The organism is Comamonas sp. JUb58 (assembly GCF_004364775.1).
Classification (GTDB): Bacteria; Pseudomonadota; Gammaproteobacteria; order Burkholderiales; family Burkholderiaceae_C; genus Comamonas.
The window spans coordinates 111,481-169,151 of record NZ_SOAL01000007.1 but is presented as its reverse complement, the minus strand read 5'-3'; the positions used below and the strand labels follow the sequence as shown (position 1 = coordinate 169,151).

50 protein-coding genes (2 of these 50 only partly in view) are annotated in these 57,671 nt (G+C 59.5%); 24 read left to right on the top strand and 26 right to left on the bottom strand.

The window, feature by feature from the left end; genetic code table 11:
• Both EDF71_RS09460 and EDF71_RS24975 read right to left on the bottom strand, forming a co-directional pair.
• Positions 1 to 2,776: the 5' portion of an indolepyruvate ferredoxin oxidoreductase family protein gene (locus EDF71_RS09460; RefSeq protein WP_133856324.1), read on the bottom strand. It extends 824 nt beyond the left edge of the window; the window shows 2,776 of its 3,600 coding nt (coding positions 1-2,776); its start codon is at positions 2,774 to 2,776; its stop codon lies beyond the left edge, outside the window.
• Positions 2,776 to 2,931 (bottom strand): hypothetical protein, encoded by a 156-nt coding sequence (locus EDF71_RS24975; protein WP_166656499.1) that lies wholly within the window; start codon positions 2,929 to 2,931, stop codon positions 2,776 to 2,778. Before EDF71_RS24975 ends, EDF71_RS09460 begins: the two co-directional genes overlap by 1 nt.
• A gap of 213 nt (positions 2,932 to 3,144) precedes the next feature.
• On the opposite strand from EDF71_RS24975, the gene EDF71_RS09455 reads away from it, so the two are divergent.
• Positions 3,145 to 3,642, top strand: coding sequence for an Lrp/AsnC family transcriptional regulator (locus EDF71_RS09455; protein WP_133856323.1), 498 nt, complete (start codon positions 3,145 to 3,147; stop codon positions 3,640 to 3,642).
• An 86-nt stretch (positions 3,643 to 3,728) separates the two neighbouring features.
• Here the strand turns inward: EDF71_RS09455 and EDF71_RS09450 are convergent, their stop codons facing one another.
• On the bottom strand, positions 3,729 to 4,943 hold the full coding sequence (locus tag EDF71_RS09450) for an MltA domain-containing protein (RefSeq protein WP_133856322.1): 1,215 nt from the start codon (positions 4,941 to 4,943) through the stop codon (positions 3,729 to 3,731).
• Positions 4,944 to 5,182: 239 nt separating this feature from the next.
• Here EDF71_RS09450 and EDF71_RS09445 point away from each other — a divergent pair, with 239 nt between their 5' ends.
• Complete coding sequence (locus EDF71_RS09445; RefSeq protein WP_133856321.1) at positions 5,183 to 5,833, top strand: OmpA family protein; 651 nt, start codon at positions 5,183 to 5,185, stop codon at positions 5,831 to 5,833.
• Positions 5,834 to 5,914: 81 nt separating this feature from the next.
• On the opposite strand, the gene EDF71_RS09440 is transcribed toward EDF71_RS09445, so the two are convergent.
• From EDF71_RS09440 to EDF71_RS09425, 4 genes are all read right to left on the bottom strand, one after another.
• Positions 5,915 to 6,544, bottom strand: coding sequence for a response regulator (locus EDF71_RS09440; RefSeq protein WP_021026475.1), 630 nt, complete (start codon positions 6,542 to 6,544; stop codon positions 5,915 to 5,917).
• Between the two features lie 10 nt (positions 6,545 to 6,554).
• Positions 6,555 to 8,591, bottom strand: a complete 2,037-nt coding sequence (locus EDF71_RS09435) for an ATP-binding protein (protein WP_243854241.1) — start codon at positions 8,589 to 8,591, stop codon at positions 6,555 to 6,557.
• On the bottom strand, positions 8,585 to 9,400 hold the full coding sequence (locus EDF71_RS09430) for a carbon-nitrogen hydrolase family protein (protein WP_133856320.1): 816 nt from the start codon (positions 9,398 to 9,400) through the stop codon (positions 8,585 to 8,587). Before EDF71_RS09430 ends, EDF71_RS09435 begins: the two co-directional genes overlap by 7 nt.
• Positions 9,401 to 9,504: 104 nt before the next feature.
• Positions 9,505 to 13,656, bottom strand: a complete 4,152-nt coding sequence (locus EDF71_RS09425) for a YhdP family protein (RefSeq protein WP_166656498.1) — start codon at positions 13,654 to 13,656, stop codon at positions 9,505 to 9,507.
• A gap of 121 nt (positions 13,657 to 13,777) precedes the next feature.
• On the opposite strand from EDF71_RS09425, the gene glnE reads away from it, so the two are divergent.
• On the top strand, positions 13,778 to 16,513 hold the full coding sequence (gene glnE / locus EDF71_RS09420; protein WP_133856318.1) for a bifunctional [glutamate--ammonia ligase]-adenylyl-L-tyrosine phosphorylase/[glutamate--ammonia-ligase] adenylyltransferase: 2,736 nt from the start codon (positions 13,778 to 13,780) through the stop codon (positions 16,511 to 16,513).
• Between the two features lie 472 nt (positions 16,514 to 16,985).
• On the opposite strand, the gene EDF71_RS09415 is transcribed toward glnE, so the two are convergent.
• Positions 16,986 to 17,609 (bottom strand): glutathione S-transferase N-terminal domain-containing protein, encoded by a 624-nt coding sequence (locus EDF71_RS09415; RefSeq protein WP_133856317.1) that lies wholly within the window; start codon positions 17,607 to 17,609, stop codon positions 16,986 to 16,988.
• A gap of 158 nt (positions 17,610 to 17,767) precedes the next feature.
• On the opposite strand from EDF71_RS09415, the gene purB reads away from it, so the two are divergent.
• Complete coding sequence (purB, locus tag EDF71_RS09410) at positions 17,768 to 19,147, top strand: adenylosuccinate lyase (protein ID WP_133856316.1); 1,380 nt, start codon at positions 17,768 to 17,770, stop codon at positions 19,145 to 19,147.
• A gap of 137 nt (positions 19,148 to 19,284) precedes the next feature.
• The gene (locus tag EDF71_RS09405) at positions 19,285 to 19,845 is read left to right on the top strand and encodes a YaeQ family protein (RefSeq protein WP_133856315.1); all 561 of its coding nucleotides are present in this window, start codon (positions 19,285 to 19,287) and stop codon (positions 19,843 to 19,845) included.
• Here EDF71_RS09405 and EDF71_RS09400 read toward each other — a convergent pair.
• On the bottom strand, positions 19,829 to 20,257 hold the full coding sequence (locus EDF71_RS09400; RefSeq protein ID WP_133856314.1) for a DUF3717 domain-containing protein: 429 nt from the start codon (positions 20,255 to 20,257) through the stop codon (positions 19,829 to 19,831). The two genes, EDF71_RS09405 and EDF71_RS09400, sit on opposite strands and share 17 nt — an antisense overlap.
• Before the next feature lie 469 nt (positions 20,258 to 20,726).
• Here EDF71_RS09400 and EDF71_RS09395 point away from each other — a divergent pair, with 469 nt between their 5' ends.
• Complete coding sequence (locus EDF71_RS09395) at positions 20,727 to 21,470, top strand: TerC family protein (protein WP_133856313.1); 744 nt, start codon at positions 20,727 to 20,729, stop codon at positions 21,468 to 21,470.
• Positions 21,471 to 21,537: 67 nt separating this feature from the next.
• The gene (locus tag EDF71_RS09390; protein ID WP_133856312.1) at positions 21,538 to 21,978 is read left to right on the top strand and encodes a hypothetical protein; all 441 of its coding nucleotides are present in this window, start codon (positions 21,538 to 21,540) and stop codon (positions 21,976 to 21,978) included.
• A gap of 50 nt (positions 21,979 to 22,028) precedes the next feature.
• On the opposite strand, the gene tfpZ is transcribed toward EDF71_RS09390, so the two are convergent.
• Positions 22,029 to 22,787, bottom strand: a complete 759-nt coding sequence (gene tfpZ / locus EDF71_RS09385; protein WP_279586283.1) for a TfpX/TfpZ family type IV pilin accessory protein — start codon at positions 22,785 to 22,787, stop codon at positions 22,029 to 22,031.
• An 80-nt stretch (positions 22,788 to 22,867) separates the two neighbouring features.
• Between tfpZ and EDF71_RS09380 the strand changes: the two genes are divergently transcribed.
• Positions 22,868 to 23,224, top strand: a complete 357-nt coding sequence (locus tag EDF71_RS09380) for a phage holin family protein (protein ID WP_133856310.1) — start codon at positions 22,868 to 22,870, stop codon at positions 23,222 to 23,224.
• Here EDF71_RS09380 and EDF71_RS09375 read toward each other — a convergent pair.
• Entirely contained in the window at positions 23,192 to 24,925 is a 1,734-nt protein-coding gene (locus EDF71_RS09375) for a M48 family metalloprotease (RefSeq protein WP_243854240.1), read from the bottom strand. The genes EDF71_RS09380 and EDF71_RS09375 overlap by 33 nt on opposite strands.
• A 164-nt stretch (positions 24,926 to 25,089) precedes the next feature.
• On the opposite strand from EDF71_RS09375, the gene moaC reads away from it, so the two are divergent.
• The 11 genes from moaC to EDF71_RS09320 all read left to right on the top strand — a co-directional run bounded on the left by moaC (position 25,090) and on the right by EDF71_RS09320 (position 37,177).
• Positions 25,090 to 25,563 (top strand): cyclic pyranopterin monophosphate synthase MoaC, encoded by a 474-nt coding sequence (gene moaC / locus EDF71_RS09370; RefSeq protein WP_133856309.1) that lies wholly within the window; start codon positions 25,090 to 25,092, stop codon positions 25,561 to 25,563.
• A gap of 99 nt (positions 25,564 to 25,662) precedes the next feature.
• Positions 25,663 to 26,973, top strand: a complete 1,311-nt coding sequence (locus EDF71_RS09365) for a glycosyltransferase family 39 protein (RefSeq protein ID WP_133856308.1) — start codon at positions 25,663 to 25,665, stop codon at positions 26,971 to 26,973.
• Between the two features lie 140 nt (positions 26,974 to 27,113).
• Positions 27,114 to 28,145, top strand: coding sequence for a UDP-glucose 4-epimerase GalE (galE, locus tag EDF71_RS09360; protein ID WP_133856307.1), 1,032 nt, complete (start codon positions 27,114 to 27,116; stop codon positions 28,143 to 28,145).
• Between the two features lie 33 nt (positions 28,146 to 28,178).
• Positions 28,179 to 29,504, top strand: a complete 1,326-nt coding sequence (locus EDF71_RS09355; RefSeq protein WP_133856306.1) for a nucleotide sugar dehydrogenase — start codon at positions 28,179 to 28,181, stop codon at positions 29,502 to 29,504.
• A gap of 14 nt (positions 29,505 to 29,518) precedes the next feature.
• Complete coding sequence (locus EDF71_RS09350; protein ID WP_208301018.1) at positions 29,519 to 31,255, top strand: ABC transporter ATP-binding protein; 1,737 nt, start codon at positions 29,519 to 29,521, stop codon at positions 31,253 to 31,255.
• 34 nt (positions 31,256 to 31,289) lie between these two features.
• The gene (locus EDF71_RS09345) at positions 31,290 to 32,027 is read left to right on the top strand and encodes an FkbM family methyltransferase (protein ID WP_133856305.1); all 738 of its coding nucleotides are present in this window, start codon (positions 31,290 to 31,292) and stop codon (positions 32,025 to 32,027) included.
• A gap of 6 nt (positions 32,028 to 32,033) precedes the next feature.
• Positions 32,034 to 33,008 carry a glycosyltransferase family 2 protein gene (locus EDF71_RS09340; protein ID WP_133856304.1) on the top strand — a complete coding sequence of 325 codons (975 nt, stop codon included), beginning with the start codon at positions 32,034 to 32,036 and terminating at the stop codon, positions 33,006 to 33,008.
• On the top strand, positions 32,945 to 33,934 hold the full coding sequence (locus tag EDF71_RS09335; protein WP_133856303.1) for a glycosyltransferase: 990 nt from the start codon (positions 32,945 to 32,947) through the stop codon (positions 33,932 to 33,934). Before EDF71_RS09340 ends, EDF71_RS09335 begins: the two co-directional genes overlap by 64 nt.
• A gap of 8 nt (positions 33,935 to 33,942) precedes the next feature.
• Complete coding sequence (locus EDF71_RS09330; protein WP_133856302.1) at positions 33,943 to 34,863, top strand: glycosyltransferase; 921 nt, start codon at positions 33,943 to 33,945, stop codon at positions 34,861 to 34,863.
• Complete coding sequence (glf, locus tag EDF71_RS09325) at positions 34,860 to 35,975, top strand: UDP-galactopyranose mutase (RefSeq protein WP_133856301.1); 1,116 nt, start codon at positions 34,860 to 34,862, stop codon at positions 35,973 to 35,975. The genes EDF71_RS09330 and glf overlap by 4 nt, the downstream gene beginning before the upstream one ends.
• 77 nt (positions 35,976 to 36,052) lie before the next feature.
• Complete coding sequence (locus tag EDF71_RS09320; RefSeq protein ID WP_208301017.1) at positions 36,053 to 37,177, top strand: glycosyltransferase family 4 protein; 1,125 nt, start codon at positions 36,053 to 36,055, stop codon at positions 37,175 to 37,177.
• Positions 37,178 to 37,186: 9 nt separating this feature from the next.
• Here EDF71_RS09320 and EDF71_RS09315 read toward each other — a convergent pair whose 3' ends face one another.
• The 8 genes from EDF71_RS09315 to sucC all read right to left on the bottom strand — a co-directional run bounded on the left by EDF71_RS09315 (position 37,187) and on the right by sucC (position 45,795).
• Complete coding sequence (locus tag EDF71_RS09315; protein WP_133856299.1) at positions 37,187 to 38,284, bottom strand: UDP-N-acetylglucosamine 2-epimerase; 1,098 nt, start codon at positions 38,282 to 38,284, stop codon at positions 37,187 to 37,189.
• A gap of 9 nt (positions 38,285 to 38,293) precedes the next feature.
• Entirely contained in the window at positions 38,294 to 39,148 is an 855-nt protein-coding gene (locus tag EDF71_RS09310) for a glycosyltransferase family 2 protein (RefSeq protein ID WP_133856298.1), read from the bottom strand.
• 35 nt (positions 39,149 to 39,183) lie between these two features.
• On the bottom strand, positions 39,184 to 41,115 hold the full coding sequence (locus EDF71_RS09305; protein ID WP_133856297.1) for a tetratricopeptide repeat protein: 1,932 nt from the start codon (positions 41,113 to 41,115) through the stop codon (positions 39,184 to 39,186).
• 111 nt (positions 41,116 to 41,226) lie between these two features.
• Positions 41,227 to 41,673 (bottom strand): pilin, encoded by a 447-nt coding sequence (locus EDF71_RS09300; protein WP_208301016.1) that lies wholly within the window; start codon positions 41,671 to 41,673, stop codon positions 41,227 to 41,229.
• Between the two features lie 304 nt (positions 41,674 to 41,977).
• Positions 41,978 to 42,658 (bottom strand): FHA domain-containing protein, encoded by a 681-nt coding sequence (locus EDF71_RS09295; protein WP_133856296.1) that lies wholly within the window; start codon positions 42,656 to 42,658, stop codon positions 41,978 to 41,980.
• A gap of 268 nt (positions 42,659 to 42,926) precedes the next feature.
• Positions 42,927 to 43,610, bottom strand: coding sequence for a TerC family protein (locus EDF71_RS09290; RefSeq protein ID WP_021026615.1), 684 nt, complete (start codon positions 43,608 to 43,610; stop codon positions 42,927 to 42,929).
• Between the two features lie 111 nt (positions 43,611 to 43,721).
• On the bottom strand, positions 43,722 to 44,618 hold the full coding sequence (gene sucD / locus EDF71_RS09285; RefSeq protein ID WP_021026616.1) for a succinate--CoA ligase subunit alpha: 897 nt from the start codon (positions 44,616 to 44,618) through the stop codon (positions 43,722 to 43,724).
• A 16-nt stretch (positions 44,619 to 44,634) separates the two neighbouring features.
• On the bottom strand, positions 44,635 to 45,795 hold the full coding sequence (gene sucC, locus EDF71_RS09280) for an ADP-forming succinate--CoA ligase subunit beta (protein WP_133856295.1): 1,161 nt from the start codon (positions 45,793 to 45,795) through the stop codon (positions 44,635 to 44,637).
• A gap of 561 nt (positions 45,796 to 46,356) precedes the next feature.
• Here sucC and argC point away from each other — a divergent pair.
• From argC to EDF71_RS09265, 3 genes are all read left to right on the top strand, one after another.
• Positions 46,357 to 47,289, top strand: coding sequence for an N-acetyl-gamma-glutamyl-phosphate reductase (gene argC, locus EDF71_RS09275; RefSeq protein ID WP_133856294.1), 933 nt, complete (start codon positions 46,357 to 46,359; stop codon positions 47,287 to 47,289).
• Between the two features lie 142 nt (positions 47,290 to 47,431).
• Positions 47,432 to 48,100, top strand: a complete 669-nt coding sequence (locus tag EDF71_RS09270) for a c-type cytochrome (RefSeq protein WP_243854239.1) — start codon at positions 47,432 to 47,434, stop codon at positions 48,098 to 48,100.
• A 12-nt stretch (positions 48,101 to 48,112) separates the two neighbouring features.
• Positions 48,113 to 49,243: a c-type cytochrome gene (locus EDF71_RS09265; protein WP_243854238.1), complete on the top strand. Its 1,131-nt coding sequence runs from the start codon at positions 48,113 to 48,115 to the stop codon at positions 49,241 to 49,243.
• 99 nt (positions 49,244 to 49,342) lie between these two features.
• Here EDF71_RS09265 and EDF71_RS09260 read toward each other — a convergent pair whose 3' ends face one another.
• The 7 genes from EDF71_RS09260 to EDF71_RS09230 are packed head-to-tail and all read right to left on the bottom strand — an operon-like array spanning position 49,343 to position 56,055.
• Positions 49,343 to 50,404 (bottom strand): ABC transporter substrate-binding protein, encoded by a 1,062-nt coding sequence (locus EDF71_RS09260; RefSeq protein ID WP_133856292.1) that lies wholly within the window; start codon positions 50,402 to 50,404, stop codon positions 49,343 to 49,345.
• 11 nt (positions 50,405 to 50,415) lie between these two features.
• Positions 50,416 to 51,540 (bottom strand): FAD-binding oxidoreductase, encoded by a 1,125-nt coding sequence (locus tag EDF71_RS09255; RefSeq protein ID WP_133856291.1) that lies wholly within the window; start codon positions 51,538 to 51,540, stop codon positions 50,416 to 50,418.
• On the bottom strand, positions 51,533 to 52,966 hold the full coding sequence (locus EDF71_RS09250) for an FAD/NAD(P)-binding oxidoreductase (RefSeq protein ID WP_133856290.1): 1,434 nt from the start codon (positions 52,964 to 52,966) through the stop codon (positions 51,533 to 51,535). Before EDF71_RS09250 ends, EDF71_RS09255 begins: the two co-directional genes overlap by 8 nt.
• Complete coding sequence (locus EDF71_RS09245) at positions 52,963 to 53,316, bottom strand: (2Fe-2S)-binding protein (RefSeq protein ID WP_133856289.1); 354 nt, start codon at positions 53,314 to 53,316, stop codon at positions 52,963 to 52,965. The genes EDF71_RS09250 and EDF71_RS09245 overlap by 4 nt, the downstream gene beginning before the upstream one ends.
• Positions 53,316 to 54,110, bottom strand: a complete 795-nt coding sequence (locus EDF71_RS09240; protein WP_021026624.1) for an ABC transporter permease — start codon at positions 54,108 to 54,110, stop codon at positions 53,316 to 53,318. Before EDF71_RS09240 ends, EDF71_RS09245 begins: the two co-directional genes overlap by 1 nt.
• A 17-nt stretch (positions 54,111 to 54,127) precedes the next feature.
• Positions 54,128 to 54,985: an ABC transporter permease gene (locus EDF71_RS09235; protein WP_133856288.1), complete on the bottom strand. Its 858-nt coding sequence runs from the start codon at positions 54,983 to 54,985 to the stop codon at positions 54,128 to 54,130.
• The gene (locus tag EDF71_RS09230; RefSeq protein WP_133856287.1) at positions 54,982 to 56,055 is read right to left on the bottom strand and encodes an ABC transporter ATP-binding protein; all 1,074 of its coding nucleotides are present in this window, start codon (positions 56,053 to 56,055) and stop codon (positions 54,982 to 54,984) included. Before EDF71_RS09230 ends, EDF71_RS09235 begins: the two co-directional genes overlap by 4 nt.
• 200 nt (positions 56,056 to 56,255) lie before the next feature.
• Here EDF71_RS09230 and EDF71_RS09225 point away from each other — a divergent pair, with 200 nt between their 5' ends.
• Both EDF71_RS09225 and EDF71_RS09220 read left to right on the top strand, forming a co-directional pair.
• Entirely contained in the window at positions 56,256 to 57,101 is an 846-nt protein-coding gene (locus EDF71_RS09225) for an IclR family transcriptional regulator (RefSeq protein ID WP_133856286.1), read from the top strand.
• 298 nt (positions 57,102 to 57,399) lie between these two features.
• Positions 57,400 to 57,671 carry the beginning of a glyoxylate/hydroxypyruvate reductase A gene (locus tag EDF71_RS09220; RefSeq protein ID WP_208301015.1) on the top strand. It continues 685 nt past the right edge of the window, so 272 of the gene's 957 nt are visible here — the first part of the coding sequence; its start codon is at positions 57,400 to 57,402; the stop codon falls past the right edge of the window.

Here is a 57,671-nt window from a genome sequence, read left to right as displayed (position 1 = left end):
TCAGCGCGGCATGGGACAGCGGCACCCGGCCCTTTTGCCAGGCATAGCCCAGGATCAGCGGGTTGGTGTAGATGCTGTCGCCCAGCGCCTGGGTGGCAATGTGCTCGGCATCGAACATGCCCACGCCCTCTTGGCCCACGGCCGCCAGGATCGCCGATTCGCAGCCCGCCTCGGGGAACTGCCAGTTCGGGTTGTGCACAAAGGCCGCCGTGGGCGCGCCATGGGTGTTGAGCGCCACAAAGGTGCGGCCCTGCTGCATGGCTGCCAAGGTGGTCTTGTTGGCCGCGACGATGGGGTCGCAGCCGATGACCAGGTCGGCCTTGGCCGTGTCCACCTTGGTGGTGTAGATGGCGTTGGGCGAGTTGGCGATCTGGATATGGCTCCAGGTCGAGCCGCCCTTTTGTGCCAGGCCAGCCGCATCCTGCGTGACCACACCCTTGCCCTCCAGGTGGGCCGCCATGCCCAGCAAGGAGCCGATGGTGATCACACCCGTGCCGCCCACACCCGCCACCACGATGCCCCAGGCCTGGGTGGCCACGGGCAGGACGGGATCGGGCAAGGCCGGCAGCTTCGCCATGTCGCCCTTTTTCTCCTTCTTGGCTTTCTTGAGCTGGCCGCCTTCAATGGTGACAAAGCTCGGGCAGAAGCCCTTGACGCAGGAGAAGTCCTTGTTGCAGGTGCTTTGGTTGATCTTGCGCTTGCGGCCAAAATCGGTCTCCACCGGCTCCACCGACAGGCAGTTGGACTGCACCGAGCAGTCGCCGCAGCCTTCGCAGACCGCCTCGTTGATGATGACGGTCTTGGCCGGCGTGGCCAGCGTGCCGCGTTTGCGGCGGCGACGCTTTTCGGTCGCGCAGGTCTGGTCATAGATGATGGCCGTTGTGCCCTTGATCTCGCGGAACTCGCGCTGGATGCGGTCGAGCTCATCGCGGTGGTGCACGGTGACACCGGCGCCCAGTTGCACGCCCTGGTATTTTTCCGGCTCATCGGTCACGATGACCAGCTTCTTGACCCCTTCGGACAGGAGACTGGTCATGATCTGCAGCACCGAGTGGCCCTCGGGGCGCTCGCCCACGCGCTGGCCACCAGTCATCGCTACCGCATCGTTGTAGAGCACCTTGTAGGTGATGTTCACACCCGAGGCAATGCTCTGGCGGATGGCCAGCAGGCCACTGTGGAAGTAGGTGCCATCGCCCAGGTTCGAGAAGATATGCTGGTCGGTGGTGAACGGCGCCTGGCCGACCCAGGTCACGCCTTCGCCGCCCATCTGCGTGAAGGTGCTGGTGTTGCGGTCCGGCATCCAGTTGACCATGTAGTGGCAGCCAATACCGGCCACGGCGCGGCTGCCTTCAGGCACGCGGGTGCTGGTGTTGTGCGGGCAACCGCTGCAGAACCAGGGCAGACGGTCCACCGACTCCTGCTTGCTGTCCTTCAAACCCTGCTCACGCGCAGCAATCACCTGCAGGCGCGCATCCATGCGGCGCACGATGTCGTCGGGCACGCCCAGCTTCTTCAGGCGTTTGGCCAGCGCCTGCGCAATCAGCGCCGGGGTCAGGTCGGCCTTGGGGCGCAGCAACCAGTGGTCGCTGGGGTTGGGCACCGACCACTCACCGCCGGAATGGTCGCCATCGGTCTCGTCGAACTTGCCCAGCACATGGGGGCGCACATCCGAGCGCCAGTTGTACAGCTCTTCCTTGAGCTGGTACTCGATCATCTGGCGCTTTTCCTCGACCACCAGAATCTCCTGCAGGCCCATGGCAAAGTCGCGGGTGATGGAGGCCTCCAGCGGCCAGACCACGTTGACCTTGTGCAGGCGGATGCCCAGCTGGCGGCAGGTGTCGTCGTCCAGGCCCAGGTCGATCAGCGCCTGGCGCGTGTCATTGAAGGCCTTGCCGCTGGCGATGATGCCAAAGCGGTCATTGGCGGTGGAGATGACGTTGTAGTTGAGCTTGTTGGCGCGGATATAGGCCAGTGCCGCATACCACTTGTAGTCCATCAGGCGCGCTTCCTGCTCCAGCGGCGCATCGGGCCAGCGGATGTGCAGGCCGCCGGGCGGCATCACAAAGTCATCGGGAGTGATGATGTTGACCCGGTCCGGGTCCACCGAGACGCTGGCCGAGGACTCCACGATCGCCTGGATCGTCTTCATGCCCGACCAGACGCCGGAGAAACGGCTCAGCGCAAAAGCATGCAGGCCCATGTCCAGGATGTCCTGCACGCTGGAGGGGAAGAACACCGGCGAACCCACGGCCTTGAAGATGTGGTCGCTCTGGTGCGCCGCCGTTGAGGACTTGCTGATGTGGTCATCGCCGGCCAGCGCGATCACGCCGCCGTGCTTGGCCGTGCCCGCCATGTTGGCATGCTTGAACACGTCCACGCTGCGGTCCACGCCCGGGCCCTTGCCGTACCAGATGCCGAAGACACCGTCGAACTTCTTGCTCTGCGGGTACAGGTCGAGTTGCTGCGTGCCCCAGACCGCCGTGGCGCCCAGCTCTTCGTTGACGCCGGGCTGGAACTCGATGTTGTTTTCCTTGAGGTGCTTCTTGGCCGCCCACAGCGCCTGGTCGTAGCCGCCCAGTGGCGAGCCGCGGTAGCCGCTGATAAAGCCTGCGGTGTTGAGGCCCTGCAAGGCATCGCGCTGGCGCTGCAGCATGGGCAGGCGAACAAGGGCTTGCACCCCGCTCATGAAGGCACGGCCATGCGCCAGTGCGTATTTGTCGTCGAGCGTGACGGTTTCCAGCGCTTTGCGAACCGACTCAGGCAGTGAAGCGTTCATCACACACCTCCTTGGCCAACATGCTCGTCGCCAAATACGCCACGTGCGGCTGCGCCGCCCGCTGCATACTTGTGTTGCAACCTGCATTGCAGGTTGTCATCCAGCGTTACCGTCTCTAGCGCTTTGCGGACGGACTCGGGGAATGAGGCATTCATCGTCTTGTCTCCTAAGGAGAGCACCCGGTGGCCGCTTGTGGCAGGTCCGGGATTGTGGGGCGTTATAAGAATCTGGAACCAAGTCCAGCAGCCACGGCAAAACACCCTGGCTTTCATCGCTGCAGTGTATGACGGGCAGCGAGAATAAAGTATTCTTTTCCTTGCCGGGGTTTACCTAGTATTTGAAAGAATCTTGCTCAATAATGGCGATAAATGAACCAAATTGACAAATTCGACTGGGCCATCCTCTACGAGCTGCAAAAAAACGCCCGTTTGACGAATGCCGAGCTGGCCCAGCGCGTGGGCCTGTCGGCCGCGCCCTGCTGGCGCCGGGTGCGTGCGCTCGAAGAGGCCGGCTACATCACCGGCTACCACGCGACCCTGGACCGCCACAAGCTCGGCCTGGGCGTGCTGGCCTTTGTGCGTGTCGATGCCGCGCAGAACACGGCCGACATCACCTTGCGCATGGAGGAATCGATCCGCTTGCTGCCCGAGGTGACCTCCTGCCACTACATCAGCGGCGCGGGCACGTTTGAGCTGCAGGTGGTGGCCAAGGACCTGGAGAGCTTCTCCAGCTTTATCCGCAATGTGCTGCTGCGCCTGCCCAATGTGAAGGATGTGCACACCACCTTCTCGCTGGGCGAGGTCAAATCCAGCAGCGCCCTGCCGCTGCCGATGACGGCCAACCCCAAGGGCACACCTTCGCGTTAAGCACCCTTAAGCGTTCAAGGCAGTTCGTAGCCACCATGCAAAAGGCCAGCCTCGCGGCTGGCCTGGCTGGAAATCATGCGCTGCAATCAGCGCTTGGCCACGCCCCGAGGCCACAGCACCCACAGCCGCAGCGGCTGCTTGACCCTGCCGGCAAAATCGCCCGCCTCATGGCCCCAACCGGCAAAGTAGTCGGCGCGCACGGCACCCAGGATGGCGCTGCCCGTGTCCTGCGCCATCACCAGGCGGTTGAGCTGCACGGTGGGGCCGGTGGACGACAGCCAGACGGGGGTGCCGTAGGGAATGCTGCCCCGGTCCACCGCAATCGAGCGGCCAGGCGTCAGCGGCACGCCCTGGGCGCCATTGGGGCCAAACTCGGCATCCAGTGGCGACAGCGGCTCTTCCTTGAAGAAGACATAGCGCGGGTTGCTCCAGAGCAGCTCGTTGACCCGGGTCGGGTTGGCAGCAATCCAGGCCTTGATGCCCGGCCAGGTGGCATCGCGCACCAGTCCCTGGTCCAGCAGCCACTTGCCAATGCTCTTGTAGGGGTGGTCATTGGTGGCGGCATAGGCCACACGGATCAGGCGCACCGAGCCATCGGCCTCCTGGATGCGCACGCGGCCCGAGCCCTGGATGTGCAGCACCATCGCATCCACCGGGTCGTTGACCCAGGCAATCACCTTGTCCTGCAGCTCGGCCTGCACCTGCGGCAGGGTCTCGATCTGCTGGCGGCTGAACCAGGGCTTGCGCGATCCCAGCGAGGCCGGCGAGCGGTACAGCGGGATCGAATAGCCATTGCCGGGCTGGCGCGTGCCATCGAGCATGGGCTCGAAATAGCTGGTCAGCATGCCATCAGGATTGCCGTCGAGCGATTCAACGCGGTAGGGCTGAAAGCGCGACACCATCCAGGCGCGCTGCTCTTCGGTCGATGCCAGGCTCATGCGCCGCACCTCGGAGCAGAACTGCGCAAAGGGCGCGGGCGGGCGGCTGCAGCTCTTGATCCAGGCGTTCCAGGCATCGGCCAGGTTGTCCTGCTCCAGCCCGGGCACCGACGACCAGTGCACCGGTATCCAGCGGCTCTTGGCCTGCTGGATCGCCGGGGGCAGCGGCTCATTGGCATCGGGTGGCAGCACCTCGATGCTGCCCGATACCGGCGGGCGGGTGGTCGGCGAAGACGGCTGGTCCAAAGGGACTTGGCTGGAGCAGGCGGCCAGAATTCCTACAATCGCAGCCATCGACAGCGTACGTAAGGAGCGGATACCGATGGGACTGATATTGCTGGAAGCGCTATTGGCGTTGGTCATACTGGTGGCGATCGTCTGGTGGACGATGTTTGCCGGTCGCAAAAAAGGGGAAATCGTAAGCAAAGATGAGCAGCCCCCTCGCGACTAGCTTGCGCAAATCGTAGGACATGGCCGCTCATTGCCGTCATTTTTACCATTTTTGAACTTTGTCTCTGGCATTTGGCAGTTCTACTGCCCACAATTTGCATCTACGGCCTGCCCCATTTCAGCGGCGGCCCTTGCATCAGAGGAGTTCAAGCATGCGTAAACAAATTCTAGTCTCTGCCGTTGCCAGTCTGGCCATCCTGAGCGGTTGCGCCAACATGTCCGACACCCAGCGCCAAACCGCCACCGGCGCAGGTGTGGGCGCACTGGGCGGTGCTGCCGTGGGCGCGATTGCCGGCGGCCATGCAGGTTCGGGCGCGGTGATCGGTGCGGGCATCGGCGCGCTGGGCACCTATATCTGGTCGCAGCACATGCAAAAGCAAAAGCAGGAGATGGAGCAGGCCACCCAGGGCACCGGTGTGGTGGTGACGCAGACGCCGGACAACCAGCTCAAGCTCGATATCCCCAGCGACATCTCGTTCCAGACCAACCGCTCGGACATCCAGGGCAACTTCGCGCCCATCCTGGACCGCTTTGCCGAAGGCCTGCGCAACAACCCCAATGCCCAGGTGCGCATCATCGGTCACACCGACAGCACCGGCAACGACGGCATCAACGATCCGCTGTCGCTGGCCCGTGCCGAAAGCGCACGCAACTACCTGACGCAACGCGGCGTGAACGGCGCGCGCATCCAGGTACAGGGCATGGGCTCGCGCCAGCCGGTTGCCAGCAATGACACGCCCGCCGGCCGCGCGCACAACCGCCGCGTCGAGATCTATGTGGGTGAAGTACAGCAAGGTCGCTAACACCTGCCTTGGCGAAATGCATAAAGGGCGCCAGTTCAAGGACTGGCGTCCTTTTTTGTGGGCCTGCGCTGGGCGGCAGCCTCAGGAAAGATCGCGCAGCAGGTTGGCCAGCTCAACGGCCGATTTGACCTGCATCTTGTCGAACACCCGGGCGCGGTGCACCTCGACCGTGCGCACGCTGATGGTCAGCTCATCGGCAATCAGCTTGTTGGGCAGGCCATCGATCACCAGGCGCATGACGGCTTGCTCGCGGTCCGTCAGTTCGGCCACGCGCTCGCGCACGCCTTGCTGCGAGCGCAGGGTTTCCAGATAGGCGCTCGATGCCTGCAGCGCATGCTCAATGCGGTCAACCAGCACATTGTCGGAAAACGGCTTTTCGCAAAAATCAAAGGCCCCGCGCTTGACCGTGGCCACGGCGGTGGGCACATCGGCATGGCCGGTCAGGAAGATCACCGGCAAGGCGGCGATCACATCCATCTCGACCAAGCGGTCAAACAACGCCAGCCCGCTCATGCCGGGCATGCGCACATCCAAGAGCGCACAGGCCGGGTCCACCTGCGGCGGGCGGCTGCGCAGCATGGCTTCAAAGGCCTCGGCCGAGGCAAAGCTCTCGCTCAGCAAGCGGCGCGAGCGCAGCATCCAGGCCAGGGCATCCCGCACCTCGGCATCATCATCGACGATATACACGGTCGCATTCACTAGCGGCTGCATCTCTGAACTTTCAATCGTTGCGCCAGGTTGGCAGGGTAAAACTGAAGATGGTTCCGCGTGGCTGGTTGGGCAGGTAGCGCAAATGGCTGCCATGCTGCTCCACCACCGTGCGGCACAGGCTCAGGCCCAGGCCCATGCCCTCATCCTTGGTGGTGAAGAACGGCTGGTACAGGCGCGCGGCCACCTCCTCGGTGATGCCCTCGCCCACATCGGCCACGACAAACTCCACCCAGGCCCGGCCATCGTCACTGGGCGCCAGCCGCACCAGCATCTGCAGCACCCGGGGGTGCGTGCCGCCATAGTCCATGGCCTGCATGCCGTTGCGGCTGAGGTTGAGCAGCACCTGCTCGACCATGGTCCGGTCACAGAAGACGGCCGGCAAGCCGGGCGCCAGCTCGGTGGCCACATCGACATAGAGTTTACGCGCCTGCAGCCGCACCAAGGGCAATACCGCGTCCATCAGCTCAGAGGCCTGCACAAACTCGCGCGACTGGTCGCGCCGGCGCACAAAGCCATGCACGCTCTTGATGACCTTGCCAGCGCGCTCGGCCTGGAAGGCCATGCGCTGCACGGCCATGCGCACATCGGGCAGGTGCTCCTGCACCTCGTCGGGCGAGGCGCCATCGGGCAGCAGGTTCATGATGCCCGTCGCATAGCTGGAGATGGCGGCCAGCGGCTGGTTGAGCTCATGGCTCAGCAGCGAGGCCATCTCGCCCACCGTTGCCAGGCGTGCGGTGGCCTGCAGCCGCTCCTGCGAGGCGCGCGAGAGCTCCTCGACCCGGCGCTGCTCGCTCATGTCGACAAAGGCACTCATCCAGCCGGTGTGCATGCCAGCGGCATTGATCAGCGGTGCCTCGAAAATCAGCACTGGAAAGCGCCGGCCTTCCTTGTGCATGAAGGTGGACTCATAGCCTTCGCGCGGCGGCGGCAGATGGCCCGACAGGCGGATCTGCTGGCGGCGCGCGTATTCGGGTGCCATCTCCGGCGGCCAGTAAGGCGTGGCCTTGCTCGGGTCCAGAATCTCTTCGGCTGAAAAGCCCACCATCTCGCAAAACGCCGGGTTCACATAGGTGACCTTGCCATGCAGGTCACGCGCGCGCAGCCCCGTCACCAGCGAGTCCTCCATCGCCTTGCGAAAGGCCAGCGCATCACCCAGATCGCGCTCGGCCTTCAGGCGGCGGCGGTTGTCGCGCACCAGCACCACCAGCACGGTGATCAGCGCGATCGACATGCCGGTGACCAGGGCCGTGAGCACATTGGGGAAGACATTGGGCGCCGCATGCCAGCTGTCCACCCGCAGCATCAGCGCCACGCCGGGCAGATCGAGCAGCTGGTTGGAGGTGAACACCCGCGTGCCGCGCCGGGGCGTGCTGACAATCGCCAGACGCGTGCCATCGGTCTCCGTGAAGGACAGCTCATGGTTGCGGCGCAGGCTCTCGCTGACCAGGTCCGACAGCACGTTCTGCAGGATGTAGGTGGCCACGGCAAAGCCGTGTAGATGGTCGCCGGTGAGCACAGGCACACACAGCTCCAGCAGCTCCAACCCCGTGCCATTGCCCTGCGACAGGAAATAGCTGCCCGCATACGAGGCCGCGCCGGTGTTGCGGGCGCGCAGGCAGGCGGTATGGCTCTCGGTGTTCATACCGGTGCGGTCGATGGCCGACCACTGCAGGTTCAGGTAGGGCGATTCTTCGCTGGCCTCGATCTGCAGTTGTGGGTTGCGCCACTCGATATGGGCCAGGTCGCGCTGGTTGCGCAAGATGGTCGCCGCCGTCGACTGCCAGGCCATGACATCGCTGTCGTAGCGCGGCATGCTGCGCAGGCGGTTGACGTTGTCGGCGAAGCGGCTGCGGATGTCGCTGACGGCATCTTGGGCCTCGCGGTCCAGGCGCTGCTGCACTTCGGAGATCTCGTAGCGCCCGGCCAGCCAGACCTGGGTGACCAGGGTGCCCGCCACCAGCAGCACCAGCGCCGACCACAGCGACCAGCGCCGCCAGCTTTGGTGCCAGCGCTGCGCCAGGGTCTGCGCCCAATGCGCCATCAGCATACGCGGTGCAGCAAGGCCGGCAGTTGCTGGCGCCAGCGCTGCATCTGCGCCCAGTCCAGATCGGCCAGCACCACGCCGGGCTCGCTGGCCTGCAGCGCCATCACCTCGCCCCAGGGGTTGATGGCCATGCTGTGGCCCCAGGTGCGGCGGCCGTTTTCATGCTGGCCGCCTTGGGCTGCGGCCAGCACATAGGCCAGGTTTTCCACGGCCCGCGCGCGCAGCAGCAGCTCCCAATGCGCCTGGCCCGTCGTGTAGGTAAAGGCGCTGGGCACCAGCATCAGATGCGCGCCGGCCTGTGCATGCAGGCGGTAGAGCTCGGGAAAGCGCAGGTCGTAGCAGATGCTCAGACCAATGCGCCAGCTCTGGCCGTCTTGGCTGGGCAGGTCAAACTGCGCTGGCGTGTTGCCGGGCGCGATGACCCGGTGCTCGTCATAGGACTCGCGCTCGTTGGCATAGCAAAACAAATGCATCTTGTCGTAGCGCAGCACGCAGTCGCCCTGCGGGTTGTAGACGCAGCTGCTGTTGTAGACATGTTCTGCATCGGGCCCCTGCAGCGGCAGGGTGCCGCCCACGATCCACAGGCCCAGGCTGCGGGCGCTGTCGGCCAGAAACTGCTGCATGGGGCCTTCGCCAAACGGCTCGGCCAGCGCCAGCTTGTCGGTATCGCGCTGGCCCATCAGGCAGAAGTACTCGGGCAGCACCGCCAGTTCCGCACCAGCGGCCGCCGCCTGCTGCAGCAGTTGCCAGGCCTGTGCGCGGTTGTGCTCCCAGTCTGTGCTGGTCACCATTTGGAGTGCGGCTACTTTCATCGATGCATCCTGCAAGAGAAACTGGCAGCTATTATCCGCAACCACTGGCGAGGAGGGACACTCGCGGATATCGAAGGTGACTCAGCGCAGCGGCACCAGGGCGCTCAATGCGGGGTGCCGACGACGCTGGGCTCGGCCTCTTGCCGGCGGTTGAGGCGCTTGACCTCGGGCTCGGACCAGGAGCCGCTGACCTCGAACTCCTGGGTCACCGCATTGGTCAGCGGGCCCTTGAACAAGGCCTGCGCCAGGAAGGTGCCTATGCCGATCACCGGGTTGATGGCGGTGGTCACCAAGGCCATGGTAGTGGTGTTCAGCTCGGGGATGACGACCACATGCAGGTGCTGGGTTTCATCACGCAGATTGGCACTGCCTTCGAGCAGCACGGCGGCGGTCACGCCCTTCATCTGCATATTGGTGGTCGAGGCCACGCCATCGCTGACCCCCACATCGCCGCGCACAAAGTCAAAGCCAAAGCCGGCGCTGAACACGTCCTTGAAGTCCAGGGTCAGACGGCGCGGCAGGGCCTGCAGGTTGAGCACTCCGAGCAGCTTGGCCGCACCGGGCTCCACCTTCAGGAACTGGCCCTGGCCGACATCGATGTGCAGCTTGCCATCCATGCTGGTGTAGTCGGGGCTCACGGGGCTGCCCGTCCAGCCGATGCTGCCCTGCACCGAGCCCTTGCCCTGGCGCACCACGCCGGCCATGCCCAGGCGGCCCAGCAAGGCGCCAGTGTCTTTCAGGTCCAGGCGCATCTCCAGCTCGGTGCGGCGCCCGCCGCTGCTGCTGCGCTTGGCGCCCCAGTCGCCGCTGGCCTGCAGGCTGGCGGCATCGTTCGAGAGCACCATGTTCTTCAGTTGCCACCAGGATTTGTCTGCCTCGCGCTGGTTGACGGCCTGTACCTCCAGCCGGCCCACCGAGTGCTTGCGCCAGCGCAAATCCTCCACCACCACATCCAGTGCCGGCAACTGCCCGGGCTCCTGGCCCAGTGCGTCATCCTGGCTGGCGGCTGCCTTGCTGTCGGAGCCCTCCTGGCCCACACGCAGCTGGCTCAGCCGCGCGCGGATGGTGCCCGGGCCCTTGGCCTCTTGCTCGTACTCCAGCTGGCCGTCGAGCAGGCTGGAGCTGACCTGGCTGCGCCAGCGCGGCCCCGTGCGCGAACCGCTCAGGTGCAGGTCGTGGATATCCATGCCACGCACCTGCACCGTGTCCAGGCGGATGTCCCAGTGGTCCGGCAAAAAGGCGGCATAGGGGTCGTCCTCGGCGGGCGCCGCAGCTGCAGCACCTTCTGCCACGGGTGCACGCGCTGGTGCCATGGCCTTGAGGCGCTGGGCCAGCGCCTGCCATTCCTGCACATCGACCTGGGGCAGTTGCACCTCGGCAATCACCCCCTTGGCCGGCAAGGTCAGCGCGCCAGCGCCCAGGCGCAGCACGCCGCTGACCACCTTGTCGGCTACCTTGTCATCGTTGCTGATGTCGCGCACATAGCGCAGCTGCAGGCGGCCGCCCACATCAAGCTGCATGTTCTGCCGCACCAGCGCGGCGCGGGGGCCCTCAGGCACGGTGCTGGCAAAGTGGGTCGGCCAGACCTCGTCAGCTGCCTTCTTCAGCGGCGGCGGCAGCGCCAGCGCCATGCCGGCCAGATCGCTGCGCACCTCCACCAGCGGCACGCCCTGGCCCATGCTGATGTCCAGCTGGTAGGCGGCCTGGCCTTGGGCCAGTTGCGCCAGCTGCACCACCGGGCCCAGCTCCTTGGCGCGCAGCAGGCCATCGGCCGTGGCCACGCCATTGGCCCGCACCTTGAGCCGGGGCCCATGGTCCGCGCCAGCGGGCAGCCCGCTGACGTCCATGCCGCCCGAGAACTTGACCGCGCCGCCCAGCGCCTGGCCCTGCACATCCTGCAGCGCAAAACCATGCTCGGAGAACTGCACGGCGCCGGTGACCTTCTCCACCACCGGCGAGTCATCATGGAACTGGATGCGGTTGCCCGGCAGCACGACCTTGCCATCGACCTTGGACTGGGCCATGTCATGCACCGGCAGATCCAGCTTGAGCTGCAACTGGGCATCACCATCGGCCTGGGTCTGCGTCAATGCCTCCTGGGACAGCGCATTGATCGCACTGCCGCGCACGGTGGCCAGCATATCGGCCAGCGGCCCGTTGGCCTGCGCATTGACGAGCACGCGCGTGTCATGGAAGTCGGGAATCTGGGCGCTGGTCTGGTCCACCACGATGCGCGTGTTGCCATCCAGAATGCCCTTGGCCTTGTTGACCTGCATGCCATTGCCTTCGAACACCAGCTCGCCCGAGAGGCGGTTGAGCTCGGGCCAGGGCTTTTCGCCGGGGTGCAGGTGCGAGTTGGGCACATAGGCATAGCGCACATCGCGCACCGGCGCGACAATGCGGAACAGGCCATGGCGCGAATCGGGGAAAGGCACTTCCCACAGATCGCCATCGATTTCGAACTGCACATTGCTGGCCTGGCCGGCCAGAATGGCATCGCGCACATAGTGGCGCGCATCGGGCGGAATGTGCAGCGGCAGATAGCGGTGCACCTGGGTGCCATCGGCACGGTCAAGCACACCCTTGAGCTGCAGGATGCCGGGGAAGCGCGATTGCGATGCGGTCTTCTGCGGGTCGGCCGTCTGCCAGGACCAGCGTGCATGGCCGGCCGCATGGGCATTGGCAAACTCCAGCCGCTCGGACTGCATCTGGATGCGATCGCCCTGCACCGTCCACTGCAGCTGGGTGCTGGCCGAGGTGATGGGGATCTGCGGTTCTTCAAACACCGACGGCAGGTAGAGCGCGCCATCGGCAAAGCTCAGCTTGGCCTGGCCGCCACCGGCCCGCGCATCGATGGCCAGATCCAGCCCACGCAGGCCGACATGCGGCTGCCCGGCAGCCAGCACCAGGCCACCATGGCTGTCGCGCGCTGCATTGGCCTTGGGCGCCACAGCCGGCATGCCAAAGGCCAGCTGTCCCACATCGGCCTTGACCTGCCAGTCCTGCAAGGTGTCCATATCACCGCGCCAATGGGCCGATGCACTGCGGATCAGGCCCGCAGGCCGGTTGCTCTGCAGCCACTGGCGGGCGTTGGCGGGGATGGGCAGCAGCCGCGCCAGCTGGGCCAGGGAGGCGATATCGAGCGACTGGGCGCTGGCCTCGGTCTCGCTGGGCTGCTTGCCCTGGGCATAGACATGGTTGATGCGGGCGCTGCCGCCGGGCCAGTGCTCGCCATTGGCCGACTCCACCGCCAGGTTCTCCGTCAGCACCCGAAAGCCGCTGTCATCGGCCGCGCCGCCGATGCGGCCCTGCACCGAGCGCAGCAGCAGCACCGTGCCCTGCGCGGTTTTGTCATCGCTGGCCGCCGCAGCTTGGCGGCGCACGCCCACATCGCGCAAGGCCACATCGGCCGTGCCGTTCGTCAGTTTGCCCCGCGTCACATCCAGCCAAAGGCGTGCCGAGCCCTGGCCTTGCTGCAGGCCCATCGCGGGCGGCAGGTAGGGTGCCATCGCTGCGGCATTGAGCTGGAGCGCCTCCAGGTAGACCTGGCCGCTCCAGTGCTTCCAGCTGCCATCGTGCAGCGCCCACAGCGGCTGGTGCATGCGGCCGCGCAGCTCCAGTGCATCGCCCCAGTCTTCGGGTGGGCGCACGCGCAGTTGCCATTCATGGCGCAGGCCGGGGTTGCGCAGCAGCAGATGCACATCGCTGAAGGTGACGGGCGGCAGGCCGCGCAGCTGGTCATCCCAGATGATGCTGCCGCCTTGCAGCAGCACTTCGCGCTGGCGGAACAGCCAGTCAGCAGCACTGCCGCTGTCCTGGTTCTGCGATGTCTCCACCAGCACACCGGCCACGCGCACGCTGCCATCGGCGGCGCGCTGCACTGTCAGTTGCGGTGCATCGATGACGATTTGCTCGGCCCGCAGTCGCAAGAGCGACGGCACCGACAACGCGACCTTGATCGTATCGAGGGTAAACCCAGGGGAGCCATCCGGCTGCTCGATGCGCAGGCCCTGCACCGCAATCGCAGGCACCAGGCCGTTGTTGCCATCGGCCTGTAAGCGGTCGATGCGCACCGGCACGCCGAGCGCCGCCGATAGCCTAGATTCCACTTGCGGGCGAAAGTCATTGATACGGGGCACAATCCACCAATGCAGCGCCGCCACGGCCATGGCCATCAGCAGCACCAAGCCCAGCAATAAGCCCAGCGACCATTGCACCAGCTTGGCAGCGAGCTTGAGCAATCGGGGCGCGCGCACAGTCAATCGAGTCCAATCAGTAAGGGGAAAGCGAAATTATGACCCGCGGCAAGTCCCTCGCTCGCGTTGCATATGTGAGCATTTGAACAGGTCTGCCGCAGGACATTGTCGATAAAGCGCTATGGCACACACGGATATCACGCCCCCGCAGGCCAGCCTGCCTCTGTCTGAGCATTCGCGCTTTGTCCAGCGCCTGCACCGCCGCTACGAGGGTTTGCTGGATCTGCTGCCCAGCGGCCCTCCTACCCATGCCACCATGGCCCCCACCCTGGCGGCGCTGCAGGCCCAAGGCTATGCGCTGGGCGCTGCACTGCGCATCCTTCGCCAGCTGGTGATGGAGCGCCTGGTGCACCTCGATTGCGACGAGCAGGCGGATCTGCAGACCATTACCCGGGGGGTGACCGAGCTGGCCGAGCTGACCCTGGATGCCGCCTGCACCGCTGCGCGGGCCGAGCTGGACAGCCGCCATGGCGCGCCGCGCGATGCCGATGGCAACCCGGTGCAGCTGTGGGTGATCGGCATGGGCAAACTGGGTGCACGCGAGCTCAATGTCTCCAGCGACATCGACCTGATCTATATCTACGAGCAAGAGGGCGAGACCCTGGGCCAGCCCGATGGCCGGGGCAAGCTCAGCAACCATGAATACTTCATCCGCGCGATCAAGCTGATCTACCAGCTGATTGGCGAGACCACTGAGCACGGCTTTGTGTTCCGCGTGGACCTGATGCTGCGGCCCAATGGCAACTCCGGTCCGGCCGCCATCTCGGTGGCTGCGCTGGAGGACTATCTGCAGACCCATGGCCGCGAGTGGGAGCGCTTTGCCTGGCTCAAGAGCCGCATCGTGGCGCCGCTGGCCGATATCCGCACGCCCAATGTGCAGGCGCTGCGTGGCGCAGTGCTGCCCTTTGTGTTCCGCCGCTATCTGGACTACGCGGTCTTTGATTCGCTGCGCAGCCTGCACCGCCAGATCCGCGAGCATGCGGCCAAGCGCAGCGCGGGCCACCCCGGGCGCGCGAATGACGTCAAGCTCTCGCGCGGCGGCATCCGCGAGATCGAGTTCATCGTGCAGCTGCTGCAGGTGGTGCGGGGCGGCCAGTTCCCCGAGCTGCGCTGCCGCGCCACTCTGGAGGCCCTGCCCCGCCTGGAGCGCGCCAACCTGATGGCGCCCGAGACCGCGCAGGCACTGGCCGACGCCTATATCTTTTTGCGCAAGGTGGAGCACCGCATCCAGTACCTGGACGACCAGCAAACCCATGTGCTGCCCACGCGCGATGACGACCTGCTGTGGATGGCGCAGACCCTGGGCTATGACGACGAGTGCCGCTTTCTGCACCAGCTCGATGCGCACCGCGAGCTGGTCGCGCAGGAGTTTGACAAGCTGCTGGGCGGCAACGAGGCCTGCAAAAGCGGCCAATGCGGCGGCGCCAAGGGGGCCGCTGCCAGCGCGCCCGAGCTGGAGACCGTGCTGCCCAGGCTGCCCGAGGCGGTGCGCGAGCGCGTGCTGCAGTGGCAGCGCAATCCCCGCTACAGCTACCTGAGCGATGCCGGCCGGGGGCGTCTGGTCTTGCTGCTGCAGCGCACCGCCCAGTGGCTGAGCCAGGGCCAGGTCAGTGAGATCGCCGCCGTGCGCTTGGCCGACTGGATGGAATCGCTGCTGCGCCGCGAAAGCTATCTGGCGATGCTGCAGGAGCGCCCGGCTGTGCATGAAAAGCTGATGCACATGCTGGGTGCGGCCAAATGGCCGGCCCGCTACATGCTGCAGCATCCGGGCGTGATCGACGAGCTGGCCAGCGATGCGCTGATGCACGAGCGCTTCAACCCGCAGGAGTTTGAGGCCGACTTGGAGCGGCGCCGTGCCGCGCTGCAATCCACCGCCGAAGACGATGACGAGAACCTGCTGAACCTGCTGCGCCGCGCACAACATGCCGAAACCTTCCGCACCCTGGCGCGCGACATCGAGCAGCAGATCACCGTCGAGCAAGTGGCCGACGACCTGTCGGCACTGGCCGATGCCGTGCTGCGCGTGACCACGCGCTGGTGCTGGGGCCGGCTCAAGAGCGCCCACCGCGAGGAGCCGCAGTTCGGCATCATCGGCTACGGCAAGCTTGGCGGCAAAGAGCTGGGCTACGGCAGCGATCTGGACATCGTCTTTGTGTTCGATGACGACGACGAACGCGCGCCCGAGGTCTATTCCGCCTTTGTGCGCAAGCTCATCAGCTGGCTCACGGTCAAGACCGGCGAAGGCGACCTGTTCGAGATCGACACCGCGCTGCGCCCCAACGGCAACTCCGGCCTGCTGGTCACCAGCTTTGAGTCCTACGCCAACTACCAGCAGCAGCGCGGCAGCAACACCGCCTGGACCTGGGAGCACCAGGCAATGACGCGTGCCCGCTTTGTGATGGGCAGCGCCGAGCTCGCAGCGCGTTTTGACGCGGTGCGCGAAGCGGTGATCACCGCCCCGCGCGACGCCGCAGCGCTGCGCAGCGAGATCGCCACCATGCGCGAGCGCGTGCGCAGCGCCCATGCAGTGCCGGCCGGCTTGTTCGATGTCAAGCACAGCGTGGGCGGCATGATGGATGTGGAATTTGCCGTGCAGTACCTGATCTTGCTGCACTCGGCTTGCAATCCCCAATTGCGTCCCAACCTGGGCAACATCACCTTGTTGCGTCGTGCCGAAAGTGCAGGTTTGCTGCCCGAGGGCATGGGCGAGGCGACGGCGAATGCCTACCGCGCTTTGCGCCGTGTGCAACATTTGGCCAGGCTGAACGAGGCGCCCACCCAGGTGCCCGAGACCGCCTTGCTGGAAGAGCAACACACGGTGCGGGCGCTGTGGAAAACGGTGTTACAGACTGCATAAGTCCTGCAGAAAGACCGATGGAACTCGGGAATTCATAAGGGTTTATACTGCGCCTCCACCGGTCGCTAGCATTCACTTACGTGCAAGAGCATTCAAAACGATGTACTATCGAGCCATGCAAGTCGATTAATTCGACGAATGATAACGGAATGAAACAAATTATTTATTTGTTTACAATACATTTATGGTGACTGGCGGAAACTTAAAACCGCCCCTCTACTCTGTGAACCATGTAAAGGCGATAGACGCAGTTTTTACGTACCCTTTTTAATGTTGCGAAGTCTTTCAGGCCCAATTCGGCATGACTGCAAACCTGAAGTGCTTCTCCTCCCTCCCTCTCTATCATTCACTTCGGGACGCTTCGCAACTTTTTTTATACCCAGGCCCAGTCCAGACGACTGGGCCTTTTTTTTGTGCGCCTCAGAACCTGTTCAAGACAGTGTCGCGGCGCGACGAGACTTGGAACAGGTTCTCAAAGCTGGGGTGGTGTCGCCGCAAAGCTGGGGCGGGCTTCCAGCCGCTCCAGCAGCTGCGCCAGGTTGGGATAGCGCTCAGCCCAGTCCAGTTCCGGAAAGCGGAAGCGCAGCCAGGCCAGCGCGCAGCCCACGGCGATATCGGCCAGGCTGATGTGCACGCCGCTGCCGGCAAAGTAGGTTTTCTGGCCCAGGCCGTTGCTCATGGCCTCCAGGCCCGCCCAGACCTTGCCCAGCTGGCGCTCCACCCAGGCGGGGCTGCGCTGCTCAGGGGTGCGGCCCGCAAAGGCATGCTCCATGCGCGCCAGCACGGCGGCATCCAGCACGCCATCGGCCAGCGCTTCCCAGCTGCGCACTTCGGCACGCTCACGGCCGAGGTTCGGTATCAGCCGCCCCACTGGCGACAAGGTATCCAGGTACTCGACGATTACCCGTGAATCGACCAGCACGGAGCCATCGTCCAGCACCAGACAGGGCACCTTGCCCAGCGGGTTGACCGCGGCAATCGTGGCCCGGTCGCCCCAGACATCCATGGTCTCCAGGCGGTAATCGAGTTTTTTCTCGGCCAGCACCACGCGCACCTTGCGCACATAGGGACTGGTCAGGCTTCCTAGCAATTTCATAGCTTCAGGCTCAGGCAGGTGGCGTCTATTCGGCCTGCAGGGCCCTTGCGCCATCGGTGGGCAGGCGGGCCTTGCGGGGCATTTGCAGCCCCTTGATTGTAAATAGGCAATGCCAGACTACCGATGCGGCAAACGGCCCGCTCCTACAATAGCGGCCCATGAGCCTGTCTTCCCTTACCGCCCTTTCTCCGCTGGATGGCCGCTACGCCTCCAAACTGTCCACCCTGCGCCCGATCATGAGCGAATTTGGCTACATGCATCGCCGTGTACAGGTGGAGATCACCTGGTTCATCGCGCTGTCCGATGCCGGTTTTGCCGAGTTCTCGCCGCTGTCCGAAGGTGCACGCAGCTACCTGCACGGCCTGGTGAACAACTTCAGCGAAGCCGATGCCCAGGCGATCAAGGACATCGAAAAGACCACCAACCACGACGTGAAGGCGGTGGAGTACTGGATCAAGAGCAAGTTCGAGGCGCGCCCAGAGCTGCTCAAGGCGGCCGAGTTCGTGCACTTTGCCTGCACCAGCGAAGACATCAACAACACCAGCCATGCGCTGCAGATCCGCGCCGGCCGCGACCAGGTGATCCTGCCGGGCCTGGACCGCGTAGTGCTCAAGCTGCGCGAGATGGCGCACCAGTACGCCGCTGTGCCCATGCTCAGCCGCACCCACGGCCAGACCGCCAGCCCCACGACCGTGGGCAAGGAACTGGCCAACGTGGTCGTGCGCCTGCAAGGAGCGATGGACCGCATTGCCAACGTCAAGCTGCTGGCCAAGATGAACGGCGCCGTGGGCAACTACAACGCCCACCTGTCGGCCTGGCCAGAATTTGACTGGGAAAGCTTCAGCAAGAACGTGGTGGAAAAGCACGAGCCCCAGGGCCTGGGCCTGACTTTCCAGCCCTACTCGATCCAGATCGAGCCGCATGACTACATGGCCGAGCTGTTCGACGGCATCGCCCGTGCCAACACCATCCTGATCGACCTGTCGCGCGACATCTGGGGCTATGTCTCGGTGGGCTACTTCAAGCAGCGCCTGAAGGCCGGCGAAATCGGCTCGTCCACGATGCCGCACAAGGTCAACCCGATCGACTTCGAAAACGCCGAAGGCAACCTGGGCCTGGCCAATGCACTGCTGCGCCACCTGTCGGAGAAGCTGCCGATCAGCCGCTGGCAGCGTGACCTGACCGACTCGACCGTGCTGCGCAATATCGGCGTGGCCACTGGTTACGCCGCACTGGCCTACACCTCGCTGATGACCGGCCTGAACAAGCTGGAGCTGAACGAAGAGCGCCTGGCCGAAGACCTGGACAATGCCTGGGAAGTGCTGGCCGAGCCGATCCAGACCGTCATGCGCCGCTATGGCGTGCAGGGCGCTTACGAGAAGCTCAAGGAAGTCACCCGTGGCAAGACCGTGCGCGCCGAAGACCTGCACCAGCTGATCAACAGCCTGGAGATCCCGCAGGCCGACAAGGAACGCCTGCTGGCCATGACCCCGGCCAGCTACATCGGCAAGGCCACTGAGCTGGCCCAGCGCGTTTAAGCCCCTTAGACCCCCCGAGGCCAGGCGTTCCCTGGCCTCTTGTCTTTTTCCTCTCAGCGTCCGGCAGACCGCACAGCGACTGCCGGACGCGCCGGATTCACCCCCGAAGCCCAGGCTTCGTCACCAGACCCTGCCCCATGGCTATCAAATCCACGATCTACAAGGCCAATCTCTCGATTGCCGATATCGACCACAACTACTACGCCGACCACAACCTGACCCTGGCGCGCCACCCCAGCGAAACCGACGAGCGCATGATGGTGCGCCTGGTGGCGCTGGCGCTGAACGCCCACCAGCTGCAGGACCTGTGCAATGGCGACGGCACGCTGGGCTTTGGCGCCGGCCTGTCCGACCCGGACAACCCCGATGTGCACCTGACCGACTTCACCGGTGCCAAGCGCGTCTGGATCGAAGTGGGCCAGCCCGAAGAAAAGCCGATCACCAAGGCCTGCAACAAGTCGGACCACATGCTGGTCTACTGCTTCAACCATGCGGCCGAGATCTGGTGGAAGGGCCTGGAAGGCAAGCTCGCGCGCCAGGAAAAGCTGGAAGTGTTTCGCCTGCCAACCGAGGTGTCGCAATCGCTGGCCGATCTGGCCGAGCGCAGCATGCAACTGCAGGCCACCATCCAGGAAGGCCAGCTGACCTTGTCCAGCGACAAGGGCACCGTCTTTGTAGAACCTATTCGCTGGAAGTGATGCCGCCCGCGGAACGCGCCCGTTCCGCATAGCGGTTGAAGCGCCAGGCCGTGCCCTGCAGGCTGATGCGCCGCCACACCGCCCGCTTTTGCATGGGGCTGTAGGCCAGCCAGTGCTGCACCTCGTCAAAACTGCGGCCGCAGCCCTTGCAGACTTCATCGCCCTGGCTGGTGGAGCAGATGGCGATGCAGGGCGTATCCGGTGTGGTCTCCCACCAGGCGAGCCAGGCCTGCATGGCCACATCCCCCATGTCGCGGGCCGCCACCGCATCCCGGCGCTGGTAGACCAGCTGCGCATAGACCTCGGCCAACGCTGCAACCTGGGGCGACAACGACGCGCCCGGGCCACTGGGCGCGCGCTGGCGCCAGTGGTTGATGGCCGCTTCCAGGTCGGTCAGGTGGATGGATTCCATAGCTGCGGGGATGATAGCCCTGCGACCGCACAAACTCCAAGCGCCCTTACTCATGACTTGTTCACAGCTTGTTATCCACAGGTGTGGGCAAACACAAACATGCGGGAATACTCTGTGCCCCGGCCCGGTCTTTGTCACTCAACAGCGCTTTGTTTGTGTTCCAATACGCGCTGACGAAGGGGAGTAGCTCCCGTTGATGCCTTGCCAGCGGCAAGCGCAGAGACATGTAATGCGTCGTCAGTACGAAGCCTCACGGCTTCCGGCGCGTTAGGTTCATGGCCCACATGATCTGAGCAAGACCTTTGAAAACCATGGTGCCGCACCACAGGTCTTTCGAAGCTACTGCCCCGGCTGTTGGCCGTTTTAAAGCGCCAACACCGAACAACGTCGCCTCCCTGACTTGTAACGACACCCTACCGGCTGGTCTGTGCATGGTGCATGGGCCGCCTTTTCAAAATTAGGTGCCTACATGGACTTGGATTTTCTGACGCACGCGCCCTTCTGGATTGCACTGGGCCAAATCATCATCATCGACATCCTGCTCGGCGGGGACAACGCGGTGGTGATTGCCCTGGCTTGCCGCAAGCTGCCCCCTGACCTGCGCCGCAAAGGCATCATCTTTGGTACCGCTGGCGCGATCATCTTGCGTGTCATCCTGATCGCGTTCGCGATGTTCCTGCTGGCTCTGCCCTTCCTGAAGTTTGTCGGCGCCATCTTGCTGTTCTGGATCGGCGTCAAGCTGCTGGTGCCGGAAGACGAAGACCACGGCAACATCCAAGGCAGCGACCGCCTGTTTGCTGCTATCAAGACCATCATCGTTGCCGACCTGGTGATGAGCGTGGACAACGTGATCGCCATTGCTGGCGCCGCGCAGAACGCCGGTGACGAGCACCACATGCTGCTCATCATCCTGGGCCTGCTGATCTCGATCCCGATCATCGTCTGGGGCAGCCAGCTGGTCATCAAGCTGATGGAGCGCTTCCCGATGGTCATCACCGCCGGCGGCATGCTGCTGGGCTGGATTGCAGGCGGCATGCTGGTCTCTGACCCCGTGTTTGCCAACCCCGACAAGTGGACCTGGATGTTCAAGATCGACCAGAGCAAGACCCTGCATTACGCAGCCGCTGCCGCTGGCGCACTGATCGTGCTGGCGCTGGGCAAATGGCTGGCCAGCAAAAAAGCCAAGGAACTCCCAGCGGCCAACGTACACTAAGCCCATACCCGCCCTCTACCACCACCGCTGGCAGCCCCACGCTGCCAGCCCCACTTAGGCCACTTGGATGAACGTAAAAATAGTCTTTGTAGATGATGCCGCCTTTGCCCTGCAGCGCTTGAACGAGTGCGCAACCATCAACGACGAGCACTGGGTGCTGGTGGCTTGCGCCCCCAAGATCACCCGCAGGGCCAGCCGCTGGGGCAATCGCAGCACCCTCGAAAAGTGGCGCAACAAGTGGGCCAAAAACCTGTTTGAGGGCCTGATCCCGCAAAGCACCCAGCTGCAGCGCGCCCGCGTCTCGACCCATATCTCGGAAGTCAGCGTTCAGCAAATGACCGCCCAGCTGCATTCTGAGTACCCCGAGGCCGAAGTGCTGGACTGGCGCCGCCCCAAGGCCATCTCCGAGCCGCCATCGGCCGACTTTGTGCCACGCCCTGCCAAGCTGGCAGGCTCGCTGCTGGGCATTCTGGGTATCTGCTTCAGCTTGGTGCTCGACGGCGCGTAAGCCATCAGTCCCATCACCCAACACAAAGCGCCTTCGGGCGCTTTGTTGTTTCAGTTCTCGAACGAGTCGATGTCGAGGTAATAAGGCTTGTCCAACTGGTGCTTGTCCAGCACCACGGTCCAGAATGCATCCTTGACAATGAGCGGCACATAGACTGCGTTGTCCAATGCCAGCTGGTGGTCGGCCAGCAGTTGCCGGATCTTGTCAGCCTGCTTTGGGAAGCGATCGATCAGGCGCTGCACCGAATGCGCCTGCGCAAGCACCTCGGGTTTTACTGTGTCATATGGCACCCATAGATTCGCCTGCGCAGCTTCGGAAATGCCACCCAATGCCAGCATGGTGGAATTGGTTTGCTCCTCATTGTTTGCCGGCTTGCGCAGCCCCAGCATCTTCGGTCCCCACAATGGCAAACCATGGGGAATCACTGCACTGGCTTTGCGCACTTCCTGCGGATCGGGCTCATTGGCATGCACCACGCGAAAGCGGTAGTACTCAAACCCCACAAAGACCGGCCGCGCCTGCAGCACAGTGTAGACGCCATAGCCCAGCGCTGCCAGTTGCACACAGGCAATCACGGCAACATCCAAGAGGTTGGTGCGCAGCGGCTTTTTCTTGTTGAAGACCACCCAGGTCAGCAGCGGGCCCAGAATCAGGTCCACGCCAAAAATCAACTCCATCAGATCCTGGCCACCGGACAACTGGTAGAAAGGCGCCGGGTACCAGACAAAGTAGATCAGGCAGAACACGGCACTGAGAAGCACCAGTCCCACCAAAAAATGAATTCCGGCCGCTTTGAATTTTTCCCTCATTCCTTCACCCTTTTTATGGATCCTGCGCGTCTGTCTTCTGCACATGACCTGCGCGAAATTATGCAGTAAGCTATGTCCGCATGAAGATCCTGCTCAAATGGCTGCTCTCCGCAGTCGCCCTGCTCTGTGTCGCCTACCTCTACAGTGGTGTGGAAATCCGCAGCTTTGGCGCGGCGCTGATTGCAGCGCTGCTGATAGGGCTGTGCAATGCCATCGTGCGACCGGTGCTGATTGTGCTGACCCTGCCCGTCACCATCCTGACCTTGGGCCTGTTCATCTTTGTCATCAACGCGCTGATGTTCTGGGCCGCCTCCGGCATCGCAGGCAGCGGCTTTGTGGTGCATGGCTTCTGGGCTGCGCTGATCGGCTCGGTTCTCTACTCGGTCATCAGCCTGGTCATCGAGTCACTTACGGGCCGCCTGCTCCTTGGCAAGTGATTGCATCTCGCGCAAGCGGGTGTCGATGATCGAGGCCTCGTAGTAGTCATTGCGGTTTGGGCTGTTGCGTGCCATGTCCTGCCCGGCGCGCAGGCGGTCTACCGCTGCCGCATAGTCATACTGCGCAGCCCGGCTCTCGGCCTCCGCGCGGATGGAGCGCAGCGGCTGGTTCTGCTGGCGCAGCACCCACGACAGCGCAAGCCAAGCCCCCGCATCCTTGGGCCACTGCACCACCAGGGTCTGCAGGCGGCTGCTGGTCTGGCGCAGGACCCCGTCATAGGCCGTCAAACCCGTGGCAGGCAGCTGCGCCAAGGCCTGTGCAGCCAGCACCAGGTCGGGCCGATCGCTGCTCTGGCCTGCATCGTCGCCCACCACGGCCTTGACCTCCGGCAGCAGCACATCGCGGCTGCTGTCCTGGATGCTCAGCGACTTGTCCGAGCCCTGGGTAATCACTGCCTCGTTGACCAGGCCAGTCATCGCATTGCTGACCGTCACCGAAGTGCTGCCGGTCTTGCTGGCAGGAGGCTTGAGGGGTTGGATCTTGGCCAGCGCCGCCAACGCATCCTGCGGCTGGCGGTTCCGCAGTGCGACATCGGCACGCAGCAGTTGCGCCTGGCGCATCGCATCGGGGTGGGCCTGCACGGTGGCATCCAACTGGTCCAACGCCGCCAGCGCTTCAGCATGGCGCCCCAGCTGGTTGTGGGACATGGCTGCCAGATACCAGACACCTGCCTGCTGGTCCAATGAGCGGTTGGCAAAATCGGCCGCTGTGGTCAGCTGCACCCACTGGTGCAGCACCTGGGGCTCAGGTTTGGACAGCAGGCGCGCCCGGGCCGACATCATCTGCGCCACCATGCCCGTGTCCTGCGGTTTGCGTGCAGCACCGGCGGGCAAGCGCGACTGCATGTCGGCAATGCGCTCGGTGGTCAGCGGGTGGGTGCGCAAGTAAGGCCAACTGCCGTTGTCATTCATGCGGTTGGCTTGCTGCAGTTTCTCGAACATGCTGACAAAACCCGCTTGCGAGTAGCCGGCTGGTGGCATCAGGCTCATGCCGGTACGGTCTGCCTCGCGCTCCATATCGCGTGAGAAGTTCAGTTGCGACTGGATGGCCGCAGCCGAACTGCCCACCATCAGCGCCTGTGCCGCAGCCGGGTTCTTGCTCGCAGCCAACGCGCCCAAAATCATGCCGGCAATCATCACTGGCGTCATGCGCGACTGGCGGGCCAACATGCGTGCAATATGGCGTTGGGTGATGTGGCTCATCTCGTGGGCCAACACCGAGGCCAGCTCGTCGCGGCTACCGACCACGCCCACCAGACCGGTCTGCACCCCCATAAAACCGCCAGGCAGCGCAAAGGCATTCACGGTGGCATCCTGGATCAGCATCACCTGCCAGGCAAAACGTTCCTGCAGTTCTGACGTCAAGGTGCCGCGCTGGCGCGCTGCCAGCATCAGCTCCTGCCAGATGCCGTTGACGTACTCATACAGAATCGCGTCATCCAGAAACTGCGGATCGCGGTAGATCTCGCGCGCAATGTCATCGCCCAGGCGCCGCTCTTCGCTGGTGGTCATCTCGGCGCCTTCGCCCATCGCTGGCAAGCTGGTGTCGGCCCGCGCCTGCAGGGGCGCCAGGGTGGCCACTGCCGCCATTTGGGCGGCCAGCAATGCACATGCTGTGCGTTTAAAAAACCATGTATTCATTCAAAATTCCGTGCGGCAGCAGATGCTGAATCTGAATCAAGCCAGAGGAAGGACAGAGCGGACTCCCTGCCATCAAGCCTTCACCCCAACACGTATGATGAAGCACCACTGCACAAGTTGCATCCTGTATTGCCGCTTGTGACGTATTGAACACGGAAAGCACCATGACTGAACTCACCCATTTCGACGCCCAGGGCCAGGCCCATATGGTCGATGTAGGCGCCAAGCCTAACACCCATCGCATCGCTATCGCGGAGGGCTTCATCACCATGCAGGCGGCCACCTTGGACATCATTGCCGCGGGCACGGCCAAAAAAGGCGATGTACTGGGTATTGCACGCATAGCCGGCATCATGGCGGCAAAGAAGACCAGTGAGCTGATACCGCTGTGCCACCCGATTGCGCTGACGAAAGTGTCAGTGGAGTTCGAGATAGTTGCGGCGCAGCAAGCCATCCGCTGCCACACCCGCACCGAGACCGTAGGCCCGACCGGCGTCGAGATGGAAGCGCTCACCGCCACACAGATCGCGCTGCTGACGATTTATGACATGTGCAAGGCGGTGGACAAAGCGATGGTCATCGGTGGTGTTCGGTTGCTGGAGAAGCAAGGGGGCAAGTCGGGCACATATATTGCGTAACGGCTGACACCTCATCATCACTGCTCACCGGCGATCGCTTCCACAACCAGCACGGTGCAAGTGCCTGGACACCCCACCCCTTCCACCACTGAATTTCGAATGCTGCAAAACAGAAAGTCGGCTGTTAACTTTTGCCTGGTGCTGATCGTGCTGCTTGGCGCATTTCTCAGAATCCATACGGCGACTAACACCTTGGCAGAGGCCCCCTTGCGGGCCGACGCAGGTCAGTACTACAGCTACGCATACAACCTGCGCTTCAATGGTGTGTATTCCCATGAGTTCTGGACACGATCCAACAATCCGGAATACCGGCCTTCTGCCGATGCTGTGCGCTCACCAGGCTACCCGCTATTTCTTCTGGCCTTTGTTGAAAAATCCCCCTCGCTCAAAGGAATTCTTCAGATAAGCCTGGCTCAGGCAGCTTTAGGGATATTTTCTCTGCTATTGGTGTTTGGCATTGCACGCAAAATCCTTCCAGGGGCCTGGCCGCTTGCACCCACCTTTCTGACAGCCATATCACCCCAGCTGGTTAACGTAGAAACCTATATATTGTCTGAAAGCCTTTTCGGCTTTCTCTTATTACTCGCCGTCTACGTTTGCACCCGCTATAAAAGTGAAGACCGCAACAGCAGCACCTTGATTGTTGCCGGTTTCTTGTTTGGCATCGCCACCTTGGTCAGACCTACTACGCAGTACTTTCTACCGGTGCTCTTGCTGTATGTGGCGCTGGCTTCTAGGCGACAACTGCAGTGGCAGCACTATGCAGCCATCGCATGCGCTTTCATCTTGCCCAGTGCCCTCTGGATGCTAAGAAATCTCATCACCCTGGGCATCACCTCAGACCCGACACTCACCATCAATACGCTGGTTCATGGCCATTACCCCGGCATGATGTACAACGCTGATCCCGCGACTTTGGGCTATCCCTACCGGTTCGACCCCAAGATCCAGGAACTCTCATCATCAGTCAGCAGTGCCTTGTCTGGCATTTGGGAGCGTGTTGTGGATCAACCCGCACAGTACCTGCAGTGGTACTTACTGGGAAAACCTGTTGAGTTCTTGTCTTGGTCGGATGCCTCTGCGGACCAAGGCTTCTTCACCTACCCTGCTTTGCAGAGCCCCTACCTCAGCTCTAAATTCTTTATCTTCAGTTATGTCTTGATGCGGCATACGCACTGGATATGGGTGGTATTGGCTATCTTGGCTAGCCTTTATTTATTGCTCAAATTCTTCAAGCAATCCAATGCCATCAATGCCACAAGCGTACTCTTGGCATCTGTATTCATCTACTTCATCGGTATTCACAGCGTAGGGTTCCCTATCGCCAGATATAACACACCCATTCTTGCATTGATTTTCATTTTGGCTTTTTTATTTTTACACACACTGACTGAGAAAATAAAAAGCTAGCCCGGAAATAATTAACATTTCATATCTTTAGATATGCAGCAATTCAGGCTATGCTTCATATCTTATTCTCATTTTCAAAAAATACGCCGTACATCCTGAAAATGTGCGGTCGATAAGAATGAACAAAGAGAGGGCACCTCATGCATGTGCTTGTGACTGGAGGAGCGGGCTACATTGGCTCGCATACATGTTTGCATCTGCTGCAAAGCGGAATGGATGTCACCGTCATCGACAACTTCTGCAACAGCTCGCCCGAGGCGCTGAACCGGGTGCAGGTGCTCAGCGGACGCAGCCTAATTGTTGAGCAAGGCGATGTTCGCGACGCAGCACTGCTCGACCAGGTTTTCCAACGCGGCCAGGCCATTGATGCCGTGATCCATTTCGCAGGCCTCAAGGCGGTTGGCGAATCGGTCGCAGAGCCTACCCGCTACTACGACAACAACGTCGCCGGCTCGCTGTCCGTTATACAGGCCATGGAACGCGCCTCGGTCAGCACCCTGATTTTTTCATCCACGGCCACCGTCTATGGAAACCCTTCCTCCGAGGATCTTCCATTGCGCGAGACCGCGCCTTGCGGCTTCACGCTCAGCCCCTATGCCACCAGCAAATGGATGGTTGAACGCTGCCTGGCAGATCTGCATCTGGCGCAACCCCATTGGCGCATAGCGTGCTTGCGCTATTTCAACCCTGTTGGTGCACATCAAAGCGGACGGATTGGCGAGAATCCGCGTGGCATCCCCAACAACCTCGTCCCCTACATCAGCCAGGTCGCCTTGGGCATGCGCGAGAAAGTCTCGGTCTATGGCAACGACTACGCCACCCCGGATGGCACTGGCGTACGCGACTATATCCATGTCATGGACCTGGCAGAGGGGCACGGCGCTGCCCTTGAATATTTGGGCAAACAACCGCAGGGCACGCTGCTCACCTTGAACCTTGGCACCGGCCAAGGTGCCTCAGTGCTGGATGTGATCAATACCTTCAGCGCTGCCTGCGGTCGCCCCATTCCGTTCCAAGTTGTTGCCCGCCGCCCCGGCGATGTGCCAATGCTGTGCGCTGACGCCACACTTGCCAACCAGCTCCTGAATTGGCAAGCAACACGCAGTCTTGCGCAAATGTGCCAAGACAGCTGGCACTGGCAAACCCATAACCCCCAGGGCTACGATGCATAGCCGCTGCTCACCGTAATTTTTCGCGTTCTCACCATGACCACTATCGACAACAACACCAACCCATTGACCCGGCTGGGGCAGCGCATTGCCTCAGGCCGGGCCACTGTTGGTATTTTTGGCCTTGGCTATGTCGGGCTGCCGCTGGCCCTGCGCTTTGCCGAAGTAGGCATCAAAGTGATCGGCTTTGACATTGATCTGAACAAAGTGCAATTGCTCAACCAGGGCCAAAGCTACATTGAGCGCTTGACACCAGCGCTGGTGCAGGCTGCCCAGTCACAGGGCTTTGAGGCCACGGCCGATTTCAGCCGAACCCAGGAACTCGACGCGTTGATCATCTGCGTCCCCACGCCGCTCAACGCCCAGCGTGAGCCTGACTTGAGCTTTATCGTCAATACGGTAGAAGCGGCGCTTCCTTATATGCAGGAAGGCCAGTTGATGAGCCTGGAGAGCACCACCTGGCCAGGAACCACAGAAGAGATACTTGCACCCCGCTTGCAAACCCAAGGCTTGGTCCCCGGCCACAACTGCGCCCTGGTGTTTTCCCCAGAGCGCGAAGACCCCGGCAACCCCCACTATGGCACCAAAGACATACCCAAGGTCATTGGCGGCATGACTGCGTCCTGCCTGCAACTGGGTCAGGCCTTGTATGAGCTGGCCATTCAGACCATGGTCCCGGTCAGCAGCACCAAGGCAGCAGAAATGACCAAGTTGCTCGAGAACATCCATCGCAGTGTGAACATTGGCCTGGTCAACGAGATGAAGATTGTGGCTGACAAGATGGGCATCAATATCCACGAAGTGATCGATGCGGCCGCCACCAAGCCCTTCGGTTTTGTGCCCTACAAGCCAGGTCCAGGCTTAGGCGGCCATTGCATCCCTATCGATCCGTTCTACCTGACCTGGAAGGCCAGAGAGTACGGAGTCAATACACGGTTTATTGAGCTTGCCGGTGAGATCAATCACTACATGCCGCAGTGGGTGGTGGGCAAAGTTGCTGATGCTCTAAATGAATGTGGAAAGGCGATTAATGGCAGCCGCATTCTGGTACTTGGCCTTGCGTACAAAAAGAACATAGACGACACGCGTGAATCCCCTGCGGTAGAGATTCTGGATTTGCTGCGGACCAAAGGCGCGCAAATAGATTACAGCGACCCGCATGTTCCAGTTTTTCCGCGAAAGCGTGACTATCACTTCGATTTGCAATCCGTTGCGCTCGATGCAGGCAACATCGCCAGCTACGATTGCCTAGTACTGGCGACCGATCACGACAATTTCAACTACGCGCTAGTGCTAGAGCACGCAAAGCTGGTTGTCGACACGCGTGGACGACTGTCTGGACCCAATGTCCTACGGGGTTGAAGAGGTAAACGGCCGTGCATAACACACTGCAGAAAATCTGGACACTGTTCACACCAGGTGAGCAGAGAAGAACCGTGCTGATGCTCATGCTTGTCATACTAATGGCCCTGGCTGAGACGGTAGGGGTGATCTCAATCATGCCGTTCTTAACGGTCCTGGCCCGCACAGACGTAATTCACGAGAACGCCTGGCTAAGCAAAATCTACCAGCACTTTAGCTTTACCAGCACAAACGCATTCATCATCGCCTTGGGCTTTACTTCCATGGCGCTGGTTATCGCATCGTCACTGTTCAAGGCAGTCACGCTGCATACTATCAACCGCTTCATCTACATGCTCCGTCACTCGCTTAGCGCGCGGTTGCTGTCGCGCTACCTGCACCAGCCATACGAGTTCTTTTTGATGCGGAATCCTGCCGAGCTGTCCAAAAACGTCTTGTCCGAGGCAGACCAACTCACATTCAGCCTGCTGCAGCCTCTGGCACAGTTAATCGCACATGGCACTGTCATGCTCGCGATGGTCGCGCTGATCGTGGCTTATGACCCGTGGATGGCCGCCGGCATTGTTGTAGCTGTGGGGTTGCTGTATGGGACTATCTATCTGCTGGTGCGCGGCCGACTTCGACGAACCGGGAACGCACGGCAGGAGGCAGATGTGGGACGCTACAAAAGTTGTTCAGAGGCGCTGGCCAGCATAAAAGATGTGAAGGTCACCCATACTGCAGATGCCTGGCTGAGCACTTACTCACGCCATTCGCGAGAATTTTCGCGCCACATGGCGTCGGTTGAAACCATTACTGCTTCCCCGCTCTACATCGTGGAAGCCGCCGGCTATACGGGGCTGATTATCATCGCACTGATCCTACTTCAGCAGAGCAACGACGTGGCTCATGTTTTGCCCGCACTTGGAATGTATGGCTTTGCTGCATATCGGCTATTACCCGCAGCGCAAATCATGTATCGGGGGTTTGCCAAGCTGCAATACTCCAACGCTACGCTGGACATCATTCACAACGACATAAAGCTGACCGACGAGCCCACACAGCAAAGCAGCGAAATGCTGCGTCCGCAGCACGAAATACGCCTGAGCGGTATCTTTTACGCTTACCCATCGACTCCCCAAAAACCCGTTTTGTATGACTTTGATCTAAAAATTCCGGCCAATACTAGCCTAGGCATTGCCGGAGCCAGCGGCAGCGGTAAAAGCACACTCATGGATATTTTACTGGGTCTGCTTCAACCGCAAGCGGGCATGCTGAGTGTGGATGGTCAGCGGATAGACGTCAGCAACGTGCATTCCTGGCAGCGTGCCATTGGCTATGTGCCGCAAAACATCTACTTAAGCGATACGAGCGTAGCCGCCAATATTGCATTTGGCGTACCACCAGATGACATCGACATGCAGGCAGTCAAGCGAGCTGCCCGCTCCGCACAGATCCATGACTTTGTGGTGGATGAATTACCCCAAGGGTACTCTACGCTGGTGGGTGATCGCGGCATCCGCCTGTCTGGAGGACAACGCCAGCGCATCGGCATTGCGCGTGCGCTGTATCGTGATCCGCCCGTATTACTGATGGACGAGGCGACCAGTGCATTGGATTCGAAAACAGAAGAGGCGGTAAATGAAACTGTGCGCACTCTTTCAAGCAGCAGAACAATAATAGTGATTGCACACAGAGAAACTTCGCTACGCGCATGTACTGGAATATTTAGAATAATAAATGAAACCGGGTCCAGGAATCCCAAATTCTAATTAATTGATGGAATAAAAAAAATCATCAAATACCATGAAAATAACCAAGTATCTCCCCGAGGGCACCGTTATTGCCATACGCTACATCCTTCATAAGATAAATCGATATAGAAATGCAATTTACGCACAAGAAGGCGAAGACGTAATATTGGAACGTATTATTAATATCGAGGCAGGAAAGATGAAAGGCTTCTATATTGATATAGGCGCCCATCATCCATCTCGATTTTCGAACACATTCTTCTTCTACAAACGGGGATGGAATGGAATCAACATTGATGCGCAGCCTGGCGTTATGAGACTTTTCAATGCCGTTCGACCTCGCGACATAAATTTGGAAATGTGCGTCTCCAATAAACGCGAGACACTTGAATTTCACATTTTTGGCGAACCAGGCTTGAACAGCGCTGACCCAGATACGGCCCAACGTCGCAAAAAAGATATATCTGACAATTCTGGATTTATCAAAACCGTCAAAGTACGCGCCGATACGCTAAAGGCAATATTGGATACGCACTGCCCCGATAAACAGCACATCGACTTTATGAGCATAGATGTCGAGGGCATGGATCTAAAAGTGCTTCAATCAAATGATTGGACCAAATATCGCCCTGACCATATTCTAATTGAACAGCTTGGGGAAACATATTATTCGCTAAGCAACAGTGAAATCGCCATTTACCTAGAGCAAGTAGGTTATTTACCTTTCTCAAAATTGGTGCATACGGTGATTTACCGCAAAAAAGATATGGCACCGCTTCAATATTTTTAATAAACCATGAGCTCAACCCCATTGCTATCGGTAGTAATTCCTACCCACAACCGAGCACACCTGCTTACTCGGTCAGTCCAATCGGCATTGGCATCGGCACCATCCGAAGATGTGGAAGTCATCATCGTCCCCAATGGATATGATGAGAAGTGGAAACAGGCGGCCGAATTTTTTCGTAAGCAACCAAGAGTGTCATGGCATCCTATTGAAACAGCAAATGCCTGCACTGCTCGCAATGCAGGTATGCACCGTGCATGCGGAAAATACCTCAGATTTTTGGATGATGACGACTATCTTTTGCCTGCAGCCCTCGATCAATTGCTGGAAGCAGACCTCTATAGTACAGATGTTTCCCAAGGCTGCATAAATTGGGTGACGGAATCCAACCAGATTTTTCGTCAGCAAGCCCCAAAAGACTCATCTGACTTCGTTGAATCTATTCTTGACCCTAATATTTTCAGTCTATCGCATTCATTCTTGTGGCTTCGAGAAAAAAGGGTTAAATTCCCTTGGAATCCTAATTTAATAATAGGTGATGACTTGGAGTTTGCACTGAATCCATTTTGCTTGGGCGCCAAGCTTCGAGTTCATCATTTCAAGCATCCTGTAGGGGCGTGGGTTCACCACAATGCTCCACGCCTCTCGACAAGCCAAGACTACCTACTCATTAATCAAAAATTAACCGAAGTATTGCTCCATGCATATAACAATATTAAAACAGCAGAACAACTTACCCCGAAAATAAATAAAGCATTCACAGACAGACTTTGGGAAATGGCACACACTCAATTCCCACAGGCACCTATTTATTGGCACAAAATAATAAAGCAAATACTTGCCATATCCCCCGACAGTATCCCACCCGACAGTAGCTTCAAGCGATTTCCTCTAAAAAGCATGCCCCCGTTGCTTATCGAATGGATGATGTTTCCGCATCGAAAACTATTGCGCAAGCACCAGCAACCCGATCGAAAAACATGATTGATATACTAAAACACCCGCTCATCTCCATCGCATTAGCAACTTATAATGGAGAAAGGTTTCTAGAACAGCAGATGGATTCATTGCTGGCACAGGATTATCAAAATCTGGAAATTGTGATATCTGATGATTGCTCTACTGACGGCACATGGGGTATTCTGCAAGCCTATGCTGCAAAAGACAGTCGTATCCGCCTACTAGTCCGCGATGTCAATCGTGGTTATGTTGGAAACTTCATCCGCGTCTTCATGCAGTGCAAAGGTGACTTCATCTCGCCTAGCGATCAAGATGATATATGGCATTCAAACAAAACTCGGCGCCTTGTAGAATCCATTGGTGATGCCGATCTGGCTTATTGCAACAACAGGTTTATCGACGATACCAATACCCCTTTAGGAAAAAAGTACTCTGACACAGTATCGAAAATGGTTTCAGGCAAAGATCCTAGAAATTTGATATTCTGCACTTCGATCTCTGGTCACGCCATGATTTTCCGGAGCAATCTGCTTCAGATCACTGAAAATCTTAGTACCGCATCTTACATTGATTGGTTAATCGCATTTCTCGCAGCAAATCGGAATGGCATTAACTATATAGATGAGATTTTGGTTGATTGGAGGCAGCACCAATCTTCAGCAACATTTCGATTTAGAAAAAACACCCATGGCGCTAAAGCAGAGGGTATTGTCAAAGATAAAAATACGTTTACCGCGCTAGCGGCAATACCAGGGAAGCATCAAGATTTTACAATCAATGCGTTAAAAATATGGAAAACTTGGCTGAATAGCTATTTCTCTCTATCTATGTTTTTTTTCGTTTTGCGTTACGGCCATATCACTCACAAAGCGCACCCTGCTAGAATTCCAGCTCTCAAATACTTATTTGGCTACAAGTTAAAAAAACTAATCCGCCCCAAATATTATTGAAAAATGCCATGCCCGCATTGAAAATCACTACTGTTGTTGTTAGCTACAATCGTCAAAAACTTTTAGAAAAGTGTCTATTAGCACTAACAGAGCAAACATGCCCCATTAATCACGTGATTGTCGTTGATAACTTCTCTACTGATGGCACTCTGGAATGGGTGAGAAAATGGCTGCCAGCAAACCTTCCCAATGGAGAGTTGCTCGCGCTGGGTGAAAATACCGGTGGCGCAGGCGGCTTCGCTGCAGGGCTCAAACATGCCATCAACAATGGATCCGAATGGATCTGGATGATGGATGATGATGCCAAACCACATCCGAATGCATTGGAAGAGTTAATGTGCACGGTAGATAACCCGCACAATATTTATGGATCACTAGCTGTAAATAGCAGTGATACGTCATGGCTGACAGACTTGCTTGACCCGCCACTAGGGCAGATCAGCAGAGCTGATGAGGTGCCAACATATGCCAAAGTGCGATCTCTTCCATTTTTAGGTTTTCTGATTCACCGTGACTTAGTGAACCGCATTGGCTTACCAGATGCTGGTTTTTTTATTGCAGCCGACGATGTCGAATATTGCATTCGCGCTCAAAATGCTGGTGCAGCGATTTTCATTTCCGGAAAAAGCCGAATTGAACACCCCAAATCATATCCAACTATTTTCAAAATATTAGGGCATGAGATAGTATTTTTGTCACTTCCACCTTGGAAGCGATATTACGACACTCGCAATCGCTTGTTAATTGCACGCACCTATTACGGCATGAAGCTCTTCACTCAAACTATTCCAGGATCATTCATTCGCTTGATTGCGGTGCTTCTAAAAGAGCCTCGCAAGTTAGCACAAGTCCATGCATTTATTGCAGGCTTTATTGATGGAATAAGTGGTATTAAAGGCAAACGTCACGATTTTTGGAGAATTAGATGAACAAGATATCTCTCATCACCGGCGCCGGCTTCGCCGGCAGCACCATTGCGCGCGGGCTGGCCGATGCCGGACACATGGTTCATCTGATCGATAAACGCCCTCATATTGCAGGCAATGCTTATGACGAGGTCGATGCTAACGGCGTTCTCATTCACCGTTATGGCCCACATATTTTTCATACTAACAGCGACAAGGTGTGCCAATTCCTCTCTCGCTTTACGGAATGGCGTTCATATGAACATCGCGTTCTGGGCGTGGTAGCAGGACGACACTACCCTTTTCCAATCAACCGAGATACGCTCAACCAGTTGTACGGGCTGGACTTAGACGAGACTGGTGCGTCGGCTTTTTTCGAAAGCGTGAGGGAGCCTCGACACCCAATCTGCACTAGTGAAGATGTTGTACTAAACAGCGTCGGACGTGATCTGTACGAAAAGTTCTTCCTTCACTACACACGTAAGCAATGGGGTCTAGATCCATCTCAACTCAAAGCAGGGGTAGCGGCGCGCATTCCTGTGCGCACCAATACGGATGACCGTTATTTCACGGACACCTTCCAGGCCATGCCCTTGCACGGCTATACAAAGATGTTTGAGCGAATGCTCGACCATCCCAACATCAATGTTCAGTTAGGTATTGATTTTTCGGAACTGACAGACTTGGGTCGATACGATCACATTGTCTATACCGGCCCTATTGATGCTTACTTCAAGCACTGCTATGGCCCATTGCCCTACCGTTCTTTACGCTTTGAACACCAGCACTTGGCTGATGTACAGCAGTTCCAACAGGCGGGCACAGTCAATTACCCGAATGACCATGCCTACACGCGCATCACGGAGTTCAAGCACTTGACGGGACAAGAGCACACGGGAACGTCTATTGTGCGGGAGTATCCCGAAGCCGAAGGTGATCCCTACTACCCCATTCCTAGCGATACCAACGAAGCGCTTTTCAAGCGCTATTGCGAACTGGCGGAGAAGGAGTCCAAAGTAACTTTTGTCGGTCGGCTCGCTGAGTATCGCTACTACAACATGGATCAGGTAATAGGTGCAGCACTTGCCTCTGCTCAAAAGATTTTGGACTCACTTAGCACAATCCGTCGCACCTAACGTCGAATTTGGCGCTCAGACTGACATCAATTTCATTAGTAAAAATGAGAATCGTCTTTTTATGTAAACGACGCTATATGAGCAAAGACGTCATTCTCGACCGTTATGCGCGCCTCTACGAGATTCCATATCAGCTTGCAAAGATCGGGCATGAGGTACAAGCTTTTTGTCTTGACTATCATGCTGTATCTACCTCCTCTACAGACCATACAGTTGACCATGTATGGCAACATGATGCGGCGCCTGGTAGATTGTCATGGTCCTCCTACCCTATAGGACGGAATATTGCGGCCACGCTAGCAATGCTTGCTTACCCCAGTAGGCTATTGCGAGAGCTGCAGACATATAGACCTGATGTCATTATAGGCGCCTCTGATATACCGCATGTGGCCATGACTGGCTGGCTCGCAAGACGTCTTCAGGTCCCTTATGTTATTGATCTGTACGACAACTTTGAAGGGTTTGGTCAAGCGAAGATTCCCGGTTTCGTGCGAGCCTTACGTAGGACCACGCAAAAGGCAAATCTGGTAATCACAACAAGCGAGCCTTTACGGGAAAAAGTTTTAACTGATTATGCAGCTCGCGGTGCTGTTGTTTCCATGCCAAGCAGTGTCAACTTGCAGCTGTTTCATCCAGGCCAGAAAGAACATGCGCGTTCGATGCTAGGGCTGCCTCTAGATGCCAAGTTAATTGGTACCGCAGGGGGTTTAACTTCGGATAAAGGCATAGAACCACTTTATGCTGCATGGCAAACGCTTAGCATTCGCTACCCACAATTGCATCTTGTCTTAGCTGGTCCTTTCAACCCATCCCTCCCCCCCCCATCGGGAGCGCGGGTTCATTATCTAGGCATGCTAGATCATGTAAAAGTTCCCGATTTATTTCGAGCGCTCGATATTGGCATTATCTCTATTCCAGATACACCATTCGGTCGCTATTGTTTTCCACAAAAGGCCTATGAGATGCTGGCCTGTAATCTGGATGTAGTAGTTTCTGATGTAGGCGAAATGGCTAGTCTTTTTTCCGAAGTACCAGAAGCTTTATTTCCTGCTGGAGATGCGAAATCGCTAGATTTGGCAATTTCTCGGAGATTGGATTTTTATGGAAAAAATAAACATTTGACAACCATACAGATTGATGACTGGGAAGCTCTGATAAAACGGATAGAGCCAAAAATCAGAGCAATTTCATCAACACCGTAACTTATGGCTTTAGTTAACGCGTTTGGCCAACCACTGGGAAATCACGATGGAAGGTGAACTTTTCTCAATAGCTCGTATTGTCCATTTTTTCCCGCAATGCTTTTGAACAAATTCCCCCACCGCTTCTGAACTCAAATCAGAAAGAACTACATTATCACCAATCCCATCCATACGCTCCGTATTTTTTCGTAAAATTATAGTAGGCACACCGAGCATTGCTGCTTCCTCTTGATTGCTACCTCCATCTGTCATCAAGAAGCTGCAACCCATTATCAGCTCAACGAAATCTGGATAATCCATACGTTGAAGCAATTCGATATTTAGATTTTTCTTCAACAGAGGCAACCATTTCGATTTCTCCAAGCGTGAGCGAGTAGCCGGGTGCAGTACAAATTTAACTTGACTGGTCTGCGCAGTTTCAATCACCATCTTCATAAGGGAATCAAAGGCTTTTGCATTGGATAGATTTTCATTTCGATGCATGGAAACCAAAGCATACTTCCCCTGCCCACATTCAATGTCTCCATCTGCCTTTTCCCCCAATGCCATTCTGAGGGCATCCCTCATGGTGTTTCCATGGGTGTGAATAACGTCTCCTCGAGCATTCTTCATGTTCGCAACCGACAGATTGTCCGGTGCAAAATGAACCGATGCAATTTTCGAGATCAATCGCCGGATGATTTCTTCTGGGAAGGGATCAAATAAGCTTTTTGAACGCAGCCCTGCTTCAATATGAACAACCGACATACCCGATAGACGCATGGCAATCGCGCAGTAAATTGCGGAAATAGTATCGCCGTGCACCAGCCCATATTGGTATTTTCTCCAAAGACCGGCAGAGATAGATGACCATACAGCACGCCAAAACTTTATGCTCCAGCTCAGCATTCCTTGTTTGGTCGTAACTTCGATATTAGGGACTAGGACTTGATCAGGTGTTCGGACACCGAATGTACGCTCCAGCAAACTAAAGGTCTCACTGTGCTGCCCTGTGTAAACCAAATCATAGACTACTCCTGCTTGATCAAAGGCTTTGAGCACTGGGGCCATTTTAATGAATTGAGCCTTGGTACCCACCGTCACCAAAATACGAGCTTCTACCTGCATACCGTAGCCCTACTTATCCATACCTTTGTACATGAGTGCTGTAATCTGCTCTGAGATCAGCCCCATCAAAAACACCATTACACTTCCTGTGTATAGCAATGCACTCATATTAGTGAAACGACCATAGCTCCACCATGTCCACCCGTACCATGTCGACGCGAGCACGAACATAGCTAAAGCCACAGGCGCAAATATTTTTAATGGAGAAAACAAAGTTCCTATTTTAAAAATAATCAGAAAAAATCTTGCCCCGTCGCGCAATACATTGATATGGCTTTTTCCTATTCGCTTGGCGGCATGAATCGGAACATAGGCAACCGAATAGCCCGCCCGAAAAAATGCCATGGTGCTTGTAGTAGGGTAAGAAAATCCATTTGGCAGCAAGTACAGAAACTCACGGAATTTCTCAGCCTTCACAGCTCTGAATCCTGACGTAAGATCTGCGACTTTGTGTCCGGTCATCCAACTAGCGAGACGGTTGTAGGCACTATTTGCAATCCCTCGCCCCAAACTAGCTTGCGAGCCTTTCTGCCGGGCACCCACAACCATATCGTAGCCTTCTCCAATTTTTTGCAGAAGATATTCAATATCGGCTGGGTTGTGCTGCCCATCTGCATCCAGAAAGACAATTATTTGACCAGTAGCAGCGCGCGCGCCAGTCTTGATAGAGGCTCCATTGCCTTTGCTGTATATGTGCTGCACCACCTTTGCTCCAGCAGCCATTGCTACCTCTGCAGTACTATCTGTAGAGCCATCATTGACCACAATGACTTCAGCTTCCGGGTAGAGATTGACGATCCCTCTGACCGTATTTCCAATAGCCGCAGACTCATTTTTTGCCGGTAATACGATAGATAAGTTCATTGATTTCTAACTCCTCCCTTAACATGGTCCTGTTTCTAGGCACCGATGTCTTCACGCAGCATGGCTTCTAGCCGCTGGAACTCCATATCATAGACGGCTCGTGGTCGCTTCAGCACTTGACCCGTCTGGCGCTGATAGACCTCTTTGGCTGACTGCAACAGCCGCAGGCCGTGCTGCGGGTACCCCGCATTTGCCACGGCAGACATCATGGACAGCGCAGCTTCAGTATCGCCATAGAGCTGTATGGCCAGCTCGAACTGCTCGGTAGCCTCGTCGATCTTTCCCAGCCCCAGCAGCAGCATGCCCCGCAAGTAGGGCAGCAAACGCTGAAACACGGACACATGCTGATAGCGTGGCATGGAACCCATATCGTCCAACACTGCCAAGGCATTCTCCTTGTAAACCATGCTACCCGAGTCACTGAGATATTCCGCCATTACACGCATCCCCAGTACAGCCTGTGCGTCAAAGCTCTGCCGAGGCAGTAGCTGTCGGATACGCTTAAAGTCAGCCTCGGTTGCCAAGCCAGTTTGCACCCGTGTAAGCAACCATTGGATCGACAACAAGGAACTATTTGGCAATTGGGCCATGCTCTTATCGAGAAACGCGACAGCCTCAGACACCTCACCGCGCTGGAGCAGACGCATCGCCAAGTGATGCTGTGCACGTGGTGAATTGGGAGTGGCAACCGCCCAGTAATCTTGCAGAGCCTCTGTGTTGCTCCACAATTTCGCACGTTCCCACGTCATGCCGGTCAGTAAGACAAGCACCATTGCGATGGCCGCGCCTCCTGCAGCACGACTTTTGGTTTGTACCAACCATAACAACGCCATAGCCAGCGGTAGGAACAAAAATGCTGCTGCAACATAATTTCTGTGTTCAAAATAAAGCTCCAGCCCTATAACGCTGGACTCCATCAAATGTGCAGCAAAGAAAAATAATACAGCCAAAGCAATGTAAGGCCCGCATGGCCGCTTGTGCCTAACCCAAATGGCACCCGTAATCACCACGAGCAGTGCCACCACACTGACCCAAGTGCTAGCTGGGTGCAACCAGCCGGTGGAAATTACATAACCATCCTGAAACAGACCGCGCCCTTCAATCCGCGGAACATAGAGATGGTAGAGGTATTCCCAAATAATGCGCGGCTCTGTCAAAAGACGCTGTTGTTGATTAAACAAACGAGTAGGCCATGCATTAGGATCAAAATTTATTTCTCGAAGCAGAGCGCCACACACGGCGAGAGACGGCAACCAGAGAAAACAAACTTGCCATATTAAACTGACTCTTTTGAAGGCTAGGGAACTATCCAGTCTTGGTTGACAAAATTCAACGGTGACTACCAACAGCGGTAAAAGCAACCCATTTTCTTTACTGAATGCGGCCAAGAGCGTACCAAGGATTAAAGACCCTGACATCCAGAGATAGCCTGTCTTCACCCTGCCTTGCGCTAGCACTATTCGCCCATGCAAATAGCCTGCCAAGCCAGCGAACATAAACATGGCCGCCAGTTGCGCCATACGCTGCACCACGTACAATGTAGTCGATACCATATAGGGATGCAGCAGCCACATGGCCATATTCAGCAGCGCGCCCCATCGAGATTTTCCTTCTTCAACACCCCATACACGAAGCAGATTAAGTGTTGCCCATCCAAGAGCAACACCTGTCAAGATATGGATCCACAGATTCGTTAGCTTAAAAGGCCTGGCTGCTGTGGGCCAATTCTGGCCGTCCAAGACAAAACTACCTAAAGCAATGGGCCGCCCCAGCGGCCCTGAAAAACCATTGAACACAAAGCTGCGAAAGCTACCCCAATCTATAATTCCACCCTGTGCACCCAGAGGGGAAAGATTAGGATCATCATCAAAAAGAAAACCTCCGGCTAGGCCAGGCCAATAGACGACCAAGCACAGTAGCAATACCAAAATAAGCAATGCACTAAGTAAGTTTTTTTTCAAATACACGTGTGCGGCACTCCTTTTGCAAACACGAACCGCATTAATTCTTATACAAAATAAAATTGCCCGCTTAAAGCGGGCAAAGAATTTAGACTGCTACAGCAGGCTTATTAGATATTAGTTACGGCAAGCAGTAGGGTAATATTTACCTGCGGCGGGGGTGGCGCCCATCTTGCACTTCCAATCCATAGACCCGGCATTGGTAATAGGGCTCAGACGCAAAGTCTTGCCAGCGATGCCAGAGGCGACGCCAGTAGACTGCATTGTCGCCTCAATAATTCCGGTTGCGTTACCCAGCTCGACCTTATTCACATACTTTCCCTTAATATCGGTCGCATTAGCAATACCAGCTGCTGCATTACTAGCCGGGAAAGCACCATTGTTAGCCCAGTATTCGGACACTGCACCCTTTTGACCGCTAGCCAAAGTCATGGCTTCAGACATCTGCGAACGAGCCGTGTAGTCTTGGTAAGCAGGCAGAGCGATAGCAGCCAAAATACCGATAATCGCCACAACGATCATCAGTTCGATCAGGGTGAAACCCTTTTGCATAGTACGCAGCATGTTGAATCCTCTCTATGTAACCAGTGATTAGGTAGCCTTGTCGAACTGACTTGGCGTGTGGTGTAAACAGCAAGTGCTGTGCCAACTTCTGGGCGCCTGCAGGGCGCGGCCTGCGCTGACAAAAATGCGGTGTTTTGTTAACTTATTGTTGAAGACGTTCATAAATGTCAGCAAACTTGTGATCTTGCCATTTTTGTCACCTTCAGCCACCTACAGACCCCGTCGATGGGGTCAATGAAACAAAAACAGCACCCGAAGGTGCCGCTGCGTCTGGTCCGTGCATGCATGGCGCAGTGCTGGGTGCCTACCCCCAAAACTCATAAGCCATCCCCGCCAGCTCAATCCGATCCCCCTTGTGCATCGACAACGCCACGCCATTCAGCGCCTGGCCGTTGAGCACTACATCAGCCGAACCATCGACCTTGGTGGCGACATAGCCCTTGCCGCGCTTGGTCAACGCAGCCACGGCGATACCAGGGCGGCCCACAGTAGTGACGACTTTGGACAGGATGATGTCTTCGCTCGCACCGCTGACGGCGCGCAGGTAGGCGCTGGGGGTGTAGGGCTGATCTTCAATTGAAGGGAAGTCTGCAGGCAGCGTATGGCTTTCTTCGCTGTGGTCCGCATGCGCGGGCTTGGCCGTTAGGCTGCCGGCTTCGCTGGCATGCATGTAGTGGCTCTCGGGCACCAGCGAGTTCATCAGAAAGCGAATGCGGCATTTGCCGATGTCCAGCAGGTCGCCGCTTTGCAGCACCTGGCGGCGCACCTTGAGGCCGTTGACCTTGGTGCCATTGGTGCTGCCCAGGTCTTCAACGACGACGATGCCGATCTTCTTCTCATAGCTGAACGCCACATGCTCGCCGCTGACCGCCATATCGGTCAGCACGATGTCATTGGTGGAACGGCGCCCCAGGGTGGCCCTGGACTCGGTCAGCACGTAGTCCTGGATCACCACCCCATCTAACGAAACTATGAATCTTGGCATATTGATAACCTCGACACGATTATAGGCACATAGGCTAAACAAATGATGCTTTGGATGCGCTGTTAACAAAGGATCACGATGTGTTGGGTCCTCCCGTATTTTGGTTACGGGTTTACCCTTGATTTCTGACCATTACTGACTCTTATCAATGCAATAACAGCGACAAGGCATTTTTTCCATCTTTTGGCCTAGTGAATCGATACAGTCCAGCGCAGAAATGCAAAAAGCGCCCGAAGGCGCTTTATGCTTGGATAAGGGAGTCAGCCGGTCAGTGCGCAGGCGCTGTATTGCGCTTTTGCAGCCACAGCCCCAGGCCCACCACCAGGGCGGCGCCCGCAGCGGCTGCCAGGTAGTGCAAGGAAGGGTTGGCTGCGACAAAGCCGTGCAGCAGCTTGTCGTTCATGATGGTCTCGCCACCGACCCAGCCGATGAGGCCGGCGCCCAGGATCACGATGACCGGGAAGCGTTCCATCAGCTTGATCATCAAGGTGGAGCCAAAGACCACCAGCGGGATCGAAATCGCCAGGCCCAGGATCAGCAGCAGCATATTGCCGCCGGCAGCAGCCGCCACGGCAATCACGTTATCCAGGCTCATCACCAGGTCGGCGATCAGGATGGTGCGGATGGCGGCCATCATCGTGCCGGTGCCCTTGCCAGCGCCTTCTTCTTCGTCGTGGCTGGTGAGCAATTGCAGGCCGATCCACAGCAGCAGGCAACCGCCGACGATCTGCAGGAAGGACAGCTCCAGCAGCTTGGCCGCAACCACGGTCAGCAAGATACGCAGCACCACGGCGGCGCCGGAGCCGAACATGATGGCTTTTCTTTGTTGTTCAGGGGGCAGGGAGCGCGCTGCAAGCGCAATGACAACGGCGTTGTCGCCCGAGAGAATGATGTTGATCCAGATGATCTTGACCAGCCCGATCCAGAAGTCGGGATGATTGACGTAATCCATATTGCGCTCCGTTTTATGAATAAAGACGCCAGACCTGAACGATCTGGCGTCTTCTTTTTATGGAGTACGCAGTTTAGCGGGGCAGGCAGCCCCTGGCATGCGTAATTTTGCTTACTTCAGCAGGCCTTGCAGCAGGCGGCCCATTTCGGATGGGTTGCGGGTGATGGTGAAACCGCACTCTTCCATGATGGCCAGCTTGGCATCTGCCGTGTCGGCGCCGCCGGAGATCAGCGCGCCAGCGTGGCCCATGCGCTTGCCGGGAGGGGCAGTCACACCAGCGATGAAGCCCACCACAGGCTTCTTCATGTTGGCCTTGCACCAGAGAGCGGCTTCCGCTTCGTCTGGACCGCCGATTTCGCCGATCATGATCACAGCGTCGGTGTTCGGGTCGTCGTTGAACGCCTTCATCACGTCGATGTGCTTCAGACCGTTGATGGGGTCACCACCGATACCGACAGCCGAAGACTGGCCAATGCCCAGTTCGGTCAGCTGTGCCACAGCTTCATAGGTCAGGGTGCCGGAACGGCTCACCACGCCGATACGGCCTGGCTTGTGGATGTGACCGGGCATGATGCCGATCTTGATTTCACCGGGGGTGATCAGACCGGGGCAGTTAGGGCCCAGCAGCAAGGTCTTCTTGCCGCCAGCCGCTTCCTTGGCCTTCATCTTGTTGCGCACTTCCAGCATGTCGCGCACTGGGATGCCTTCAGTGATGCAGATGGCCAGGTCCAGATCGGCTTCCACCGCTTCCCAGATGGCAGCAGCAGCGCCTGCAGGTGGCACATAGATCACGGACACGGTAGCACCGGTGTCCTTGGCAGCGTCCTTGACCGAACCGTAGATTGGGATGTCGAAAATCTTTTCGCCAGCCTTCTTGGGGTTCACGCCAGCGACGAAGCAGTTCTTGCCGTTCGCGTATTCCTGGCACTTTTCAGTGTGGAACTGGCCGGTCTTGCCCGTGATGCCTTGGGTAATGACTTTGGTGTCTTTATTGATATAGATAGACATGTGTGTTCTCCAGGGCTTACTTCACTGCGGCAACGATCTTGGTGGCGGCTTCGGCCATGGTGTCGGCCGAGATGATGGGCAGGCCCGATTCGGCCAGCATCTTCTTGCCCAGCTCTTCGTTGGTACCCTTCATGCGAACGACCAGTGGCACGCTCAGGTTCACCGCCTTGCAAGCGGTGATCACGCCGGTAGCGATGGTGTCGCACTTCATGATGCCGCCGAAGATGTTGACCAGAATGCCCTTGACCTTGGGGTTCTTGAGCATGATCTTGAAGGCTTCGGTGACCTTCTCGGGGGTGGCACCGCCGCCCACGTCCAGGAAGTTGGCAGGCTCGCCGCCGAACAGCTTGATGGTGTCCATGGTGGCCATGGCCAGGCCAGCGCCGTTCACCAGGCAGCCGATGTTGCCGTCCAGGCTGATGTAGGCCAGGTCGAACTTCGAAGCTTCCACTTCAGCAGGATCTTCTTCGTCCAGATCGCGGAAGGCCACCAGTTCTGGATGACGGAACAGCGCGTTGGGGTCGAAGTTGAACTTGGCGTCCAGTGCAATCACGTTGCCCTTGGAGTCACGGTTCAGCGGGTTGATTTCAACCAGCGATGCGTCCGTGTCCATGTAGCACTTGTACAGCTTTTGGCAGATGTCGATGAACTGGGCCACCGAATCAGCAGGCATGCCGATGCCCTTGGCCAGCTCGTCGCCATTGGCTTGCGTGAAGCCAGCAATGGGGTCGACCAGCACGGTGATGATCTTTTCAGGCGTGCTGTGCGCAACTTCCTCGATGTCCATGCCGCCTTCGCTCGAAGCGATAAAGGCCACCTTCTGCGTGCCACGGTCGGTCACGGCAGACAGGTAGTATTCTTGCTGGATGTCCGCACCGTCTTCGATGTACAGGCGGCGCACCTTCTGGCCTTCAGGGCCGGTTTGGTGGGTCACCAGTTGCATGCCGAGGATTTGCTCGGACAGCGCCTTCACGTCGTCGATGGTCTTGGCAACCTTCACGCCACCGCCCTTACCGCGGCCACCTGCGTGAATCTGGGCCTTCACCACCCACACGGGGCCGCCCAGCTTCTGTGCTGCTTCCACTGCTTCTTGCACAGTGAAGGCGGGGATACCGCGCGGAACGGGCACGCCGAACTGACGCAAGATTTCCTTGCCTTGGTATTCATGAATTTTCATGATGTCTCTCAGTAAAACAAAATGGGAAAAAACCCGGCGGCCGAGCGCGCAGAACAAAGAATTCGCAAACAAGGCAGAAGGCCTGGCAGTCCGCGAATTTACCATGCTGCACTGCGCCATGCGAGGCAGCGCCCGCAGGAGTCCCAACCGCCGTCCGGGGTTTGGCGGTCCCCGGAATGCATATAGCTATTATTTGTATAGCTAACCAGCCATGTTGGGCAGTCATCTCCGTGCAGCGGGTCTGTCAGCCGAAGCGCTCAATGCCTGTCGGCAGCGGGCTCAAAAGATGTCGATAAATACCCGAGCAGTGCAGGATTTTTGGCACAACCGCCCAGTGCTGACACATTTTTGCGCTAGTGCGCACTGCGCTTTGGGCCAGCACCCGGCTATCGCAGGTCCAAAAGCGGCCTATCCGGCGCATCGCGCAAGCCCTTGTCAGACCGGACTGCAAATTTGCCATCCTCCTGCACGCATCGCGCCGCTTTGTATGACAATAAGCACTTTCCCGAACCCACGCGCCCGCTGCCCAGCAGGCGCCAACGCACAGCAGGAGTGATGGCAATGGCAAAAGTGTTTATCGACGGCGAAGCTGGCACCACCGGTTTGCAAATTCGCGAACGCCTGGTGGATATGCCCGGCATTGAGTTGGTAAGCATTGCGCCCGAACTGCGCAAGGACCCGGAGGCCAAGCGCGCGCTGATCGCTGGCGTGGATCTGGTCATCCTCTGCCTGCACGACGATGCCGCCAAGGACACCACGGCCATGGTCGATGCCATCGAGCAGGAAACCGGCCGCACTATTCGCATCATCGATGCCTCCACCGCCCACCGCGTCAACGACCAATGGGTCTATGGCTTCCCCGAGCTGAGCGCCGGCCAGAAAGCCGCCGTGCAAGCAGCCAAGCGTGTCTCCAACCCCGGCTGCTATGCCACTGGCGCCATCGCCATCCTGCGCCCGCTGATCGATGCCGGCCTGGTCCCCGCCGATGCCGCGCTGGCACTGCCGTCGGTGTCCGGCTACTCCGGTGGCGGCCGCCAGATGATGGAAGCCTACGAGGCCGGCGGTGCCGCGCCTTATGAGGCCTATGCACTGGGCCTGACCCACAAGCACATCCCCGAAATCCTGAAGTACACCGGCCTGACCCGTCGCCCGGTCTTCATCCCCGCCGTCGGCAATTTTGCCCAGGGCATGCTGGTGCAGCTGCCGCTGCACCTGGATGAGCTCCCCGGCAAGCCACTGCTGAGCGACCTGCACAACGCCCTGGCCGCCCACTACGCCAAGACCAACCAGGACGAACAATGGGTGCAAGTGCTGCCGCCCACCGACGACAACAAGCTGGCCGCCGATACCCTGGCAGGCACCAACAAGCTGGAAATCCGCGTGTTCGGCAACGAGCAGCTGCGCCAGGCCGTGGTCATCGCCCGCCTGGACAACCTGGGCAAGGGCGCCAGCGGCGCTGCGGTGCAAAACCTCAAGCTGATGCTGAATATCTAAGCTCAGCCACTACCCGCCCCCAGAAAAGCCGCTCGCCAGCGGCTTTTTTCATGCGCGCAAGGTGGGCAACACCATCGACATTGGCCGACACCGCCCCAGGCATTCCCTGCCTACCATGGGGCCAAACTACAGCCATAACACGATGAGACACCCCCACACACGCCCTTTGCGCCGGCTTGGCGCTGCCTGGTCTTGGGCGCTGCTGCTCTGCGCCGCAGCCCAGGCCCAAACTGCCAACCCCCAGCAAGGCGAGCAGATCGCCAACAACGGCTTGCCTCCCACCGTGGCCTCCTGCGCCAGTTGCCATGGCGCCAAAGGCCAGGGCATGGCCGCCTTCCCGCCACTGGCCGGCCAGGGCGCCAGCTATCTGACTAGCCAGCTGGATGCCTTTGCCGATGGCTCGCGTGGCAACCCCATCATGGCGCCCATTGCCAAGGGTTTGACGCCGCAGCAGCGCGCCGATGTTGCCGCTTACTTTGCCAGCCTGCCATCGGGCATTGCCGCCACTTCGGGCCAGGCCGATGCCAAAGACAAAGGCGCCTGGCTGGTGGAGCGGGGCCGCATGCAAGACGGCATACCCGCCTGCGCCAGCTGCCACGGGCCGGGTGGGGCGGGGGTGGGAGAGCATTTTCCCGCCATTGCCAAGCTCAGCGCCAGCTATATGCAAGAGCAGATCGATGCCTGGAAAAAAGGCAGCCGCCCGCCCGGGCCGCTGGGCCTGATGGAAGGCATTGCCAAAAAGCTCAGCAGCGATGATGTCAACGCCATCGCCCAGTACTACGCCGGCGCCTCGGGCGCCGCCAAGCCTTGAGCGGAGAACAGCATGGATTACCAGCGCCCCAACCATGTCGAAACGCCCGAGGAGCAGGCCCGCGTCCAGCACAGCGAGTGGCAGTACCTCAAAATCTTTGTGGTGGTCGTCGTCGCCATCGTGCTGATGGCCGCCATCAGCTTTGGCATGCAGGTGAACAAGAGCATGGGCGAGCTGGCCAGCGAGCGGCCCGCTGCAGCGCCCGCCCAGACCGCACAAAAACCAGCAACAGCACCCGCCAGCCTCAACCCCGTATCCGCTACTGCTGCAGCGGATACAGCCCAACCAGCCCCAGCAGCTGCCACGCCCGCCACCAGCGCAGCCAAAGCGCCTGCTGCAGCCAGCACTGCCGCCTTTGCCCCACCCGCTGCCGATGCGATTCCCGAAGGCCCGATGGGCGATGTGATCCGCCGGGGCGAGCAGATCTTTCTGCACACTAGCACACAGGCCAAGGCCTTTGTCGGCAATACGCTCAACTGCGTCAACTGCCACCTGGATGCAGGGCGTGCCGCCCACTCCGCACCACTCTGGGGTGCCTACACGCAATACCCCGCCTACCGCAGCAAGACCAAGAGCGTGGACACCTTCTCCGAGCGGCTACGCGGCTGCTTCATGTACAGCATGAACGGCAAGGCACCACCCCATGGCGATGAGGTGCTGGTAGCACTGGAGGCCTATGCCTACTGGATGGCCAAGGGCGCACCGGTCGGAGAGAAGCTGCCCGGCGCCAGCTACCCCAAGGTGGCTAAACCCGCCCAGGTGCCCGACTATGCGCGCGGCCAGAAGGTGTTCAACGCCCAGTGCGCGCTCTGCCATGGCGATGACGGCCAGGGCCAGCGCAGCGGCGATGTGCAGGTCTTCCCGCCCCTTTGGGGCAAGCAGTCCTACAACTGGGGCGCCGGCATGCATGAGGTGGACAAGGCCACCGGCTTTATCAAGGCCAATATGCCGCTGGGCAAGGGCAATACGCTCAGCGACCAGGATGCCTGGGATGTGGCGACCTACATCAACAGCCACGAGCGCCCGCAGGACCCGCGCTTTACCGGCAATATTGCAGACACGCGCAAGCGCTTCCACGACAGCGATTTCTCGCTCTACGGCCAGACCGTCAACGGCCAGCAACTGGGCCAGGGCGCAAAATAAAAAGCTGCCAACGCCGACCCGGTGAAGGGCATGCGTTGGCAGTTTTGCTATCGGTCCCACCAGATGCTTGGCGCTATGCCGCCAGGCACCTGCCAGTGATCAGCGCTCCACCGTGCGGTTCCAACGCTTGTTCCACTCGGGGCGGTCGGCATTGACCACATCCCAATCCACCGCCACGGCGTTCTTCAAGATGGCATTCATCTTGTTCTGCTCTTCGGCGGGCTTGCCTTGCAGCTTGGTCTTGGGGTTCACGGGGTTGTAGCTGCCGTTTTCCATCGCCAGCGCCTGGGCTTCTGGGCTCACCAGGTACTCCACCAGCTTTTGCGCCAGATCGGACTCGGGGTTGTTGTTGAGCACGCACATGGCGGTCATCAGCACGACAGCGCCTTCCTTGGGCGCCACATATTCCATGGGGATGCCCTTGGACTTCATCAGCTCGGCCTGCGTCAGGGTGTAGGGGAAGATGGCCGCATCACCGGCCTGCATCATCTCCACCACCTTGGACGAATTGGGGATGTACTCCACCACGTTCGGGCCAATCGTCGTCGGCCAGGCCTTGAAGGCCGGGTCCACATTCTTCTCGTTGCCGCCCTTCAAGCGGTTGAACATCAGGAAGGCATGCAGGCCAAAGGACGATGCCGGCATCGACTGCACAACCACCTTGCCCTTGAGCTTGGGGTCGGCCAGGTCGTTCCAAGAGGTGGGCGCGGCCCAGCCCTTTTCCGCAAACATCTTGGTGTTGTAGGCCAGGCCGGTCAGGCCCATCGACAGGCCGATCGCGCTGTCCTTGATCTTGGCGATGTCCGGAATCTCGCTGTAGCCGGCAGCGGGCTTGAGCTTTTCACACAGGCCCATGCTGATGGCGCGGTACATCACGCCGTCATCCAGGGTCATGACCTGCATCTGGGCCTTGTCCTTGGAGGCCTGGGCCTTGGCCAGGATGTCGGTCGAGGTGCCCGGCACCACCACCACCTTGACGTTGTTGGCCTTCTCGAACGCGGGGAACACGAACTGCGAGTAGGTGCGCTCCATGTTGCCGCCATTCATGCCGATATAAATGGTTTTGGTCTGCGCCTGCACCGCGCTGGCCGCAGCCACCACAGAGGCCATCAGGGCGATGGCGCGCACAGGGGTTTTGAGGGTCGTCGTCCAAGAAGACATGTGGATTCCTTTCAGGTTGAACATGCGGGGTCGGTAAATCGGTCTATACGGAAAGCATCAATCGGCGTGCTGCTGCGGCCCTGGGCGATCAGCTCGGCCATCACATCGCCCACGCCCGGCCCGAGCTGGAAGCCACCGCCGGCAAAACCAAAGGCATGGTAGAGGCCGGCCTGGCGGCTGCTTTCGCTGATGATGGGTTCGTGGTCGGGCAAGGCGCCTTCGTTGCCGCTCCAGGTGCGGATCAGCTGGGCGTTCTTCAACTGGGGCAGCAGCTCCACCAGCTGCGGCAACTGCGCCCAGACGGTGGTGTGGCGGTTGCGGGCACGGGTGTCGTCCAGCACCAGGCCAGGGCCGCCACCAAACACCACATTGCCCCGGCGCACCTGGCGGCAGTAAATGCCGCCGCCCTCCACGCCCAGGCTCCAGTGCAAAAAGAAGGGCAAGGGCTCGGTCACGCCCATAGCCGGCGGCCGGATGCGCATGGGCACCGGCTCACCGCACTGCTCGGCAAACTGGCCGGCCCAGGCGCCTGCGGCGTTGACCACCACATTCGCGCGGATCTCCATCTCGGGCGTGCGCACCACAAAGCGCTGGCCATTGTGTGCCACTTCCAGTACCGGCGTGTGCTCAAACACCTGGGCACCCGCTCGCGCAGCCGCCGTGGCAAAGGCCGGCGACAGCAGGCGCGGATTGGCCTGGCCATCATCGGGGCAGAAGGAGCCGCCCACCACCTGGGCACCGCCTATTGGGAAGCGCTTGTGCAGCTCCGCGCCATCGAGCAGCTGCAGGTCCAGGCCGCAGTCGCGCGTCTTCTCGGCATAGCGCACCAGAGACTCCATGTCCGCCTCCGAGCGGGCGATCTTGAAGTGGCCCGAGCGCTCATACTCGGCCTCGGTGCCGATCAGCTCGGTCAGCCGCCCCCAATGCTGGTGAGCGCGCTGCGACAGCGGCAGCATCGCCAAGGAACGGCCCTGGCGGCGCACGCCGCCAAAGTTGACGCCGCTGGAGCGGGAGCCGCAGAGATCGCGCTCCAACACCACCACCTGGATGCCACGCTTGCGCAGGAACAGCGCCGTGCTGGCGCCCATGATGCCGCCGCCGATCACCACTACTTCGGTGGCCAGTTGCTTAACCATGGGAGGCCTCCTGGTCCTGCGGCAGCACGGTCATGTCCAGCGGCAGGGGCTTGATGGGCGCCTGGCCCCGGATGCGGCCTATCTGCGCCACCGGCACCTGCAAGGTATCAGCCAGGATCTCGGTCGCGGCCACACCGCACATGCGGCCCTGGCAACGGCCCATGCCCACCCGGCACAGCGCCTTGATGCGGTTGATATCGCCCTGGGGCTGGGTCGCGGCAGTGGCGCGCAGCTCGCCAGCTGTGATGTTTTCGCAGCGGCAGACCACCAGCTCATCGGGTGCACGCGCCGCCCAGTCCTCGGGAAAGGGAAACGCCACCTCCAGCGCCTGGCGGAACTGCTGCGTCTTGTCCAACTGCTGGCGCAGCTTGGCCTGGCGCGCGGCATCGGTCTGGATGCCCCGGTCTTGCAGCAAAGCCAGTGCCGCCAGCTCGCCGGACATCTCGGCCGCATCGGCGCCCATGATGCCGGCGCCATCGCCTGCCAGGTAGACACCGGGCACGCTGCTGCGCCGGTCGGCATCGATCTGCGGCACATAGCAGCGGTGCAGCGGTGCAAAGGCGAACTCGCAGCCCAGCAGGTCGGCCAGCTGCGTTTCGGGCCGCAGCGCATAGCCCAGGCCGATGGCGCTGCAGGCGGTGCGCTGCTCGGCGCCCTGTGCATCCTTCCACACCAGGGCCTGCACGCGGTCGACGCCTTCGGCGCGCAGCAGCTGCACGCCGTGGTGCACCGGCACATCGTGGAACATCAGCCAACTCAAAAAGTACACTCCCTTGGCGGTGACCGCTGGCTGGGCCAGCATGGCCGGTGCAGCCTTGTAGCGCTGCACGGCCGGTGCCGTGTCCAGCACCGCCAACACCCGGCCACCGGCCTTGGCATATTGGTAAGCCACCAGGTAGAGCAAGGGGCCGGTGCCGGCAAATACCACCGCGTCGCCAATCGCACAGCCCTGGTACTTGAGGGCCACCTGGGCGCCGCCCAGGGTGTAGACACCGGGCAGGGTCCAGCCCGGCAAAGGCAGCACCCGGTCGGTAGCACCGGTGGCGACGATCAGATCGCGCCAGCGCAGGCTGTCTGCCGTGCGCTGCGCCGTGTGCAGCAGGTCCAGGCTATGGCCCTGGGCGTTCCAGACCAGGGTCTCGGGCCGGTAGTCCAGCTGCGGGCGCAGGCGGTCAAAGGTCTGGTGCAGGTCGCTGGCGCGGCCGGCCTCAAAGCCATACAGGTCCTTGGGCGTGCGGCTGAAGCCATCGGGCTGACGGCGGTAGATCTGGCCACCGGCCTTAGGTGCCTCGTCAATGATGACCGGACGCAGGCCATGGGCCAGCAGGGTTTGCGCGGCGCGGATGCCGGCAGGCCCGGCGCCCACGATGACGGGCGGGCCATCGGCGGGCCGGGGGTCGTCCAGGTAGAAATCGCTGCCGATCATGGTTGCACCTGGGTGGCATTGGCAGCGGCCACGGCCTCTGCACTGGTACAGATCTGCATGCCCGGCTGCAGCAAGGTGGAGCAGGCGCGCAGCTTGCGGCCGGCCTGCTCGCCGCCCAGAGTGACCCAGCAGTCCTGGCAGGCGCCCATCATGCAAAAGCCGGCGCGGGGGCTATGGGCAAACTCGTGGCTGCGCAGCTGGGCCGACTGGGTCAGCACCGCGGTCAGCACCGTGTCGCCCTGCAGCGCCTGGGCCGGCTGGCCGTTGAGCACAAACTGCAGCGGCGGGCGGCCCTGCTCTTTGAGGCGCTGCAGCTGGCCGGCCGGCAAAAGAGGGATTGCGTGTGCCATCAGTGCTTGCCGATCAGGATGCGGTCCAGGCCATAGACCTTGTCGAGCAAGAGCATCAGCCCCAGGGTGATGAACACGATCAGCGCCGACACCGCTGCCATCATCGGGTCCAGCGACTCGGTGGCATACATGTACATGCGCACCGGCAAGGTCACCGTGCTGGGCGAGACCACAAAGATCGACATGGTCAGCTCGTCAAAGCTGTTGATGAAGGCCAGCAGCCAGCCGCCGGTGATGCCGGGCAGGATCATCGGCAAGGTGATGCGCTTGAACACCTTGGCATTGCTGGCGCCCAGCGAGTAGGCGGCCTGCTCGGCGCTGCGGTCAAAGCCGATCAGCGCGGCCATCACCAGGCGCATGGTGTAGGGCATCACCACCAGCGCATGGGCAAAGATCAACCAGCCAAAGCTGCCCTGGCCACCCACCAGCGAGAACATGCGCAGCATGGCCACGCCCAGCACCAGGTGAGGAATGATCAGCGGCGACAGGAACAGCGCCTGCAGCGCGCCACGGCCGGGGATCTCATAGCGCACCAGCGCAATGGCGGCAGGCACGGCCAGCGCGGTCGAGATGGAGGCAGCCGCCACCGCCAGGCCCAGGCTGTTCCAGAACGACTGGACAAAATCGGCATGGTGCAGCACCTGCTCGAACCAGCGCAGCGAGAAGCTGGTGGTCGGCAGGGTCAAGGTCTCGGCCGGGGTGAAGGCCACCAGGCAGACGATGACCAGCGGCGCCAGCATGAAGATGATGACCAGCGCGTTGAAGATGAGGGCAATGGGTCCGTTTTTTTGCATGTCAGTTACCTCGCCTCTCAGCCCAGGGTCTTCTTGTAGCGGCCTTCAACCATGCGGTTCCAGCCCAGCATGATCACCAGGTTGGCGGCCAGCAGCACAAAGGCGATGGCAGCGCCCAGCGGCCAGTTCAGCTCGTGCAGGTACTCGTCATAGATCAGCGTGGCAACCATCTTGACCCGGCGCCCGCCCAGCAGGCCGGGAATCGCAAACGAGCTGGCAGCAAGGCCAAACACGATCAGGCTGCCCGAGAGAATGCCGGGCAGCACCTGCGGAAACACCACGCGGCGCAAGGTGGTGAAGTGCGAGGCACCCAGCGACAGCGAGGCGCTCTCGACCGAAGGATCGAGCTTTTGCAGCGAGGTCCAGACGGGGATCACCATGAAGGGCAGCATCACATGCACCAGCGCGATGACGATGGCCGTCTCGTTGTAGAGCAGCTTGACCGGGCCGATGCCCACCAGGCGGAAGATGTCGTTGATCAGGCCTTCGGGGCCCAGCAGCATGCTCCAGCCAAAGGCCCGCACCACCACCGAAATCAGCAGCGGCGCCAGGATGATCAGCAGGAAGATGGAGCGCCAGGGCGCGCGCATCTTGCTCAGGATGTAGGCCTCGGGCGCACCGATGGCGATGCAGATCAGGGTGACCAGGCCCGAGATCCACAGGGTGCGCCAGAAGATCTCGTAGTAGTAGCTGTCGGTGACGATGTGCACATAGTGCTCGATCGTGAAGCTGCCCGCGACCGGACCGGTGTCCACGTTGTAGGCATTGAAGGACAGGATGGTGGTCAGCAGCAGCGGCACCGCCAGCATCACCGCAAACAGCAGCAGCGCCGGAGCGCTCATGGCCCAGGGGGCCCAGGTGCGGCGCTCGCTCATGCGGCCACCCCGTCACCGGCGATCAAGCGCACATTGCGGTCGGACCAGTCGATACCCACCTGGCTGCCCACCTGGTGGGGCGCCTCGCCATCATTGGCCGCCGTCACGGTGATGCTGCCCAGCGGGCATTCCACGGTGTAGAGCCAGAGGTTGCCCAGGAAGAAGCGCTCGCGCACGGTACCCTGGGTGCGGCCAGCCGACGTGGCCGACAGCTGGATTTTCTCGGGGCGCAGGCCCAGCAGCAAACGCGTGCCGTGGCTGGCTGCTGCGGCCGGCACATCCTGCACCGCCATCTGCACATCGCCCACATGCGCCAGCCACTGGTCGCCCTGGGCATGCACGGTGGCCTGCAGCAGGTTGGCCTTGCCGACAAAGGTGGAGATAAAGGCGTTGTGCGGGTGCTCGTACACCGTGTGTGGCGTGTCCACCTGGGTGATGCGGCCGGCTTCCATCACTACCACGCGGTCGCTGATCGACATGGCTTCGCTCTGGTCATGGGTCACCATGATGGTGGTCGTGCCCACCTTGCGCTGGATCTCGCGCAGCTCGAACTGCATCTCCTCGCGCAACTTGGCATCCAGGTTGGACAGGGGTTCATCGAGCAGCAGCACCGGTGGCTTGATGACCAGCGCCCGGGCCAGGGCCACGCGCTGGCGCTGGCCGCCTGACAGTTCGCGCGGGTAGCGGTCGGCATAGGGGCCCAGGTGCACCAGGGCCAGCGCTTCGCTGGCACGCTCGCTGCGCTCGGGCTGCACCACCTTGCGCATCTCCAGGCCGAACTCGACGTTCTCGCGCACGGTCATGTGCGGGAACAGCGCATAGGTCTGGAACACGATGCCCAGGCCGCGCTCATTGGCCTTGGCGCGGGTGATGTCCTTGCCGTCCAGCTCGATGCGGCCTTCGGTCACATCCACAAAGCCGGCAATCATCTGCAAGCTTGTGGTCTTGCCGCAGCCCGAGGGGCCGAGCAAGGAGACGAACTCGCCCTTTTGCACATCCAGGTTGAACTGGCTGACCACCCGGTTGGGGCCGTACTGTTTGGAGACGTTGTGGAGACGCAGAAAACTCATGGAAATCACCTCGGTGGCACGTGGTTGCGGGGCCCGTCAGCCATATCGCTGGGATGAACGACATTTGCAACTATTTGTCTATTTTCGGAATGTGGTTTGAATCCACACACGGTGTAAACACTGATAATGGAAGATAAATTTGATTTATTCCGATAAATGGAATAAAAATCAGAGACGCTGAAAATTTATTCCGGAAAACCATGAGCACAGACACCTCTGAGGACAACAGCCACCAGCGCGGCACCCTGCACCGCAGCTTTTTGGTGATGCGCGCGCTGGCCGCGCACCAGACCGAAGGCGTGCGCGTGACCCATCTGGCCAAGGAAATCGGTCTGACCCAGGCCACCACCCACCGCCTGCTGCAGGGCCTGATCCAGGAGGGCATGGTGGAGCAGGACCAGGTGCACAAGCTCTACCGGCTGAGCCTGGATCTGTTCTCGCTGGCCGCCCAGGCCGGTGCGGTGAGCGACCTGCGTAGCCTGGCGCGCCCGGTGCTGCTGCGCCTCTGCGCCAGCCTCAATGACACGGTGATCCTGATGGTGCGCTCGGGCTTTGACGCGGTCTGCCTGGACCGCATCGAAGGCCAGTTCCCCATCCGCACCTTTACCGGCGATATCGGCGGGCGTGTGGCGCTGGGCGTGGGCCAGGGCTCGCTGGTCATCCTGGCCAACCTGCCCGAGGCCGAGCGCGAAGAAGTGCTGCGCTTCAACCTGCCGCGCATGCAGCACTACAACGTCTATGACGAGGTCTACATGCGCACCGAGATCGACAAGGCGCATCGCCAGGGCTACACCGCCAAGAACTCTGGCCTGCTCGAAGGCATGGCCGGCCTGGCCGTGCCGGTGTTTGACCGCAATGGCCAAGTGGTGGCTGCGCTGTCCATTGGCACCCACACCGCGCGCCTGAGCGACGAGCGCTTGCCCATCGTGCGCGACATGCTGCTGCGCGAAGCCAAGACCTTGAGCGCGCAGATCAACCCCTTTGACCCGACCTTGCGCCACCCGATGCATGCGATCTCCACCGGGGACCGCACCCGCTCGATGTAAGAACGTGTTTACGATCTCCTCGCGCCGCGACAGTGTCTTTGCGGGATGGGATGCAAGGCGCAGTGCGCAAAGCGCTGCAACGCCGCAGACCGCCCGCAAAGCCACTGTCCCGAAGGGTTGGAGTGAAATCGGGCGATTTCTTCGCGCTGGCTCTTGCTTGCACCCCGGTGCAAGCTGCGAACCAGCCCTTCGAACTCATCCCGATTGCACTCCAACGCGGCTGCGTAGAGATCGCAAACACGTTCTAAGCCCGGCCCTGTCCGCTTCCGCCTTTTCGCACTTCAACGCCTCCCACGCCATGGCTTCCAGCACTCCCCTGCACCTCATCATCAAAAGCGGCGGCAGCGCCGCCATTCCGGAATGGACGGCGCTGTTTGCCGAATTTGCGCCCCATGTGGTGGTGCATGACTGGAACACGCCACCTGCCGATCTCAGTCTAGTGGATTTTGCGATGGTCTGGGAGCCTGATACCGGTGCGCTGGCCCGTTTTCCGCAGCTCAAGGCCATCTTCAGCTCGGCCGCCGGCGTGGACCACATCCTGGCCGACCGCGACCTGCCAGCCAACTTGCC

Bases quoted from the DNA above. Each gene is read 5' to 3' on its own strand.
- EDF71_RS24975 (WP_166656499.1), bottom strand. From the start codon at position 2,931: ATGAATGCCTCATTCCCCGAGTCCGTCCGCAAAGCGCTAGAGACGGTA.
- EDF71_RS09455 (WP_133856323.1), top strand. From the start codon at position 3,145: ATGAACCAAATTGACAAATTCGACTGGGCCATCCTCTACGAGCTGCAA.
- EDF71_RS09450 (WP_133856322.1), bottom strand. From the start codon at position 4,943: ATGACCAACGCCAATAGCGCTTCCAGCAATATCAGTCCCATCGGTATC.
- EDF71_RS09445 (WP_133856321.1), top strand. From the start codon at position 5,183: ATGCGTAAACAAATTCTAGTCTCTGCCGTTGCCAGTCTGGCCATCCTG.
- EDF71_RS09440 (WP_021026475.1), bottom strand. From the start codon at position 6,544: ATGCAGCCGCTAGTGAATGCGACCGTGTATATCGTCGATGATGATGCC.
- EDF71_RS09435 (WP_243854241.1), bottom strand. From the start codon at position 8,591: ATGCTGATGGCGCATTGGGCGCAGACCCTGGCGCAGCGCTGGCACCAA.
- EDF71_RS09430 (WP_133856320.1), bottom strand. From the start codon at position 9,400: ATGAAAGTAGCCGCACTCCAAATGGTGACCAGCACAGACTGGGAGCAC.
- glnE (WP_133856318.1), top strand. From the start codon at position 13,778: ATGGCACACACGGATATCACGCCCCCGCAGGCCAGCCTGCCTCTGTCT.
- EDF71_RS09415 (WP_133856317.1), bottom strand. From the start codon at position 17,609: ATGAAATTGCTAGGAAGCCTGACCAGTCCCTATGTGCGCAAGGTGCGC.
- purB (WP_133856316.1), top strand. From the start codon at position 17,768: ATGAGCCTGTCTTCCCTTACCGCCCTTTCTCCGCTGGATGGCCGCTAC.
- EDF71_RS09405 (WP_133856315.1), top strand. From the start codon at position 19,285: ATGGCTATCAAATCCACGATCTACAAGGCCAATCTCTCGATTGCCGAT.
- EDF71_RS09400 (WP_133856314.1), bottom strand. From the start codon at position 20,257: ATGGAATCCATCCACCTGACCGACCTGGAAGCGGCCATCAACCACTGG.
- EDF71_RS09395 (WP_133856313.1), top strand. From the start codon at position 20,727: ATGGACTTGGATTTTCTGACGCACGCGCCCTTCTGGATTGCACTGGGC.
- EDF71_RS09390 (WP_133856312.1), top strand. From the start codon at position 21,538: ATGAACGTAAAAATAGTCTTTGTAGATGATGCCGCCTTTGCCCTGCAG.
- tfpZ (WP_279586283.1), bottom strand. From the start codon at position 22,787: ATGAGGGAAAAATTCAAAGCGGCCGGAATTCATTTTTTGGTGGGACTG.
- EDF71_RS09380 (WP_133856310.1), top strand. From the start codon at position 22,868: ATGAAGATCCTGCTCAAATGGCTGCTCTCCGCAGTCGCCCTGCTCTGT.
- EDF71_RS09375 (WP_243854240.1), bottom strand. From the start codon at position 24,925: ATGAATACATGGTTTTTTAAACGCACAGCATGTGCATTGCTGGCCGCC.
- moaC (WP_133856309.1), top strand. From the start codon at position 25,090: ATGACTGAACTCACCCATTTCGACGCCCAGGGCCAGGCCCATATGGTC.
- EDF71_RS09365 (WP_133856308.1), top strand. From the start codon at position 25,663: ATGCTGCAAAACAGAAAGTCGGCTGTTAACTTTTGCCTGGTGCTGATC.
- galE (WP_133856307.1), top strand. From the start codon at position 27,114: ATGCATGTGCTTGTGACTGGAGGAGCGGGCTACATTGGCTCGCATACA.
- EDF71_RS09355 (WP_133856306.1), top strand. From the start codon at position 28,179: ATGACCACTATCGACAACAACACCAACCCATTGACCCGGCTGGGGCAG.
- EDF71_RS09345 (WP_133856305.1), top strand. From the start codon at position 31,290: ATGAAAATAACCAAGTATCTCCCCGAGGGCACCGTTATTGCCATACGC.
- EDF71_RS09340 (WP_133856304.1), top strand. From the start codon at position 32,034: ATGAGCTCAACCCCATTGCTATCGGTAGTAATTCCTACCCACAACCGA.
- EDF71_RS09335 (WP_133856303.1), top strand. From the start codon at position 32,945: ATGGATGATGTTTCCGCATCGAAAACTATTGCGCAAGCACCAGCAACC.
- EDF71_RS09330 (WP_133856302.1), top strand. From the start codon at position 33,943: ATGCCCGCATTGAAAATCACTACTGTTGTTGTTAGCTACAATCGTCAA.
- glf (WP_133856301.1), top strand. From the start codon at position 34,860: ATGAACAAGATATCTCTCATCACCGGCGCCGGCTTCGCCGGCAGCACC.
- EDF71_RS09320 (WP_208301017.1), top strand. From the start codon at position 36,053: ATGAGCAAAGACGTCATTCTCGACCGTTATGCGCGCCTCTACGAGATT.
- EDF71_RS09315 (WP_133856299.1), bottom strand. From the start codon at position 38,284: ATGCAGGTAGAAGCTCGTATTTTGGTGACGGTGGGTACCAAGGCTCAA.
- EDF71_RS09310 (WP_133856298.1), bottom strand. From the start codon at position 39,148: ATGAACTTATCTATCGTATTACCGGCAAAAAATGAGTCTGCGGCTATT.
- EDF71_RS09300 (WP_208301016.1), bottom strand. From the start codon at position 41,673: ATGCTGCGTACTATGCAAAAGGGTTTCACCCTGATCGAACTGATGATC.
- EDF71_RS09295 (WP_133856296.1), bottom strand. From the start codon at position 42,658: ATGCCAAGATTCATAGTTTCGTTAGATGGGGTGGTGATCCAGGACTAC.
- EDF71_RS09290 (WP_021026615.1), bottom strand. From the start codon at position 43,610: ATGGATTACGTCAATCATCCCGACTTCTGGATCGGGCTGGTCAAGATC.
- sucD (WP_021026616.1), bottom strand. From the start codon at position 44,618: ATGTCTATCTATATCAATAAAGACACCAAAGTCATTACCCAAGGCATC.
- sucC (WP_133856295.1), bottom strand. From the start codon at position 45,795: ATGAAAATTCATGAATACCAAGGCAAGGAAATCTTGCGTCAGTTCGGC.
- argC (WP_133856294.1), top strand. From the start codon at position 46,357: ATGGCAAAAGTGTTTATCGACGGCGAAGCTGGCACCACCGGTTTGCAA.
- EDF71_RS09270 (WP_243854239.1), top strand. From the start codon at position 47,432: ATGAGACACCCCCACACACGCCCTTTGCGCCGGCTTGGCGCTGCCTGG.
- EDF71_RS09265 (WP_243854238.1), top strand. From the start codon at position 48,113: ATGGATTACCAGCGCCCCAACCATGTCGAAACGCCCGAGGAGCAGGCC.
- EDF71_RS09260 (WP_133856292.1), bottom strand. From the start codon at position 50,404: ATGTCTTCTTGGACGACGACCCTCAAAACCCCTGTGCGCGCCATCGCC.
- EDF71_RS09255 (WP_133856291.1), bottom strand. From the start codon at position 51,540: ATGGTTAAGCAACTGGCCACCGAAGTAGTGGTGATCGGCGGCGGCATC.
- EDF71_RS09250 (WP_133856290.1), bottom strand. From the start codon at position 52,966: ATGATCGGCAGCGATTTCTACCTGGACGACCCCCGGCCCGCCGATGGC.
- EDF71_RS09245 (WP_133856289.1), bottom strand. From the start codon at position 53,316: ATGGCACACGCAATCCCTCTTTTGCCGGCCGGCCAGCTGCAGCGCCTC.
- EDF71_RS09240 (WP_021026624.1), bottom strand. From the start codon at position 54,110: ATGCAAAAAAACGGACCCATTGCCCTCATCTTCAACGCGCTGGTCATC.
- EDF71_RS09235 (WP_133856288.1), bottom strand. From the start codon at position 54,985: ATGAGCGAGCGCCGCACCTGGGCCCCCTGGGCCATGAGCGCTCCGGCG.
- EDF71_RS09230 (WP_133856287.1), bottom strand. From the start codon at position 56,055: ATGAGTTTTCTGCGTCTCCACAACGTCTCCAAACAGTACGGCCCCAAC.
- EDF71_RS09225 (WP_133856286.1), top strand. From the start codon at position 56,256: ATGAGCACAGACACCTCTGAGGACAACAGCCACCAGCGCGGCACCCTG.